Below are 54,255 nucleotides of genomic sequence, written 5' to 3' on the forward strand. Positions count from 1 at the left end.
TTTTCCTAGCGGCTTCACTATTTTTATTCATTTTACCTCATTTTTAAATAGTCTCATACTTATTTGAAATGACTATATCTACGTTCTGACGGGGTTGTCACCCCGTCAATTGTTTAACTCCCCTTACTCGAAACTAAAAGATTGATGTCGATTGACGCACACCTGTATACGCAGCTTGTAAGCGACCCCAAGCCCTTCTTTAAAATTGCCGCAAAAAGCGCAAATCGCTAGCATAAACCCGGCGAATATCGTCGATTTCATAAAGTACCATTGCGAACCGCTCGACCCCAAAACCTGCCGCAAATCCAGTATATTTTTCTGGGTCTAAACCCACTCCTTTAAGAACATTAGGATCGACCGTTCCGCAGCCCAAAACTTCCAGCCATTTGCCGTTCCACTGCAAATCAACTTCGGCAGAAGGTTCCGTAAACGGAAAGTAACTCGTGCGGAAACGGATCGGCAAATCTTGCCCGAACATTTGCCGCAAAAACTCTTTAATTGTGCCTTTCAAGTCAGTAAATGTCAGACCTTCATCAATTGCTAAAAGTTCAATTTGGTGGAAGACTGCTGCGTGAGTAGCATCGACAGTATCGCGGCGGTAAACGCGGCCGGGAGAGACAATCCGAATCGGCGGTTTGTGCTGTTCCATGTAGCGAATTTGCACCGATGATGTCTGAGTCCGCAGCAACTCGCCTCCTGGCAGGTAAAATGTATCTTGCATATCCCGCGCTGGGTGGTCGGGCGGGGTGTTGAGCGCCTCGAAGTTATAATAATCTGTTTCCATTTCCGGGCCGTTGGCGACGGTGTAGCCGAGGCCGACAAAGATATCGAGAGCGCGGTCTATGACGGCGTTTAAGGGGTGCACGCGGCCTTGGGGGCGAAAAATCCCCGGCATGGTGACATCGATCGTTTCTGAGGCTAATTTGGCTTGGATTTGGGCGGTTTGGAGGGAGGCGCGCTTGTCTTCTAAATCGGCTTGCAGGGCTTCTTTGACTGTATTGGCGATCGCGCCTACTTTGGGACGCTGGTCTGGCGACAGTTTGCCCATCATGCCTAAAATTTGAGAGAGTTGGCCTTTTTTGCCGAGGTAGCCGACGCGCAACTGTTCGAGTTGTTCGAGAGTATTGGCAGTGGCGATCGCACTTTTGGACTCTTGACCGAGGGTTTCTAGTTGAGTTTCAATGTCGCTTAGCTGGACAGTCATTTTGATTTTAGATTTTAGATTTTAGATTTTAGATTGAGGGCAGTTTTGAGCCAAGCTGAGTTTAGCGCAATTTTGGTTCGACAGTCTTATTGATTTTAGATTTTAGATTTTAGATTTTAGATTGAGGGCAGTTACGGATAATTCGTAATAGGTAATTGGATGTGAGAGCGATCGGCATAGTTGAATCTAGTTTAAGATTGTTATCAGGCCTATAAAAATTTCAATGAAACTTTTAATTAGCAACGACGATGGCATCTTTGCACAAGGCATCCGCAGCCTCGCCAACGCTCTCGCCACAGCCGGTCACGACGTGAGCGTAGTTTGCCCAGACAGAGAGCGCTCCGCTACCGGCCACGGCCTCACCCTGCACCAACCAATCCGCGCCGAAATTGTCGAATCCATTTTCGATCCCTCAGTCCAAGCTTGGGCTTGTTCGGGTACTCCCGCCGACTGCGTGAAACTCGCTTTGTGGGCTTTACTGGACAAACCGCCGGATTTTGTGCTTTCCGGCGTCAACCACGGGCCGAATTTAGGCACGGACATCATCTGTTCTGGCACGGTTTCTGCCGCAATGGAAGGAATTATGGAAGGCATTCCCAGCATTGCTTTCAGCCTCGCGAGCTATACTTCCCAGGAATTTGGGCCGGCAGTGGATTTCGCTGTCACCTTGCTGTCGCAGTTGGAAAAACAGCCACTGCCCAAACCGGTGCTGTTGAATGTCAACATACCAGCAGTCACACAAGCAGAAATTACCGGAGTTGCGATCGCCCGTCAAGGCATTCGCCGCTATTTCGACATATTTCAAAAGCGCACCGATCCGCGCGGCAAAACTTATTATTGGCTGGCTGGCGAATTGTTAGAAGATGTAGAAGAAGCCTCCGATTCGGCGGTTTGGCATGATATTCCTACGGACGTACAAGCTATTCGAGATAACAGAATAACGGTGACTCCCCTGCAATACAATCTCACTTGTGCTCCCGACTTGCACTCGTTGCGGGATTGGCAATTTGAAGGTTTTCCCAAGCAGTGAGCTCCGATCGACCCGATCCGAGCGGTAAACTAGGAATTAAGGAAAAGTGCCTCTTCAGGTCTATGCCCTAGGCGTTAACGCAGGCTCTCCATTGGTTGTTGGTTTTTTACTCAATAAAAGCAGTTATGAACGCTCCCACCTATAACACTCATTCTGTCACTTGCCCGATTTGCCACCGTTCCAGCGTCGTAGGGCCAGTCGGAATGGTCAGCGGACTATTCACTTGTCCCCACTGCCATTCTCATCTGGTAATTAGTTGGAGCGGTCATTTTGTGCGCGATCCTTTTAGTCTCAAACAACTGACAGTGGGAAAAATGCTCAGGCGCGAGAGCCGGCCGTTAGCTCGACTTCAGCGGGACTTTGGGCTGGGCAAGCATTTTCCGCTGATTGCAATTTTGGGCAGTGTGGTATTTTTGGGATGTGCGCTCTCGGTTACGGAACAATCGCTGCCCCGACAGCATTCATTTCAAGGATTTTTAGAGTGGGTGAGCGGAACTGAAAATTCTCAAGATGCCTCGCGTTAACATATCTCAACATAAATTGTGACAGATACTCCGTGCAAATATCTATTCCTTTAGGTATAAATCACAATAGTTTAGCAATTGTACCAATCTCGATCGGCGGGTAGGGACTTAGGCACCGTACCCTTATTTTTGTCCGTAAAAACGTCACAACCCCAGTCCGGCAGGGGTTGAAACCCCTGCCTCAAAGGGACGCGGCGAAAGCCTTTGTCCCTGCGGCGGGGATAGACCGATAGGCGGGTGTCCTTCACAAACCTGGGATACGCTGTATCGCATCCCTCAATTTAGAAACTCAGCAATTTTTCTAACTGCTGCTTCCAAAATTGCTGGCGACTCGACTAAGGCAAATCGCACGTAGCCTTCTCCTGATTTCCCGAAACCGGCACCGGGGGAAGCTGCGACTCCTGTACTCTGTACTAGCTGAGTGCAAAATTTCACGGAATCTCGGGCCCAAGGTTCCGGCAGTTTCGCCCAGACGTACATGGTTGCTGCGGGTACAGGCACTTGCCAGCCGATGCCCTGCAAGGCGTTTACAAAGGCATCCCGCCGTTTTCTGAAGGTTTCTACGCTGGTTCTGACGGTATCTTGGGGGCCGGTTAATGCGGAGATCGCTCCGTTCAAAATCCCTCGGTATTGGTTGAAGTCTACTGCTGCTTTTACCTGTCGCAGCGCTGCAATTAGTTCGGAATTGCCGATCGCGTATCCGACTCGAAAACCTCCCATACTGTAGGATTTGGATAGTGTAAAAAACTCGATCGCCACACTCTTATCTCGATCCGCCTGAAAAATTGACGGCGCCATCAATTTGCGGTTTTCCTCGATCTCAGCAGCCTCAATTGCAGAATTGCGACCGTCAAATACCAAATCCACATAAGGGAAATCGTGAACTAAAACTAGCCCGTGTTCGCGACAAAAAGCCACGGCTTTCTCAAAAAAAGCAACAGGTGCGATCGCAGTTGTAGGATTGTGAGGATAGCTCAAAACCATCATCTTCGACTCAGCCAACACTGCTGTCGGAATATCTTCAAATATCGGCAAAAACGCATTTTCTGCTAATAGCGGCATCGGATAAATTTGACCGCCGGCCAAATGCACACCGCCCGCGTGGGAAGGATAGCCCGGATCGAGCAGCAAAGCAAAATCTCCGGGGTTGAGTACAGCTAAAGGCAGATGCGCCGTGCCTTCTTGGGAACCAATTAACGGCAGCACTTCGGTTTCTGGATTTACTGAAATCCCAAATTTTTTCTCGTACCAAATAGCTGCGGCTTCCCGGAAATCTCTTGTACCGTTAAACAGCAAATAGCGGTGGGTGCTGGAGTCCGACAAAGAATGTGCGATCGCATCTGTAATGTGAGCCGCCGCAGGCAAATCCGAAGAACCCAGAGACAAGTCAATCACATTCTGCCCCGCTGCTCTAGCTTGAGTTTTCGCCCGATCCATATCGGCAAATACATTAAATTGCAGTGGCTCTAAACGTTTGGCAAATTGCATATTTTTTTAACTTTTTGGAATTTTAAGAAATATTTTTATAGTGATAATTATTATTTAATTTTTTGCTGTGGCACTCTTATTTGCTTTGTGAATGTTTTTTTATAACCGCAGAGAGCGCAGAGGGCGCAGAGTCAATCGATTTGAGATTTGAGATTTGAGGTTAAAGAATTGAAGCCTTGACCCAGCCCAAAAACGGATACCACCCCCCGACAACAGTCGTGGAAAGATAAAAATTTTAGACCCTAGTTCAAGCTCCCAGATTTATCTGTGGAGTAAATCTCAAATCTCAAATCTCAAATCGACTGACCCCACGGATAAATTCGGGGGCTCCTTTATCGGATACAGGTTTTTTATTTCTGGACAGATGAATCCGGGGGTTTGTATCCTGGATGCTTGATTGTCACAGAGGAATATCGAGGAGAAAATAGAGATGTAAAACAAATTGAAATTGCTATAATTGTGAGTTGGGAGTTGGAAACTCCCCAATCATTTCCAAACTTTATAAGTGAGCGTCGAGCAAACCGATCAAAGTTTGTTTAGTAATAGCTCCTTCGCGAGAAAGCACTACTTCGGCATTTTTAAACAGCCTGAGAGCTGGGACTCCTTCTACTTTATACTGCTTGACAGTATTAGGATTGGGGTCAATTTCCATTTTAACCACTTTCAGACGATCGCTGTAGTTGGCAGCTACCCAGTCTACCGAAGGCGCGATCAGTTTGCAAGGCCCGCACCAACTAGCCCAAAAATATGCAAGCACTGGTTGCTCAGCTTTCAGGACTTCTGTTTCAAATTTTTCGTCGTTAATGACAATTACAGTGTTGCTCATGGTTCTGCGATTATTTTTTGTATTTATTTCTAAAGCACCGGCGGGCGTGAAACTTGCACCAACTTAGAAGACAGGCCCAAAAAACTGTTAATAATTTTAAAACATTCTGCGAATTATTGAGTGCGAACTCAGGAGTGGGAACTGATGGCTAATTCTGTATGGCGTTTAATTCCGCAGCTACAAGCATCTGGGATGTTGCAGATGGCGATCGACCAATGGCTGCTGGAACAGCATCTAGCGGGCAAAAATCCCCCAACTCTGCGATTTTACACTTGGCAACCTGCGGCGATTTCCTTGGGCTACCACCAGCGCAGGTGGCCGGAGATTTGGCAGCAGTTGTCTTGGCAGGGAATGCCTGTGGAGTTGGTGAGGAGGCCCAGCGGCGGGCGCGCCGTGCTCCACCAAGGCGATTTAACTTATGCAGTTGTGGCGTCGGGATTTGGAAGCAGCCGTATGAAAGCTTATCAGACTATTTGCGAGTTTTTGATTGAGGGTTGGAGGGCGATGGGTTTGGATTTGCAATACGGGGAAGCTGGAAGGGGTTACATTCACAACCCCAATTGTTTTGGTACTGCGACGGGCGCGGATTTAGTTACACTTGATGGCTGCAAGTTAATTGGTAGCGCGCAATTGCGACGGGGTGATGCTATTTTGCAGCACGGTTCGATGCGTTTGCAGCCGGATGTTAAATTGTTTTCTCAAGTGTTTGGGGAAGAATTAATTCCTGTGAAATTACCTCTATCTGAAGGGGGAGATGATTTGATTTCAACTGTAATTGATGTTTTGAGTGCGGCGGCTTGTCGCTGTTTTGGGATTGATTTGGAGGTGCAGCCGCTTTCGGATCGGGAATGGCACGACATAGCAGATGTTGAAGGAAGATGGAAGAAGGAAAATATATTAGATACTAGATACCTAACTTCTTGAAGAAGTCGGGTATCTCGCTAAAATCGCCAATCTAAAATTGGAAAACTCATCTATGGCTGCTGCTCAATTTCAACGATCGGCTCTTGGGCAATTTGGCCCAATTTCACAGAATATAGCAAGGTTTTCCAATCACCAGCTAAATCTGTATCATTAGGATTAGCGCGGCGAGCGGCAGCTAGGGTGCTGAGGGCATCTTGCCAAATCCCATTTTCAGCATAAATAACCGTTTTCTGGCGCGAATCTGCCCGATCTAATTGACTGCGGATATCTGCACTGAGTTCAACTCGCCGTACAACACCGCTTTCGATCTCATCGCCCGATCGGTCTTGAGAGTTGCAAATCACTGTAAAATTCCAACGGTAACTTTTGCCTGCTTCCAAGGGCGGCACATTTTGGTTAGCGGGGATACTAACGCCGATCACTCCAGATAAATTGCTAATTGTGACATCCTGTTTGTAAATCTGCTTGCCGCTAGGATCTTCTAGGGTAAATTCGGCTAATTCTGCCTTTGTTTGAGGCAAGTAGAAAAAGAATGTTGGATACTCGGAAACAGTCCGTCCGATCTTACTTTTAGGCACTAAAGCTGTGACACCTAGCTGACGAATGCTCTCGCAGCCACCGCGCAGAGGCCGTCTCGGTTGAGCGGGGGGGCGATCGTCGATATCTTCACGGGGCTCAATGAAGCGCGGCCCTCCCGATTGAGTGATTGGCTTGCCATCTATTTTTGGAGTCGGCTGTCCCACAACTGCTAATTGGGAAGCATTAAGCGTTGCTATCAATACTATTGAGCCAACTGATGTCAGATTGAGGAAAAACTTAGTAATTGTTTTCATATTAACTCCCTGAATTTTTAAAGAAAGATTCTCTCTTTTTATTTCTTTTTGCTTCCCAAAATCCGGTAGACATTAACTTTTTGTTCCCTGCCTCTTAAATGCAAAGCTCCCCAAGATTCTACCTCAAATTTGTCGGCCAGATGCAGAAAGGTTTCTTCTGCAATCAATATCCGGCAAGTGTCTTCTTGCCGATCCTTTTCACAGCTTTCGAGCCGAGAGGCAATATTTACGCTGTCGCCGATCACTCCATATTCTAAACGGGTTGAGCCTCCGAGACTACCCACCATCACAGGCCCTGTAAAGATGCCTACTCGCATGTTTACGACCGGTAAACCGCGATCGAGCCAATTTTGATTCATTTGTGGCAAGCGGGAACTGATGGCTAAAGCGCAAGATACGGCGAGGCGAGCATCTTCTGCAATTTCTTCTGGAGTGGTGCGGGGAATGGGTACGCCAAATACTGCCAGCATTCCATCTCCGGTAAATTTATTAATCACGCCTTGATGTGCTTGGACTTCTTGGGCCATTGCTGATAAATACTCATTTAACCAACTCATTACTACTTCTGGCGGTAGTTTTTCGGAGATTGTACTAAAACCCTGCAAGTCGGTGAGAACGATCGTAGCAGTAACTTTTTGGCCCGGCAATAACCCTGATTCGAGCAGGTGGACGCGCTCTTTCCACAGGGCATTGGCGATCGCCGGTGAAGTTTGTTGTCCTAATAATTTCATCACAATCCCTTGCTGTTGCCTCGACTGCTCGTACTTATAGGTAACTGCGACTCCTGCGGTGATTAAAAGTGCCAGGGTAGGGGAAATTAGAGGAATCCACCCCTGTTGCATGAAGAGGAAAAAGGTGAATCCGAATAATGAACCGCAAGCTGCGATCGCACTTCCCATCAAACTCAGCGATTTTTCTAGCCGCCAAGCTAAACAGCCGCCGACTGCGCCCCAAACAGCGATCCAGAGAATTTCTTGCCATTCGTCCCAATACCAAAATAGACCTTTCCCATCTAAAACTGCGCTGAGAATTTGGCTAGTAGCCGTTGCGTGAATGGATACCCCAGACATCGGCCGGTTTCCGTTGGCAGTAGCGCTGTAAGGGGTTAAAAAGAAATCTTTAGCAGTTAGAGCTGTAACGCCTATTAGCACTATTTTACCTTTCACCCATTGCCGGTCAACTTTTCGCTCCAAAACTTCAGTTAGTGTCACGGTTTTTGCTATATTTTCAGGAGAGCGGTAATTGAGCATGATTTGATAGCCTTGGGCATCAATGTTTTGATAACCTCCTGAGTCAGAACGCAACTTTGAAAACACTATTTTATCAGCCTGAATTTCTTCTTTTTCGGTTAATTTAGAATCAATTTTTTTGCTGTTAAAATAGGCAAAAGCTAGTCGCATAGAGAATGAAGTTAGTGTCGTTTTACCATTCTTGGCGAACATCAAATTGCGACGCAGTATACCGTCTGGATCGACGACTAAATCGTTAAATCCTACCCGCTCTTCTGGTATATTGGGAGGTGGTGGGGCTGGGTCTTGCTTAGAGTTACCGATCAAGGTAATGGGGATTACTTTGGGGTTTTTCAGTTGAGTTACTAATTCTGCATTCCCCGGTTCGTAGGGAATATTGCGAATTATATCTATGCCAATAGCTGTGGGTTCAAGACGAGCTATTTCGGAGATCGCTTTTGCTAAAGTGCGATCTGAAATTGGCCATTTTTCAATAGTATTAATATCCTGTTCTGTGATGGTCACTATCAGCAACCTGGGGTCAGGGCCCGGATCTGGCCGCAACTTCACCATCAGGTCGAAAGTATTTAATTCTAGTGGCTGCAACCCGCCTAAATGCCGCACTCCCAATAGAGTTCCCGTCACGACAATCCAGATAATAGCAAGAGGTTGCAAATCAGGGAAGGGGAAGGAATGAGTTAAGTTTTTCCAACTCCAGCCTCTCTCCTTCAACTGATGATGAAATTGATGCAAAAATTTGGGCATATTGATAATTATTTTTTCAAATTTTCTTGAAAAAATGCACCGCCTCTTAAGTTATCAAATCAAACAATTTGGGATTTTTGATTTGAGGTCGTGGAATTGGATTTTACACGATCCGCACAGATGAATCCGGGGGTTCTTCTTCTTTATAATCCCAAATCCCAAATCCCAAATTGTTTGACTAATGCCAAATTTTTAGTTTTCTTGTGCGGTTTTGGCGATCGCACTTAACTGCAATCCTTGGGGATAGCTGTTTTCTTCTTTGCTGCGCTTGATGTCGGCGATTGAAATCTGGGGTTTGAGGTATTTTGCCAAAACTTTAATCACGTCACCCCGATCGATCGTCCCCGCTACTGAACCAATCGGCGACAGGACGATGATTCGGGGGAGTTGACGGGCTTCCATGCTGTTAATTACTTCTGCTATGGATGCTTTTTCGGAGACTGTGGGGGTTTTTCCCAGGGGTTTTAAAATTTTGTGCAAAGTCTGAATTTGCCACTGACTGCGTTCTGTGAAGCGGATATCGTCGATCGACACTAAGCCCAAATCCCGCCCGTTGCTCGCAGCAATGTAAAATGGAAACGGATTGACTTCTAACAAATATCGATCGGCAAATTCTCGCAGAGTCAAATCTGCATCTACCACTCGAAAATCGCGGCTCATCGCATCGCTGGCTTTAATTTTGAGCAGGGCTTCTTGTAAGGAAGCTAAGCTGCTGTACGAAGTGGCATTGCGAATCCCAAACCCGCCGATTAGCGCAATCCACAAGCCGCCGTACTCGCGCGCTAAAAAGCATAAACTCAGACCCAAAGCAACGGCCAGCCAACCTAAAATTTGTCCGGTTTTTGCCGCCCAGCGAACTCCCGCAAATCGAGAGCCGGTGATTTTCCAAATTGCTGCTTTTAAAACTTGTCCTCCGTCCAAAGGCAAGCCGGGAATTAAGTTAAATAATCCCAAAACTAAATTAATTTCTGCTACCCTTTCTGCCACAATTGCAATCAAACTTGTCTGAGGGAGAACTTGAGAGCCTAAACCGAGTATTAAAAACAGCGCAAAGCTGACGAGAGGGCCAGCGATGGCTACTTGAAAAGCTTGACCGGGAGTTTTTGATTCCGAGTCGATCGATGCAATTCCACCAAATAAGAATAGGGTAATAGAATTAACTTTAATGCCTTGCGACATTGCCGCCAAGCTGTGCCCGAGTTCGTGCAAGAGCACGGAAGCAAACAGTAGCAGAGCTATTGCCAACCCGGCACTCCAGGAGAGCCCAGGCCCCCACAAGCGGTAACTGCTGGCGTATTGGCGGGTTGCTAGGGCTAAAATTATAAACCACGAGTAATCTATAAGTAGGGGGATGCCAAATAAAGAGCCGATTCGCCAACCTGTCTGCATGAAATTTTCCTGCCGCATGAGAGGAAGAAAGAGTTTCTATTATATCTTTTCTTCCTCTTGCCTTTCCCCTTCCCCAGATTTTTAAAGAACTCCGGCGTTTCCTAAGCCCAAGATTACTCCTGTTCCGAGCAAGTGGCCGAAGCTGGTTGTTGCCAGCAATTCTGGTATGCCGAAGCCTTTGAACATTCCAGGCACTTCAACGGGTAAAGCTGGGCCCTTGCCTCGGTTTTGCTTGTTTATGCCGTAGTAGCCGATCGCGACCGCCAGCAAATTGCATAAAATCATTGTCAGTCCTACCACTGGCGACCACTCTGGCGTTGAGGGAGTGGTGGATTGTACGGCTAACAGCAAAGATGAGTCGATCACGTTCTTATCTCCTTATTTCACAAATAAATTGATTTCCAAGATTATAAAAAACGGTTTGCATTAAACTAAGATTTGTTTTAATAGTTAACAATTCGTTGATATTTTGATACAAATTCGGAACGGAGGACTGGGAGTGCGGGTTAAAATTTGCGGAATCACTAAATTAGACCAAGGAATTGCGATCGCCCGCTTGGGAGCCCAGGCTTTGGGGTTTATCTGCGTGCCGGCTTCCCCCCGCTATGTCACCCCAGAAACAATTCGCCTGATTGTCGAGCAGTTGCCGGAAAATGTCGATCGCATCGGCGTTTTTGCGAATACCACAATAGAAAACATCTGTCAAGTAACGGCAGAGTCAAATTTAAGCGGGGTGCAGTTACACGGAGATGAAACAGCGGAATATTGCGATCGGCTGCGCGAGTTTTTGCCGGGAATTGAAATTATCAAAGCTTTGAGAGTTAAGACTCCTGAAACTCTAGAGACAGCGGCTATTTACGCTGTTCGTGTCGATACTTTACTGCTGGATGCTTACCATCCCAATCAACTCGGCGGTACTGGCAAAACCATCGACTGGAGGATGTTAGCAGATTTTAGACCGCAGTGTCCTTGGCTGCTGGCGGGCGGTTTAACCGCAGATAATATTTTAAATGCAATTGATAGCGCGATCGGCTATAACTTCAGCGGTGTTGACCTTTCTAGCGGCGTAGAAATAGCGCCGGGAGATAAAGATTTGACCAAAGTTGCTCGGTTGTTCGCTCAATTAACTCAATTCGCCGGTCATTGCTAATTGGTAATACCAAATAGCCGCACTTTTTATCGGATTCATTCTTTAGTCTGCGTGGGCGAAGCCTGCCGTAGACTGGGCAGACTTCGTTTGTATAGTAGCGGTTGCAACCCCTGTTTTTTCCCTTTATTCTTTTACCGCCGGATCTCAAAAGTGCGTGAAGCCGAGCTATCCCTTTCCCCGCAGGGGTTCCCGTTCCCCGTAGGGTCGGGTAGGGCATCGCTCTCCGGGTCTTCGTATTCCAAAACCAACTCACTCACCCTAGCACCAGTGGGGCCGCGGCGGCACCAACCAATCATTTTTTCAACAGCTTTTTTGTCTCCTTCAAATACAGCCTCGACGCGGCCGTCGGGGAGATTTCTTACCCAGCCGCCCAGGCCGAAATACTTTGCTTGATTCCTTGTTGAATATCGGTATCCTACTCCTTGAACTAATCCGGAAACAAAAACCCGGACTCTGACGGGCGGGGGTGATTGGTTTTGCATAAACGGTTCAACTTACGGTTAACATCTGTTTGAAAATTTTAAGGATCGGTTTGATTATGTTAAATTTTAGTGCGATTCCCTTCGGGATAGCTCCGCTTCACGCGCTGCTGGGATTGCTAGTACGCCGCGTCACCCTGGCTTTTTCAACTATTCCCGATTTCACTGATTGGCTGGTTGCAGTTACGATCGCGCTGGTTTACACTTCGATCGCCTTTCCTGTCGGTTTTTGGTCGGGATTTCTGAAGGTAGATCTGCAAACCGATCGGCGTACAATTGTGGGAGTGCTCGTTGGCTGTTTGTTCAGTCCGGGGCTCACCGAGGAAGTATTTTTCCGCGTGTTAATGCTGCCGCACCCGTTCGAGAAGGCTTCTGGCTTAATTCTGTGGTTTTGGGGATGTGCGAGTTTGGCGGTTTTTGTAGTTTACCACCCGCTGAACGCGCTGACTTTTTACCCGGTTGGTCGATCGACCTTTATGAATCCAGTGTTTTTGCTGCTGGCGGCAATTTTGGGAGTTGCGTGCTCTATCGCATACCTACAAAGCGGTTCTATCTGGCCTGCGGTAGCGGTTCACTGGGTCGCAGTGACAGCCTGGCTGCTGCTATTGGGCGGTTACAGGAGGCTGTATGGTTAAATGTAAAAAGTCCAGCATCACTATTTTGTCAGGAGGAGATTAGTCGTGGGTATCATAGGAGCGATCGTAGGTTTTTTGGCAGGGATAGCAGTTGCTTACTGGTTAGTAGAAAAGCGCTTAAACAAGCAAAAGCAAGAATACTTGCAGCAAACTCGCAGAATTACTGAGGAAATAGAAATAGCTCAGATGTCTCGCGTGCAACAAGCTGTCGAATCTCAGCAAGGAGAACGGGAAAATCAGCTTAGAAAAGCTACTGCCGAACACGAAAATTTACTCAGACAAGTTACTAACCAATACGAAAATCAGCTCAAAAAAGTTGCGGCTCAATACGAAAATCAGATCCAACAACTTCAGGCAGAACGCGACAGTCAGCTCCAACAAGTTGCCAGCGTAGACGAGCATGAGCTGCGGCGACAAATCAGCGAGGAGTTAGAAGCCGCTAACAATGCAAGGCTTCAGGAAAATATCCAATCTTTGCAAGCAGAACACGAACATCATTTACTTAGAGTTGCTGACGAATTGCATCATAATTATCAAGCTCAGATGGAGCAACATTTGCAAAACTTGCAAAATGAACACGAAATTCGCTTGAGGCAAACTGCTGAGGAATATGAGAACCGCGAGGTTGAGATGCAGTTAAATATGGAGGCTTTGCAACAGCAATACGAGAGTCAGTTGCAAGCGGCTCACGAGCAGTTGAGAGCTCACGAAGCTCAGATGCAAGCAACTATCAGGTCTTTGCAAGAGCAGTACGAGAGTAACGTACAACAACAAGAAGTCCCGGAGCAGCAGTTCAGTCAGTTAAATTCAACAGAATTTGGAGAATATTTACCACAACAAGAAGTTTGGCAGGAACAGTCAAGTGAGTTAAATCAAACAGAAGTTGAAGAAGAGTTAAATTACACAGATTTTTCGGAACCACAACCCATTGATTTACATCAACCACCAGTCGAACAACAGCTTCCAATTACCAGACAAGCACCAAGCTATTCCCTACCGCAGTTGATGGGATGTGTTCAAAGTCAGGACAAAGAAACTCGCAAGTTTGCAGCGTCTGCTTTGGGTAAAATGGCTGCTGCTAATGCTCTGAGAGCAGAAGGTCAGCGAGCAATAGAAACCTTGGGAAAATTAGCTCAAGATATTCACCCGGAGGTGCGCGGATCTGCTGTGGAAGCGCTAGCCATGATTAAGTCTGAAAAAGTGATTCCGCTGTTGCAAAAAGCTTTGCGAGATACCGATAGCGGTGTGGCTAAATCGGCAAGTGCTGCCCTCAATAAGTTTAAGTTTTATCCGCGCACTCCGGCCGCTAAACCGAAAAATGTTGATGTGAAAAAGCCTCAGCGTTAAGCAGTTACTAGGATAAAGATAGCAATTCTCAATTGTTCACACAACACAGTAGGGATACAACATTGTTGTGTCCTTACCGAGGTGCTGTATTGCACTCAATTTCGCTGACTGCCACAAACATACAGTCAACTCTTTGGATGTTGGGTGGGGAACGAAATCAAACTCAATTATTCGATCGACAACTCGCCCAATTCTTACCAGAGATAGCAGATACCCCGCTGTTTAAAACCGCAAGCTGAAACCTTTTTTAGCAACTGGCGATTGAAATCGCTTCTTGTATCTTCACGCATCCTGTGGGGGCGGGTTTTACCAATTATCTATGCCAGAAACCAACAATATAATAAACCCGCCCCCACTTGGGCGGCAAATCCGAATCTACATTTTTTGGATTCGCTCGAATATCAGGTTAATCTGGGTTATCGGTTGTGTGGGGGCGGGTTTACAAGATTGTTTGCGGTTATCAAATATTGTTGGTAAAACCCGCCCCTTGTATCTTAAAAGAGTGAGCTAGCCGATCGCCACATCCATAGAGCGATCGAGCTGACAATCGGACGATCGAGCTGACAATCGGACGATCGAGCTGACAATCGGACGATCGAGCTGACAATCGGACGATCGAGCCGACAATCGGACGATCGAACCGACACTCAGGCGATCGAACCGACAATCGGACGATCGAACTGAGCGACGAAGTGAATCTAAAGAAACAAGGAAAGTTTTGTAGAAAAGGTTCTGTAACAGGCGAAAGTGCTGGCTATAGGACATCAGCAATCGGTGAAGTTGGCCCGCCCCTTAGACTGTATAAGTCTGTTGCGTAGATAAGCTCCCATTACTGATGACAGGCGCACATTAAACTGGACAGTATCTTAGGCTCTCGATCATCTGATCGAGAAAGCCTGCATTCACAAGGCTAGTATTCAATTGCCTGTCATGTTCTTTAATAGAAAGGAGTACCGAGGGAGCAAATAATGACACCAACAGTCTTAGGCATAGACATCAGTAAAAAAGACTTTTATGTCTCATTACTGACAGAAATTCGTGCAACTAAACCCAAAAAGTTTACGAATAATATTCAAGGGTTTGAGAGTTTACATAACTGGCTCAAACAACAAAGTGTAGTCGAACTTCATGCTTGTATGGAAGCTACTAGCATCTACGGCGAAGCCTTAGCCGAATTCCTTTATGGGGAAGGCTTTCAGGTAAGTATTGTTAATCCAGCCCGGATTAAAGGGTTTGCCAAAAGCGAACTTTTGAGAACTAAAACAGACTCCGTAGATGCCGCATTAATTGCCCGTTTTTGTGCGGCAATGAAACCATCATTATGGACACCTACAGCCCCCGAAGTCAAGGAATTACAAGCCCTGTTACGGCGGCTCGAATCAGTCACAGAAATGATGACGAGCGAACAAAACCGTTTGGAAACAGCTACGCCCACAGTTGCTGCCCTTACCCTGGAACATTTGGACTATCTCAAACAGCAACAACAACTAATCAAAAAACTGATTAGTGACCATTTTGACAAACACCCCCACTTAAAACAACAGCGCGAGCTGTTGACTTCAATTCCTGGCATTGGCGATTTAACAGCTTCTATATTATTAGCTGAAATTGGCGATGTTTCTGATTACGATAATGCTCGTCAATTAGCAGCCTATGCTGGTTTAACACCGAGCGAACGTACTTCTGGGACTTCGGTTAAAGGCAAAACTCGTTTGTCTTGTACGGGTAATGTCCGACTGCGAAAGGCGTTGTATATGCCAGCGGTAGTGGCGATGCGTCATAACCCTTTGTTGAAAGCTATGAGTGAGCGATTATTGGGTCGTGGCCGGCGTCAAAATGCAGGTGATTGGTGCTTTGATGCGGAAATTGGTGCATTTGGCTTTTGGTATTTTAAAGTCCCAAAAGCCTTTCGATCCTAATTATGCGATCGCCACCCCTTGACTTGTCTAGACAGTATCTACAGTTAACTCGTGACTGAGGACTAATTTAAAATCGCTGTTTTGTACCGAGTATAAATTTGATGTCGCCGGAGTCGCTAACACCCACATCTAAGCGAATTAATCCAAAGGGCGATCGCACCCTCACACCCACCCCAACACCCGCCCCCGTCCCCGGTTTGTCCCTGACTACCGCCGGTTTCCCGAGTACGCTATCTCCCGTTCCCAAATCCGACGCAAAATCAACAAATATCACGCCGCCAACATCCTGACCCACAGGAAACCGATATTCACCGGAAGCCAAAAAATAACTCCGGCCGCTGCCAATATCCCCGCCGTCGTAACCCCGCACGGAATTGCGGCCGCCGAGGCGAAAAGCTTCCGTTGGTGGCAAATCCCCGATTACCGTCCCCGCTTGCAAGTTAAAAGCCAGCATTTCGGGCAAGGCTTCGGATTCGCTGATGCCCAACAAAGTTACTGGTACATACTGTATATAATTTGCCAACAGCCTGTTACTCACAATGTTGCCTCGCCCCAGTGGTATCGACTGCTCGGTGCTGAGGCTGAGAATCGAGCCGCTGGTAGGGTTGAAGGGATTGTCCCGCCGATCGAGGATTGCGCCAAAAGAAACTGTGTATAACTCGTCAACGCCGCTGCCGCTGAATGTGAGAGGATTTCCGAGTTCGTCGCGGCGGGCGATATTTAAGTTGCGATCGCGCGTGCTGATATTTGTATAATTCAGCCCCAAAGTCGATTGCCAATCGCCCAAAGGTCTGGTAAACCTGAGATTTCCCCCCACCCGAATTTCCCTTACCCGGTCTCCGTTGGGCAAATCAATATCTTTGTTGAAAATTTCCGATATTCTGCGATCGCCAAAAGCTCTCACACTGTATCCCAAACGGTCTTCGGCGGCAACGTAAGGGCTGACAAACTGGACATCGTACTGGATACCTCGGAGGCTGGGCTGAAGTTCTACCGCCAGCCGCTGCGGGGTTGTTCCGAAAGTTCGATCGGTATATGAAAGAGGAACAGCAACGCCAACATCATCACTAAGAGTGGCACTCACGCTAAAAGAGCGAGCCGATCGCTCTTGAACGTTGTAGATTACATTAACATCCGTGCCAACTTCTTCGATCGAAACCGTCACTTTGTCAAACAACCCCAATTGGTGCAACTGCTGCAAATCCGATCGTACAACTTCCCGGCTGTAGTTATCCCCCGGCTTCAGTTTGAGCTCACCTCGGATAAAATCTTCCGAAATTCTGCCCTCAATTGGATTCCCTTTTTTATCGACAGCTTCCCCTCGGGAATTGACAAAGCGAATTTTCACCTCTGCCACGTAAATGCCTTCAGCATTGCCCGCTTGACTGATTTGTAGAGTACCGCCTAGCTGTCGGGCGTTGCTGTTTACTGCTTCGGGGATTTCGGCGTTGGTCGCGATCGTCGCCGGAGTTTTTAACACAGATGTAAAATCTTTATTGTGGCTGGACTTGAGTGAGGGCGATTCCCTTGGGGATAGCTGCGCTGCGGGTACTTCAGCCAACATTCCTGTGCCACCAAACAATTCATCTCTTGTGGAGGAACGGGCATCTTGCCCGTTCTTGACAGATGCTGCACCGTTCTTGAGAGATGCTGCACCATTTTCAATCAGCTTTTGATCGACAGGCAAGATGCCTGTTCCACACAACAATTCATCTCTCGCTTCACGGGCATCTTGCCCGTTCTGGAGAATGGTGTCAGATGTGAGACTCACCTCATCCTCCTCCCTCTGTGGCCTTGTGGGACAGCCGTCTCGCCTGTCAATTTCTGCGGTTCCCTCTCTCAACTGGGCCTCAGTAGGTGCGGCACTCGGATCGATTGCCCCCGCTGCCAATTCGCCGCCAGCCAGCGCCGCCAAAGTCAAAAATGCAATAATCGGAATTCGCATAGACATTAAATTTAAAGCACACCCAACGCATATTACCCAAAACCGTGCCCCCTGCATAATTAGCCGAAAAGAAACCCGGTATTTTTGAGGCTACCGGGTTTCTGCGATGCTGAAATGTGAGAAAGTTCGATCGACAGCGGGCGATCGTAAAATTTGTTTAAAGAGCTTGTCGAGAAACTCGTTTCTCAAAATGAGCCTGAGTCTGCTGCAAAAGTTGTTCGCGACTGTCCTTAGCGGTGGTAATGGTAGGGAGCAAGTTGCGAGCTTGTAACGTCATGTGAAGCTGTAGGTGTGCTACGTACTCACTGACATCTTCGCGAAGAGAGCAAGCCGGGTACTGTTTTAAAGTAGAGTTCAAAGTGTTCTCCTGCTTTGAGTTTGCAGTATTTTCTAATAATCATAGAGAGTATCACGGTCTATTTCTAATTGTGTACTCCGTAATGAAGTTTAACCTTTGGACTGCTGTTTTGTTACAATACTTTACAAATCTCTCTTGCCTATCAGGAGTCGATCTCCAGACAGTCTCAAGTAGTTGCAGGACAAAATCACACCTTAAGTACATTTGTGAATCGCACCGCCCAAACAGCAGCCTATCTCGACATCGGGTGCGGCAGACCCTTATTGATGCTGCACGGTTTCTTAGGAGAAAAGACTTGCTGGCTGCCATTAATTGAGTTATTGCAATCTCAGTTTCGGCGCATCAGTTTAGATATCTTAGGTTTTTGAGAATCCAGCAAACCAGAAATGCGCTATGACGTAGCTGTAGAAGTTGCTTTTGTCCGCCAAGTTGTTGCACAACTAAATATTGAACCTTGCTGCATCATCGGACATTCTTTTGGGGGTTGGGTAGCATCTGCATATTCCCTAAAATATCCTAATTCTGTTAGCAGTTTAGTGTTAGCAGCACCGGCGGGAATTCGGGACGACACTTTTTGCGGTCAATACGATGCTTTGCGGCCGCTGTTGTGGGAAACCCCAGCCGTGGATTGGGCCTTGCAGTTGGCAAAAGCTTTTGCTAGTTTAGCGGGAAAAAGTGATAAAGCAGCAAATTTCGGGCTGGCGCAGGGAGTTAATGTCTCAACCAGTAGCAAGGTCATTTTTAATGAGCCGGATGCGGCCGGAAGACGCAGTTGATACAGTAGAAAAAGAAATTTACAAATTGCAAATTCCTATCTTAGTCATCGCCGCAGATAGTGACGAAACAATTCCTCTATCGCACTGTCAAACCTACGCTAACGAGATACCGGGAGCCTAGTTAGCAATTATTCCCAATGCTGCTCACGGATTTCCACAAACTAAAGCTGAACTTATGGCGAAGTTGATTTGTAAATTTTTGAATAATTAAGAAAAACTGTGCAACAAGCCGAATCATAAAAATTGTGATAAGCTACCAATTGAAAATAATTGTGTTTTAGGATACTAATTTAGTAAGAAATACAGAATATATTGTTTAGTGTCTTGTACAATTTTTTATTATGGCTCTTAAATCTTGTGTCAGCAGGAGCTACAGACATTTAGTTGAGTCGGGGATATTACCAATGGCGGCAATGAGGAACTATTTTAATCTGGAAGAAATTACGACAGCCAGAAAAATTAGTGCTGCGGTAATTAATATCAGCGGCCGTCAGCGAATGCTTTCCCAACGCACGGCTTTTTTTTGCATGAGGTTAGTTTGTTCTCAGAATGGGGTAGAAAAAGCCAAACTGCGGGGAAATTTGTTAGAGGCGATCGAGCTTATGGAAAAATCGCACCGCGACTTAATTAATACTGAAAGCAGCATCAACTTATTGAGTCCCCCTTCAGCCACTGTCAAGGCAATGTATTTTGAGGCACCGCTGTATCTAGACAAACAAATCCGCGAATATATCGATCGAATTAAAGCACTGGTGCAAGTTCCAGATTCCGAACTCCGGCTGGAAAATCCCCATCTGCTGTACATTGTCGAAGCTGCCAGCGGCGAATTGCTAGAAGCTTTCGATGCCGTGGTGAGTCAATACCAGCAAGAAAGCGAGATCGAACAATTTGAAGTCGACCTCAAACAGGTTGAACTTTATCAAGAAAGTTGTGCTGCTACCGCGAAAGCGGAAGCTCAAGCGGCCCAGCTCGATCGCGCACTTTGCGAACTCAAACAAACTCAAGCTCAACTCCTCCACAGCGAAAAAATGTCTTCGCTGGGAGCGCTAATGGCTAGTATCGTCCACGAAATTAATAATCCAGTTAGTTTTATTTACGGCAACTTGAGCCATGCCGAAACTTATACTCAAGATTTACTACACCTGCTGCATCTCTATCGACAATACTATCCCAATCCCTGTCCAGAAATTCAAGCTCAAATCGAAGAGATGGATTTTGATTTTCTAGTTGAAGACTTGCCTAAAGTTATGTCTTCCATGCAAATTGGTTCCGATCGCATTCGCGAAATAGTAAAATCTATGGGCAACTTTTCGCGAACGGATAACAGTAACATGACGCTGTGCGATTTGGAAGACAGCATTGACAGTACCGTGTTAATTTTGCGAAACCGTCTCAATTCTCAAATAGACCGTCGCGAAATTCAAATAGTTAAAAAATATGGAAAATTGCCTGCTGTCGAGTGTTATGCCGGACAGCTAAATCAAGTATTTATGAATATAATTAGCAACGCGATCGATGCTTTGGACGAGGCAGCAGAAAATCAGCCCAATGCAACACTAAAAATTTCTATCAGCACAGAATTAGCGGGTTCAGATCGCGTGAGAGTGCGGATTTCTGACACGGGGTCGGGAATGACAGCACAGATCAAAGAACGAATGTTCGAGCAGTTTTTCACCACCAAGGAAATCGGTAAAGGTACTGGTTTAGGATTGTCTATTGTCTACAAAATCTTAGTAGAAAATCACGGAGGAACGATCTGGTGCGAGTCTGAACCGTCCAAGGGAACCGAGTTTATCATTGAACTGCCGATCCAGCAAAATTAAGCAATTTACTAAGATCGAAATTTATCTATTTTAACTGTGTGTGGCACGGGCGGGACGCCCGTGTTAACTGTAGTTAAAATTTACACATATCCTACTCCAATTCTAGCTTCAAAGTTGGCAACAGCTTTTCTAAATTTTTGAGAGATTTTTGTTGCCAGGGAACATCCTTTGAACCCAACACCAACAGTTGAATAGTTTTCTTTTTCCGCACGGTAATGACAAATTTAGACAGCATACTGATACCAGAACTATTAACAAATTCCAAGTTCTTTAGGTTCAAAGTAATAGTAGGCGGTTCGGGATTGGCGACCTCATCTAACAATTCGACTATTGGTGCATACTCTGCTGGTCCGCTCAGACTGAGTTCGCCTTGGAAAAGGACTGTTACCGATTCTCGATCGTACTTAATGCTGTAATCTTCACCTTTAATTTCTTGAATACCCATTATTTTTTGGTTTCCTGACTAAAATATTGCGATTGCACAAAAAGAGTAAACATGGAAATGCTAGAAACTAGACAATAATTTGAGCCACCGTCGTCACCAGCATGATATCAAGACTGTCTGGTATTGTCTCAAATCTCCAACCGATCTTGGCTGAATAGTCATTAACCATCGTTAGTAATCCCAATCCCGACGTTTCACTTTCTGTTTCAGCATTTTTTTCAAGCTGCTGTAAATATAGTTCATTCGGGTCGTCGGAAGATAGTAGTTCTTTAATGAATGCCTGCAATTTATTGACAGATTCTGAATTGGCACAGTTGGTAGCAAAAATCACTGCGATCACCTCGACATCTTCAATAAAGTGTATACCAAACTTCACCTTATAAATATCATTGTCATCGGTGAATTTGATAGCATTTTCTAACAGTTCGTTAGCGACGTAACTCACTGCTCCCTTGCTTTGTTTAATCCGTTGTTCGCTGTTAGCATCCTCTTCATCCAGCGGTAGAAAACTAGACAAATAATCGGCTACAAAATGAGCCGAAAGCCTGTTATTGCGCCAGCGCTGCTTGATGGGACGAGAACTGGGGGTAAATGTAAGTTCTAGGGAGTCGTGTTCAGGAGGAAATTCTTCTATGAAGTCTCCCAAGATTTGTGTCATAGTTTTTAAGCTTCCAGATGTCATGATTTTTATCCCTCCAATTGATGTATTTATGTCACTTCTGGGTGAATTTCCATACGCCGTTCCAGTTAGCAGGAATACTATTTTCTAACAGCGATTGGATGCGTTTTAGGTAAAGTTGACTGGGCTTGTCATCTGGATTTAGGGCTACTATCTGTTCAAAACAAACTATGGCTTTAGCAAAATTTCCCTGACAATATTCTTGGAGTCCCTCCTCAAATACAGGCAAAGTTTGAATTTTGAGCGATCGCACTGGTTCTACTTCAACATCTACCACCTCACAAACTGTAATGGCTTCTTGTCTTCCTTTGACAATAGCCCGATCCAAAAAACGGATATGATACTTTTCGGGTTGACTCAAACGTTGTACCACATCTTCAGAAATTAATAAAGATACGCCATAATACTTAGTCAAGCCTTCCAGACGAGCGGTGAGATTGACATGATCTGAGAGCGCATCTGCTTGCATCCGATTCGCGTCTCCAATAATCCCAACCATCGTATCACCCACATGGATACCAATGCCAATCTTCAGCGGTATATCCCCATTTATTTTACGGCTTTCATTGTATTTTTTCAACTGCTCCAACTTCACAATTCCTGCCTGAATAGCATCATCAACACCATCGGGAAAAACTGCCATGACTCCATCTCCTATATACTTGACAATAAAACCGTTGTGCTTGCGAATTTCGGGACTAATTTGCTGTAAATAGTTATTGATGAAGTCAAAGTTTTCTTGAGGAGTCATTTGCTCCGCCATCGTGGTGAACGAACGCATATCGGAAAACATAATTGCCATCTCTTTGCTGACGTGATCTCCAAGCTGGAAATCAACCATACTCTGCTTGCCGAGAAATTGGAGATATTCATCGGGAACAAAACGTCCGTAAGCCTGCAAAAGTTTCTCTAATTCTTGTTCCCGCGCTTTCACAGTTTGCACCATATGCGAAAATACCTGTGCCAGTTCTCCCAGTGCATCACTCCGCGCTGCTACCTCTGACAATATCTGGGGTTCAAATTTGTTGTTTTTCACAGCAATAGCTGCATCTATAACCTTTTTAACCTGCTCGATATAAGTCTGCATCTCTCGATTTTTATGACGGATCTGGTTTTCCAGATCCGTGGAGTGTTGCGTGATAATTTCTACTAGAGTTTCATAGCTATTTTTTTCATCTTCGACTTCCTCAAGTTTTTTCATCAAATCCTGTAGCTGGGTTTTGAGTTCTTCTGGATATTTAGAATGTGGTAAATTTAGTTTTGGTTTCATAATGTATACTCCTGAATCCGGGATAGCAAAATTGTTTTACTCGCTCGCTGTAAATTATTACAACTTACACGGCTGAAGCGAGAAATCCGGTTGCTGCTTCAATGCTTGGCGACTAAATCCAAGCTCCATTGTAAAAACCGGGTTGACGACCGTCAATCATAAATTATGCACAATATTTCCCTGTTGCTTCAATACTAGCAAAGTAACGTCATCAAAAACCTTTTGTCCTCAAAAAAAAATTCGCAAATCATCGATGACGGCTTGCTTGATTTGTTCGGCGCTCAAATGGCAGTTTTGAGAAACCACTTCACATAGTCTTTCGATACCGTAGAATTTTTTGTGCATCTTTCTAGCTTCGGGGATGCCATCGGTGTACAGCACCACCTCGTCCCCCGGCTCTAAGTCTACTAAAACATGGCGGCTCAAATCGGAAATATTCTCATCTAAGCCGCTTGGAAATCCTAAATTTATCATATCAATGTGTTCAATTTGACCGGATTTTCTGACTGCGAGAGTTTCCTCGTTTTGACCGCTAATACTAACTTTAGGTCTCCGCAATTGAGGATAGGTAGAGTCAGGTTATTGTCCGATTTTACCCGCCGAATATTTTTATAAACATTACGGTTGAGGGCATCTACAAAGCGTACTGGATATAGTTCTTTAACTTCCTGCAAAGTGCAAACTGCCGCTTGAGCGATCGCCATCAAAATGCCACGTTACACTCCGTGTTCAGTGACATCACCAATGCAGAGTGTAACTACTCCGTCAGTACAAAGTAAGTCGTAATAATCGCCACCAACTTCATTTGCTGGTTCCATAAATCCAGCAAGTTCTAACTCTGTAATTGCTGCTAAATTCGCAGGTTTCGGCAGACTTAACTGCTGCATTTGTTTGAAAATATCTAGTTCGGATCTCATGCGAAAAATTTCTGTTTTGAGGCGCTAGTGGAGGGCAAAAATTGCCTGATTGGCTTAAGCTAGTTGGGATGTGCATTCTTCAACTTTATCTTCTAGAGTTTGATAAAGCAGAGTATTTTCGAGGGAAATAGCTGCTTGGGAAATAGTCTTTTTAAGATTTCCAATCAGTCAGCAGTAAATGCACCTGGGGCGAGACTGTTTTCTAAGTAAAAAATACCGAAGGCTTTACGTTGGTTAACAATAGGAGTAGACAATACAGATTTAGGTTGATGCTGAATAATGTACGAGTCGGCAGCAAAGATATTGTCAGTAGCAATATGTTTATTTACCAAGGTTTTTCCCTGGTACGCCAGACGTAGTTAATGGCAGCTATTGGAAGACTTTGGCTTTGAAAAAGTAGAATATTTGGCAAATAGCAGCTCTCCTCTAAATATTTAGCATATATCAATAATTGACCGCCATTTTTTAAATGATAGAACCTTGTGAATCTCCAGATTGTCGATTAAAAACTATAGGAAAATTGATAGCAATTATTGATGTATTTATTCAGATCAGGCTTGATAAGCTTTTATAACTGTTGCCAAATCCAGCATACCGGAAATATTATTGCCAGTATAACTGATGGTTGTGACGAGATTTTGATCGATTGTGTCTCCCGCATAAAAAGTTGTTTTTTGTTCTAAAATGGGGGCGAGTAAATGGGATATTTTTGTTCTAAATCCTGAATTTTTGCCTGAGTTTCCCAGCGAGTATAAGCGTAGTATAGTCAGTTAGATAGACGCGGGTAATTTTATCTTTACCTGCTTCCAGATAAAATTTAGCTGTAAGTTCGCACAAGAGCGCTTATTCTTGAAGGTATTGGTTTTTTTGGGCAGTAGCAATGGCGCGATCGTACAAATAGATAGCTTTGAGCCTGTCTCCCAATACTCGTCCTATTTCTGCGGCTACTAAATCATATTTATCAAAAACCTTTGAAGCGTTTGCTTCGCGGGAGCGAGATATTTTGCAAGTCACATCAGAGATATTATGGAGCGGATTTTTAGTTGATGTCTCATCCACTAAATTAGCTAATAAAAGTAGATCGGTTAAGAGCGACTGATAATGTTATCATATTAAAAACTGAACAAACATCAACCAATCGGCGTTCATCAGCGCTCATCTGCCTGCATCAGCGGTTAAAACAAAAAAATAAATACCCAACAAAAATGCAAATTACTCAAGCCCTCCACAGCGCCATACTCATATCCAACCTGGAAAAATCCCAACACTTTTACAGCAGCATACTAGGACTGGAAAAAATCGATCGAGTCTTAAAATTTCCCGGAATCTGGTATCAAATCGGCAACTCCCAGCTCCACCTAATTTTAGCTGCGACAATTATACCAGATGCCGTAAACCATGACAAATGGGGACGCAACCGACATCTAGCGTTTTCTGTGGCCAACTTAGAGGCAGCCAAACAACAATTAATTGCCCACAATTGCCCGTTCCAAATGAGCGCGTCAGGTCGATCGGCATTATTTACCCAAGATCCCGACGGCAACATCATCGAACTCAGCGAGTAACAGATGAAAGTCATCGCCTATTCTTACACCGAACCGCTACTCGAAGCAGCACCCGCACCGGAAATTTGGGGCCAAGAGGTCGATCGAATATATCAAGATTTAGGAGGGCGACAACAACTCCAGCAACTCCTCAAAGACTGCCAAACAGAACCAGTCAAATACTTATTAATTCAGCGGTTTGAAGAACTCGGCGACACATTGCAGCAAGTGTGTCTGCACCTGGCCCAACTCGAAACCCTCGGCATCGAAATCATCGTCCAAGCAGAAACGGAACCGCAAAACCGCAAAAACTTGCTGCAAATCCTCGCAGAACTCCAGCGCAGCCAACACAGCCGCAGCATCCGCAGAGGACACGCCCGCAACCGCATCAAATCGCGCATTCCACCGGGCAAGGCTCCCTACGGCTATCGGCGCGGCAAAGAGCGCTACACGATCGATCGATCGGCCGCCCCCGCCGTCAAAGACTTTTTTGAACACTTTCTCATCTACGGTTCTTTGCGCGGTTCCGTGCGCTATTTAGCAAAGAAATACAGCAAAAAAATCTCCGTCAGCACAGGCCGCCGCTGGCTGACAAATCCCGCCTACCGAGGCGATTTGGAATATCAAAACGGCCAAGTAATTTCTAACACCCACGTCCCGATTATTTCCAGAGAAGAAGCCGCCCAAGTAGACCGATTGCTGCGCCGCAACCGCCAACTTTCTCCCCGCGCCGCCAGCGCCCCCCGTTCCCTTGCAGGTTTAGCAATTTGTTCCGAATGCCGATCGCCTATGACAGTAGCAAAAGTTACCTCCTACCGCAAAGACAAAGAATACCTTTATTTGCGACCGATTAACTGTCCAAAAGAGCCTAAATGCAGCGGTTTTTCTTACGAAGAAATATTGCAATTAACCATCAAAAGAATCTGCGAGGATTTACCGCAGGCTGTCGCTGGGCTGCAAATGCCTGACATGAATGGAATTAAAGCAGGAATTGGCAGGGCGATCGGCTCCAAACAAGAAATCCTAGAGCAACTGCCAGCCCTGATTGAAAGCGGCATTTTAGACACAGAAACTGCCGAATTGAGAGCCTACAAAATCCGCACCGAAATTGCCGAAATGCAAACCAAACTCGCACAACTGCCCCCAGTGAATTTGCGAGAAACGGTTCAAACAGTTTCGCTTCCCCAATTTTGGCTCGATTTGTCAGAATCGGAACGCAGGTTTTACTTTCGAGAATTCATCAGCCAAATAGAGATTCTACGCGAAAATTTAACAGTAAAAGTGCAAATTATTTTCATTTTTTAAGGAGAGCAATCGACAACTTACCAATTAGCTTGACCTAACATTTTTAGCCTTCAGCCAATAGACCGTCATTTCTCCTTTACCTTTAACCGCGATCGCGCCTCTTTCCTCAAATAAATAACGATCTTTTAACTGCTCGTAAATAGGAGTAGTAACTTGAATATACCCCGGTAATCCTTGAGATTCCATCCGCGAAGCAACATTAACAGTATCTCCCCACAAATCATAGATGAATTTTTTAGTGCCAATTACGCCAGCAACTACTGGCCCTGTATTAATGCCAATCCTAATTTGGAAGGGTTCGCCCGTGTCAGTCAGAAAATAAGCGATCGCTTCCTGCATATCCAACGCCATATCCGCGATCGCTTCTGCATGATCTGCCCTCGGCACTGGCAACCCCCCTGCTACCATATAAGCATCCCCACTCGTTTTAATTTTCTCCAAACCGTGTTTTTCAGTTAGTTGGTCAAACTTTGAAAAAATCTGGTTTAGAAAATTCACCAATTCTAGAGGTGAATTTCTGGTAGAAAGAGACGTAAAACCAACAATATCGGCAAATAAAACTGTTGCTGACTCAAACCTCTCGGCCGCAGCACCCTCGCCTTTTTTCAATTTTTCAACAATCGCTTCTGGTAAAATATTTAGCAATAAATGATCCGACTTTTTTTGAGCAAGGCGTAAAGCTAGCTCCACCCCCTGCCGCTCTTTAATTTCGTTTTGCAAACGTCCGACAACTTCTTCTAATTGCTTCGTTTTCTCTTGAAGTAGCTTTTGTTGACTTTGAATTGTTAACTGATTTGCCACTCGTGCCAATACTTCTTTATCTTGAAAAGGTTTCGTAATATAGTCAACTGCTCCCACATCAAAGGCTTTCACCTTATCTACAACATCATCTAAGGCGCTTAAGAAAATCACTGGAATGGAACTGGTTTTTGGCGAAGCTTTCAACTGTGCACACACCTCATATCCATTGAGCTCAGGCATCATTACGTCCAGCAGAATTAGAGTGGGGGGAAACTCCAGCACTGTAGCGAGGGCCCTTTGCCCGTTCAGCGCTTTACGAACCTGATACCCTTGTTCGGTCAAGATTTTAGATAAAAGCCGTACATTATCTGGCTTATCATCAACTACTAAAATGTTGGCTTGAATTATAGAAAATAGATTGCTGTCCATGCGATCGCTCACGGTTTTATTTTTCAATGGAACATATTAATCTCACTAATTTGTGGTCAAAATTAAACTGTATAAACTCCGCTTTTTTTTCTCAAAATAGAGGGCAGCTAGAGGTATTAGGGGTGATTTTTGGTTTTTTTTGAAATATGAAATCCTCCGCAATTGTAATTAGTTTGAAACTGGTATTTTCATCGACTCCTAACTGCCAATTTCGCTAGCTCTATAATATCGTCAAATAGGAAATCATGCACTAAAGCCGCTAATATTTGTGCGGACAAAGAAAATTCTTTAGGCATTTCCTCAATTAAAGTAATAATTTTATCGTCGCAACATTCATGAGCAGCATGAGATATCTTATCCACCCACTCAAGAGGCATTTTACCGAGTTGTGATTCTACTACAGATTGATTGCTGGTTCCTCGGCTAATTTCATTTTCATTTTCTAGTTTGGCATCAACAGATTCCTCGTAAATGTAGCGCACTCCTAAAAGTTGTTCCATTTTCGCAAATAATATCTTTGCCTCAAAGGGTTTACGCATGAAATCATCACAGCCTGCTCCTAAAATAGTTTTTCGCTCCTCTTCAAAAGCGCTAGCAGTAAGAGCAACTATTACAGTTTGTTTTCCGAGAGGATGAGCTTTAATTTTTCTGGTGGCTTCATAGCCATTCATGACAGGCATCTGCATATCCATCCAGATCAGGTGCGGTTTCCAATCCTCCCATACAGCAATAGCTTCTTGACCATTTTTAGCTTCTCTGACGAGGATGCCTAGCGGTGATAATAATCTCTCTATGACAAGACAATTATCCGCCCGATCGTCAACCACCAAAATCCGATATTCTGGTTGATTAGGTGCTAAACCAATTACTTTTTTCTGGGGTTTAAGCATTTTAATTTCGGTGGGATCTGGCAGCCTCATTTCAATATCAAAAGCAAACTTACTTCCCACATCAGGTGTACTGCTGACAGTAATATCTCCTCCCATCATTTGTACAAATTTGCGACTAATTGGTAAACCTAATCCAGTCCCTTCTTGAGATTTACGACCTGTTTGTGTTTGCTCGAACGGTTCAAATAACTTATTTATCTCTTCTGCGTCAATGCCCGGGCCGGTATCTTCAATTTCAAACTGAAGGCGTACAAATACCGGGTGAAGGTCATTTGCATCTACACCATCAAAGTCGGCCTGCGAGGACTGATTAGAACCAGCGCTGGCGGGTTTTGTTTGTATAGCTGCGCTTTCCATCGCCCAGCTTTCCGACTGTTCAAAATCCACGCAGGCGGGTTTTGTTTGTGTAGTTGCAGTTGCAACTGCCAAACTTTCTTCTACCTTCTTTTTCACTTGCAACGTAACGCTACCCGTCTCTGTAAACTTGATCGCATTTCCGACAAGATTAATCAAAATTTGGCGCAATTTACCTTCATCTCCATTAACAAAGTGTGGTACGCCGTCAACCACTTCAAAATTTAGCTGCAATTTCTTAGATTTAGCTTTTAATCGAAACATTTCTCTTAAGGTTTCTAGCAGGCGCATTAAATTAAAACTGCTTTCATTAAGCTGACTTCTGCCCGCTTCAATTTTGCACATTTCCAAAATGTCATTAATTAGCGAAAGCAAGTGTTCGCCGGCGCGATTAATTATTTCTAGGTGCTGCTGGTGTTGATTGTTGAGAGATGAATCGCGCACCATCACCTGACTAAATCCCAGAATGGCATTCAGGGGAGTCCGCAGTTCGTGGCTCATAGAAGAAAGAAATTCGCTCTTGGCGCGGTTAGCTTTATCCGCAGCGACGACAGCTTTTTGTAATGCTATCTCTGCTAATTTGCGATCGGTAATTTCAGTTTTGGCTTGTTCAAAAAGGGTGGATTGCTGGATGGCAATTGCTAGCTGCACGGAAATTTGCTTGAGAGATTCTATCTCAGAAGAGTTCCAAAGTCTTTGACTGCGGCAGTGATGAGCAATGAGTAGCCCCCATAATTTTTTACCTTGCAAAATGGGAATCACGAGGTTAGCTTTAATTTCAAACTGGCTGAGTAAATTAATATGGCACTCGGAAATACCTGCCGTATAAATATCGTCGATCGCGCGAAGGTGTCCCTTCTCGTAAACAGAGACGTAGCATTCCTGAAAGCAAGGATCGTTAATATCAATTCCCAAAATCGGCATCGTATCGGCTGCTACCGACTCGACGGTTATAAATCCACTCCAATCTGGATTAAAACGGTAAATAACAGTCCTGTCAGTTGACAAAAACTGGCGTACTTCTTCCACAGCCATTGTCAGCACTTCTTCTAGGTTAAGAGAAGAACGAATCCGCTCTTGAATGGAATTAACGAGCCGCTCCCTTTTTAGTTGCTGCTGCAAGGCTAGTTCCGCCTGTTTGCGAGCAGTAATATCCACTCCATAACCAACGCACTCGACAGGTATGCCAGCAGCATCTTTGACCAACTTAACCTCATCGTATATCCATCGATAACTACCGTCTTTGTGCCGTTCTCGGTATTCGTAGGAGATAAATTCTTTTTCCAATATCTGAGCGAATGAAGTATCAACAAGCTCTCGATCTTCTGGGTGGACGAGGCTATGCCAATCAAGGGAACCATCAACAAATTCTCTCGCTTCGTAACCCATCATTGAAAAAATATTCTCGCTGACAAATGTTACGTCATAATTTCCTCCTAATTGGCAGCTAAAAATCACCGCCGGGGTAGTCGCCAGCAAATATTGCAAGCGTTCGGTAACAGAGCGCAATGTTAACTCGGCTTGCTTGCGATCGCGAGATTCCATTACTAAAGCTGCGATCTGTGCCAAATAGCTAGCGAAGCTTTGTTCGTCGAGCGTCCAATTCCTCCTCGTTCCCTGATGTTCTAAACAAATTACACCAGCAATTTGTCCTTGATGGGTAATAGGAACATCTAGGATTGACGAGATGTTTAAAGGCATCAAATAAGATTCTCTAAGTTCTCGGGTGCGCGGATCGGTTTTGGTATCAACCGCTACGATCGCCTGTTCTGCATTCAAAGCTTGGAAATAGCTAGGATAGTCAGCAACTTTCAGTTCAGCACCCCGGCTGTGTTGATTTGCCGTCAGTTCGTAGAGGTCGGCACACCACATTCCTGATTTATCTGCCCGATAAAACCAAATACTTCCCCGCTCAACATTCAGAGTACGGCTTGCCATCTGCGTAATCTCTCTCAAAGCCTCGCCAACATTTCCCTCGTAGATACTAGAATTTTTTGCTAATTCTAGCAAGGCTGTTTGTTGTTCTGTCAACCTATTTTCTCTTTCGCGCAAAGCGGATTCAGCGGCTATTCTTTCTCTAATTTCTGCTTCTAAATAACCGTTTATTTCTCTCAACTGTGTGGTACGCTCTTGGACTTTAGTTTCTAAATCATCATAAGCGTGGCGCAAAGCTGATTCTGCATCTTCACGCACGGCTATTTCACTCTGCAACTTACGATTTATTACCTCTAATTCTTGGGGGGTTTTTAAAGATAACAACTGTGGCAGTAGTGTTACCATCTGTCCCGCCGTGAAGCAGGAAACCAGTGCAGTAAGTGCTTTCTCAATCCCCGACAGCCAATAAGCGGAATGCCACAAAGTCCAAATTTCTAGCAAGTGACCCGTGCCGCACAGAATAATAAATGCACTAAATAAAGCAAATATTCCTAAAAAAGGGATATCGCGCCGTTTGAAGATAAAATAAAGTAGCATCGCCGGAATTGAATAGTAGGCGATCGCAATTAAAAAGTCGCCCGTTACGTGCAGCCACACTAAAGGCGTTTGCCAGAGATAGCAATGACCGTGAGGCATATACTGAGTTGGGGAAAAGATATTTTTGAGGAATTCCCACATAATATTTCCTGTTGGTAAATAATATATATTTGATGCTGGCTATGTTAGGCCAAAAAGTGAAAGGTATCGAAACTTGTAGCCTAATTCGGAATGAGTTATTAGCGCCTCAACCAAACTTCTTCATCACAGCTTGCTTCTTGGGCAACAACTTGCGATTGCAAAGTTGCGATCGCCAAGGAATTTCAATAATAAACTCAGTACCTCTCCCAACCTCGGAAGTACAGCGCAAATAACCTTCATGGGTTTGAATAATTTGATAAGAAATCGCCAAACCCAGCCCGGTACCATAACCGATGGGTTTCGTCGTATAAAAGGGATCGTAAATTTTAGCGATCGTCTCAGCATCTATGCCAGTGCCATTATCAGCAATACGAATCTGCACCCACTTGCCATCAACTAAAAGCGTGCGGATGCGAATTTTTAGCAGTTGGCAATGGGTGTTTTGTAAGCGATCGGGCAAATTATTTTCCCAATATCCTTTGCTGGAACGCCCCTGCGCCGCCATCTGTTCTAAAGCATCAATAGCATTAGAAAAAATGTTCATAAAAACTTGGTTGATCTGTCCAGCATAGCATTCCAATAGTGGCAACTCTCCATACTCTTTAATCACTTGGATAGGTGGACGGTTTGTTTGTTCTTTCAATCGGTGCTGCAAAATCATTAAAGTGCTGTCGATACCTTCATGGATATTTATTTGTTTCATATCGGCTTCGTCTAAGCGGGAGAAAGTGCGTAAAGATTTAACAATCTCTCTAATGCGCTCTGCTCCAATTTTGATCGAACCAAAAATTTTTTGCAAGTCTTCTAAAATAAAATCGAGTTCTATGCTGTTAATCTTGTCTGCAATTTCCGCCGCAGGAGTGGGGTAATAAACTTGATAAACCTTAATCAATTCCAAAATATCTTTAATATATTCCTCAGCCGGAATCAGATTTCCATAAATGAAGTTAACAGGGTTATTTATTTCGTGAGCAACCCCAGCTACCATTTGCCCCAAAGAAGACATTTTTTCAGTTTGTACGAGTTGAGTTTGGGCGTCTTTTAGTTGTTGCAGAGTGTTCTCTAGCTGCTCAGTTCGTTCTAGCAGTTGAGCTTCTGAGTCCCGCAATGAATTTTCAGCCAAGGAGCGATCGCGGTTTTCTTGTTGCAAAAGTTCATTGGTTAATTTTAAAGCCAGCGTTCTCTCTATCACACGTTTTTCCAATTCTAGCATTAATTGCGAGAGTGCTTCCTGAGCTTGCTTGCGATCGCCAATCTCATTTTGTAAAGCCAAATTTGCCGCCGCCAGTTGATCCGGACTGGGAATCGCCAAGATTTTTGGGATTAGTTCCACCAGGACTGCTGCTGTACATAGCGAAATCAGCGCTGTAATCCCTTTAAGAAAACCCGAGAACCAATAATTAGGATGCCACAGCGTCCATATTTCCATAATATGAGTAATTCCGCAGCAGATAATAAAAGAGCCAAATAACATGAAAACCCAGTCAAAAGGCACATCTTTCCGCTTCTGGACAATATAAATCAGCGTCAGGGGTATCAAAAAATAAGCGACGGCGATCGCAGCATCCGATACAATGTGCACCCCCACTAATCCAGGCTTCCACAAATAGCAATGACCGTGAGGAATAAAATAATTTGGAAACATTTTATGAACCATTTGTATCAAATCAACACGATTATGTGGTATGATTTATTGTCAGGTATTATAGCTGGCTTAAAAAATCTTATACCACAAAAAAAGAATAACGCTTTTGGAATTAACACTTGTGATGAACAGATGCAAGGATGTAGAAATACTTTTAATAAGATTAGCACCCATTGACTAAGCTTTAGCAATCTCAACTGTCACATTTTTCATGGTGGCTTCACGAGCAACTGTGACACCTATATGACATTTTGGCTAACGAGCGAGAATAACTGAGCGCGGCTCCCTTTCAGCTAGGAGCGCCAGCAGCTCTTGAAATTCGGTTAGAGCACTCAGTTACCCCTGAGGCAACGGGGCAAGCACAAGATTTGAGGGAGATCACGGATTTCACTTAACCAAGAGAACCCTTCTCAAAAACCTGTAGAGCTGGGTTCACTCTTCATGGATCTAAACTTCAGCCAAAAGCTGCGTCAGACTTAAGTCTCTTGCTAACAGCTAAAGTCCACAGCGAAGATGACTAATGAGTTTAAAAGTCCTAATTTATAGTTTTATTCAGAGGACTTAAGCTGTGAGGAAGGGTTCAATTCGTGCCGGATGAGAAGTTTAACTTTAAGTTGACACCAACTCAGCTTTACAGGCTCAAAAGTGATAATATCAACGATACACTTATAAGGTAATTGCAAGTTATGACGATAGATGAGGTAATACAGCTAATTCGTGCCAGATTACAAAAAGATTTATATCCAGTACAAGAAATTATACTCCGCCAAGTTTGGGAAGGAAAGACTTATACAAGTATCGCATCTACCTCTCATTACGGAGAGCATTACCTGAGAAACATCGCCTCGTGCTTGTGGCAAAGTCTCTCTGAAATCTTGCAGACATCTATTAATAAATCAAATTTTAGATCCTCTCTAGAATCGCGTTCCCTGACTGCTGAGGAACGAGAATTAATTCAAGAATTCACCCGCAGGCAATGCCGAGCAACACCTTTAGAATTTCCCGGCTCTCCCGTGCCCCTCGGTTCGCCATTTTATATCCATCACCCACTAATTGAAGAACTCGCGTATCGAGAGATTGCCAAACCAGGAAGTGTTCTGCGGATTAAAGCTCCCAGGAAGATGGGAAAAAGTTCCCTTCTGCTGAGGATTTTAGATCGCGCTAATTCTCTTGGCTATCGCACTGTAAGTTTGGATTTTCAGCAAGCCGAAGAAGCTGTTTTAGGCAACCTAGATAAATTTTTACGGTGGTTTTGTGCCAACATCAGCCGTCACCTAGAATTGCCACCTCTATTAGATGATTATTGGGATGAAGATATGGGTAGCAAAGTAAGCTGCATCATCTATTTGCAACAATATGTATTAAGAGAAATAAGTAGCCCCCTTGTCTTAGCTTTAAATGAAGTCAATAGGCTTTTCGAGTATCCAAAAATTGCCAGAGAATTTTTGCCGCTGGTGCGAAGCTGGCATGAAGAAGCAAAGCGGATTGAATCCATGGAAAAACTACGTTTAATAGTTCTTCACTCCACAGAAATTTATATTCCTTTAAAGCTCACTGAATCGCCTTTTAATGTCGGTTTGCCGCTGCAATTGCCCTATTTTACAGAAGAGCAGATACTTACTTTAGCGCAGCGTCACGGACTGGATTGGACAGATAGCCCGAATGCCGATCGACTGATGGCTATGGTGGGGGGGCATCCTTATCTGGTGCGGCTAGCTCTTTACCACCTCTGTCAAAACAGTGTAACGCTAGATCGGCTACTACAAGAAGCTCCTACAATAGGGGGAATTTATAAAAATTACTTGCGGAGTTTTTGGGTGACATTGCAAGAGTATCCCGAACTTGCGGTTGCACTAAAACAAGTGGTAAAATCGGAGCGCGGTGTGGAATTAGATCCGATAGTAGCTTCTAAATTAGTTAGTATGGGGCTGATTCATCTCGATAACAACCGCTGTACGCTGAGCTGCGAGTTGTACCGCCTGTATTTTGGTTCGCAAAACTTTATTTAGTTATTGCCCCACCTGAAAAATCTGTTCTGCGGTTAAGTTTAGATCGGGGAAAGCAAGCGATCGCACCCGCTCATCACCTCTAAACTGATTAACTACATACTCACCGTCAACCAATTGGTTGACGGAAATAGTGGGTTGTTTGGGGTTGCCAATATATCTTCTGCCCCCCAACCCTAAATAATCGACAATCCAGTATTCAGGAATTGCCAATTTTTCATATTCTGCTAACTTTATCAAGTAGTCATCTTGCCAATTCGTACTCACGATTTCGATGACTAAACGGATAGTTTCACCTCGGGTAATAGTCGATCGCTTTTTCCACATCGGTTCCGTTTCGATTTGTTGCCAATCTAACACCATCACATCTGGGCTGTAGCCAGACTTATCAGAATCAATAGCCTTAATAATTCCTTGGCGGGGAATGAAAGAGGGCAAAGCCAAACGTTCAATCTGAACGCCTACTTTGAGGGCAAGGAAGCCCCCTACTTGTTCGTGAGTTCCTGTTGCTTGCATTTCGATAACGGCTCCATCATGTAGCTCAAAGCGACCTTGACCCTCTGGATACCAGTCCAGAAACTCGTCTAGGGTCATTTGTTTAGACTGGGCCGGTTGTTCTTGAATGAGCATATTGATTCTCCTTGTTTGCTGTTAATTTCAATGTCAATATAAATTTACAACATTAGGCTATATTGTATAATAACTTCTACTTTTTACTGTGTCAATTTTATTATAAAAACAATTACTTGGGAAACTGAAATTTTACCGATGGATTATAATTCAGTAGAGATGGTGACAAAAATAACGCTCAGACTGCCTCTTTTTATAAAATTTCACCTTGAAACCCACCCATAAACCGCATGACTCAGGTAACATACCAAATTGGTGGCAGTCTCGCCAGTGATGCGCCTACATACGCAGTGCGACAAGCCGATTCCGAACTCTATCAAGCCTTAAAAGCTGGCGAATTTTGTTACGTCCTAAATTCGCGGCAAATGGGCAAATCTTCTCTCTTAGTCCGCACCCTGCACCGACTGCAAGCAGAAGGTTTTCAATGCAGCACGATCGACATGACGCGCATCGGCAGCGAAAACATTACTCCTTTACAATGGTACAAAGGAATTATTGCGGATTTATGGCGCAGCTTCAATTTATTAGGAAAAGTTAATTTAAAAAGTTGGTGGCAAGAACAAGAAGAAATTTCTTTTCTGCAAAGATTGAGTCAATTTATTGAAGATATCTTATTAGTAAAAATTTCCACACAGCGGATATTTATATTTGTCGATGAAATTGACAGCATTTTAAGTTTAAATTTTCCCGTCGATGACTTTTTCGCGTTGGTTCGGTATTGTTACAACCAAAGAGCCATCAATCCTGAATATAACCGGATTACCTTTGCACTTTTCGGAGTAGCGACACCCAGCGATTTAATTGCCGATAAAACAAGAACTCCTTTTAATATCGGACGAGCGATCGATTTGCCAGGATTTAACTTAGCGGAAGCACAGCCTCTAGCGAAAGGATTAGAAAATGCAGTAACTAATCCGCAAGCAGTTATCAAAGAAATCTTATTTTGGACGGAAGGGCAGCCATTTTTAACTCAAAAAATATGTGAATTAGTGGTAAAAATGGCAGGAATTTCACACAGCAAAACTTTAAATTTTCCACCGGGAACAGAGGGATTTTTTGTAGAATCGGTGGTGAGAGAAAACATCATCAATAAATGGGAATCGCAAGACGAGCCAGAGCATTTAAAGACAATCCGCGATCGCCTCCTTGGCAACGAACAACGCACTGCACGTAGCTTAGGCATCTATCAACAACTATTGCAGGGGGGTGAAATTGAAGCGGATGATAGTCGAGAGCAGATCGAACTGCTGCTATCAGGTTTGGTAGTGAAACAACAAGGTTTGTTGAAGGTCAGAAACCCGATTTATCAAGCAGTGTTTAACCTACAATGGGTAGAAAAACAGTTAGAGCAACTGCGCCCTTACTCCCAAGCTTTCAACGCTTGGATCGCTTCTCAACAACAAGATGAATCGCGACTGTTGCGGGGACAATCCCTCAAAGACGCTTCCTACTGGGCCCAGGGAAAAAGTTTGAGCGATTTGGATTATCAATTTTTAGCGACTTCTCAAGAATTAGACAGGCTGGAAGTACAGCAAGCGCTGGAAGCAGAACGAGTTAAAGAAGTCGAAGCGCGACTGGCAGAGGAACACAAGCGGTTAGTTTTACAGCGACAGACAGCGAAGCGACAGAGGAGGTTGATTGGAGCGTTGAGTGGAGCGCTGATAGTTGCGATCGCCTCCAGCATTCTCGCCCTCTGGCAATACCATAACGCCGTCACCAGCGAAATTCAGGCCCTCGCCTCCTCCTCCGCAGGACAATTCGCCTCCCAACAGCGATTGGACGCCCTCGTGAGCGCCATCAAAGCCAGAGGCAGGCTCGACCGTCTCGCGCATTCCAGCCCGCAGTTGCAATGTCAAGTTCGACAAGTCCTGCAACAAGCCATCTACGGAACGGCAGAATTCAATCGCCTGTTGGGGCATTCCAGCCCGGTTCTGGCAGTTGATGTCAGCCCAGACGGTCAACTCATCGCCACCGGAGGCGGCGACCAAACAGCCAAGGTGTGGCAACGGGATGGCACCTTGCTGCACACTCTCAACCACACGATCAGCAGCGTCTACGCCCTTCGTTTTAGTCCCGACGGCCAGCGCCTGGTAACATCCAGCGTAGACGGCAACATTTATCTGTGGAGTCGGTTCGGCAAGCTGCTCAAAACCTTTCAGGGACACAGCGCTGCGATCTGGGCGATCGCCGTGAGTCCAGACGGTGAGCGCATCGCCTCCGCCAGCGAAGACAGCACCATTCGGCTGTGGAGTGTCGATGGCAAACTGCTCAAAACCCTGAACGGACATCAAGGTGCAGTTTGGGGTGTTGCCTTTAGCCCCGATGGAAACCTGCTGGCCTCTAGCAGCACAGACAATACGGTCAAGGTCTGGACTCTAGACGGCAAACTGGTGAGAACCCTGGAAGGTCACAGCGCCAGCGTTTGGGACGTTGAGTTTGCCTTGCTTGCAGACAACAGCGGCGCAAAACGTCCCGCCATTGTCTCTGCCAGCGCTGACAACACTGTCAAACTCTGGCAACCCGACGGCACCCTGCTGCGAACTCTTAGCGGTCACAGTGCGGAAGTGTTTGAAGTCGCCGTCAGCACAGCAGGTGATGTCATTGCTTCCGCCAGCGCCGACCAAACCATCAACCTCTGGAAGCCTGACGGGACACTTTTGAAAGTCCTTAAAGGGCATCAATCTGGAATTCGCGGGCTTGCTTTTATTCCCAACAATCAAATGGTTGTCTCTGCTAGCGACGACAATACTGTTCGACTATGGAATCCGACAAACCCCTTCTCAAAAGTCCTTTACGGACATGGCGGCACGATTTGGGATGTGGATTTCTCCCCCGGAGGTCAGATGCTAGCTTCCGCGTCTTCCGATGGCAGTTTCAAACTGTGGGCCCGAGACGGCACGTTGCTGAAGTCTTTTGCCGGAAACGAGACTGCAGTTCGCTCCGTTGCTTTCCTCTCTGGTGCCAGCGCCAATCCTGCGATCGCGCCTTTCCTTGCTACCGCTAGTGAAGATAAAACAATTAAATTCTGGCAGTTGGACGGGACGCTGCTGAAAACCATAACAGGTCATGGGGCTGGAGTTTGGGATATCTCCCCAAGTCCAGATGGTCGGCTGCTGGCTTCTGCTAGCAACGATAAAACCGTGAAACTGTGGAAAAAGGACGGCAGGGCGGGCACGGGGGCAGCGCTCCTACGAACTTTCACAGGGCATCGGGCTAGGGTTTACGATGTGGACTTTACCTCTGACGGACAGAGGCTGCTTTCAGGCAGTAGCGACAGCACTGCTCGGTTGTGGAGCCTTGACGGTCGGTTTTCCAAGACTCTAAAAGGTCATCGCAGCCCGATTTGGGAAGTTGCCATCAGTCCAGACGATCGCACTTTGGCAACTGCCAGCAGGGATGACACGATTAAACTCTGGACGATCGATGGCACGTTGCTCAAAACCCTCAAGGGAAATACTAGAGGTCTGATGGCGGTTGATTTCAGTCCTGACGGTCAAATGCTGGTGGGGGGAGGCTCAACAGGCGCACTCAAACTCTGGAAAACCGACGGGACAGAAATAACGACCCTAACCGGACATGAAGGGAACGTTTGGGGAGTTGCGTTTGGCCCCGATGGCAAACTCATTGCCTCTGTTGGGGACGATCGCACTGTGATTTTGTGGGATGTGGAGCGAATTCTCAAACTAGATGAACTGGCTTATGCGTGCGATCGCGTGCGGGATTACCTGCAAACGAATACTGAAGTGAAGGAGGAGGACAGACATTTGTGCGATCTAGTGGGCGATCGTTAAATTATCTGAAACAATTAACTATCAATTATGAAAGATTACTCTTACCAAATTGGTGGCAGTCTCACAACTAATGCGCCTACCTATGTCGAAAGACAAGCAGATTCCCAGCTTTATGAAGCCTTAAAACGAGGCGAGTTTTGCTACATTCTTAATTCCCGGCAAATAGGCAAATCTTCTCTCTTAGTCCGCACGTTCCATCGACTGCAAGCCGAAGGATTTCAATGCAGCACGATCGACCTGACCCGCATCGGCAGCGAAAACATTACTCCCCTACAGTGGTATAAAGGCATCGTTGGCGATTTGTGGCGCAGTTTCAATCTTCTAGGAAAAGTTAATTTAAAAACCTGGTGGCAAGAACAAGAAGAAGTTTCTCTCCTGCAAAGATTGAGTCAATTTATTGAAGAGGTATTATTAGCCGAATTTCCGCAAGAGCGAATTTTGATATTTGTCGATGAGATTGATAGTATTTTAAGCTTAGATTTTGCCGTCGATGACTTTTTCGCCTTGATTCGATATTGCTACAACCAAAGAACCCTTAATCTAGAATACAACCGGATTACCTTCGCGATTTTCGGAGTGGCTACACCCAGCGATTTAATCGCCGATAAGAATCGCACACCTTTTAATATCGGGGTGGCGATCGACCTAGATGGCTTCACCATAGAAGAAGCATCACCATTAGCTCTAGGATTCCAAGGAAAAGTCGAACGATCGCAAACAATTCTCAAAGCAATCTTAACTTGGACAAACGGACAGCCATTTTTAACCCAAAAAGTTTGTAAAATAGTCGATTTAGCTCTTCAAAAAGCAGTGTCGGAAAATTCAATTCCTCCGGTAGGGACAGAAGCATTTTGGGTAGAGAATTTAGTGCGATCGCACATCATCAACAACTGGGAATCTCAAGACGAACCAGAACATTTGAAAACCATCCGCGATCGCATCCTTCGCAACGAACAACGCGCCGGAAGATTGCTCGGCATTTACCAGCAAATCTTACAAGGCGTGGCAGTACCGACAGATGACAGTCGAGACCAAATCGAATTACTCCTATCAGGATTAGTCGTCAAACAAGCAGGATTGCTGAAAGTCAAAAACCTAATTTATCAAGAAGTATTCAACCTCGAATGGGTAGAAAAACAATTAAGAGAACTGCGTCCTTATTCCCAAACTTTTGAGGCTTGGATTGCTTCTAAACAAACAGATTCTTCCCGATTATTGCGAGGACAAGCCTTAACTGACGCGCAAATATGGGCGCAGGGAAAAAGTTTGAGCGACTTGGATTATCAGTTCTTAGCTGCCAGCGCCGAAATAGACAGACGGGAAGTTCAGCAAGCATTAGAAGCAGAACGTGCCAAGGAAGTAGAAGCGCGATTAGACCAAGAGAAACGGGCAACTCGACTGCAACAAATGTTGTTAGGTACAGTCATAAGTGCCTTGCAAAAATCGCGACTCAGCGAAATAGAAGCGCTTGCCACCTCCTCCGAAGCCTTATTTACCACAGAGCAAAAATTAGATGCTCTCGTCGCTGCCATCAAAGCCAAGCGCAAACTGCAACAACTCGGTATGGCAAATCCCGAACTAGAAAATCGGGTGCAACTATTACTAGAGCAGGCAGTTTATGGAGCTACGGAGTTCAACCGCTTGTCAGGACATCAGGCGACAGCGTTTAGATTAGCAATCAGCCCCGACGGGGAGACCATTGCCTCCTCACCTACAGATAACGAGGTCAAACTCTGGCAGCGAGATGGCACCCTTATTGCCACTCTTCCCCACAACGGTTTTATTTGGAGAATGGCTTTTAGCCCCGACAGTAAACTCCTCGCTTGCGCCACTGGAGATGGCACAGTTAAAGTTTGGCAGCAACAGGGAACGTCTTGGCACAGCCCCAAACTCCTGCACAGCCTTGAGGGACACAGTAACGAGTTTAACGGTGTGGCGTTCAGCCCAGATGGTGAGATTTTAGCCGCATCCGGTGAGAATAACACCGTTAAACTCTGGGACAAAAACGGCATTTTATTAACCATTCTCGATCGCACCGATGCGGTGAGGAGCCTTAGCTTTAGCCCCAACGGGGAAATGCTCGTGAGCGGCAGTGCGGAGGGTACGATCCGATTGTGGAAAAAAAACGGCCCATTCTGGGACGCAGTAAAGTTACTACAAACGTTTCAAGGTCATAGCACTGCCATTTGGATGGTCAAGTTCAGTCCTGACGGCGAGATATTTGCCTCCGCCAGCATGGATAAGACTGTTAAACTTTGGCGCTCCAATGCTGGGCCAGACGAAGAGTTACAGCCCCTACGAACCCTTAAGGGTCACACAGGAGGCGTTGAGAGTCTAGATTTCAGTCCTGACGGTGAGATTATCGCCTCAGCCAGCGACGATCGAACCATCAAATTTTGGAGCAAAGACGGCAAAGAGCTGAGAACTTTTGCAGGGCATCGCAATCCCGTGTGGGATCTCGATTTCAGTCCTGACGGCAAATCAATTGCTTCGCTGGGTGTAGGAAATGATGTCAAACTTTGGCAGCCGAAAAACATTTTTTTCTTGCCCCTGCAAGGTCACGACGCTGTTGTTTATGCTGCTGCTTTCGCTCCTGACGGTAAAATTGTCGCCACCGCAAGTGCAGACGGTACGGTGAAACTTTGGCGCGTGGATGGCACGTTGCTGAAGACGCTTAACAAGGGCACAGGAGGGCTTTGGGCTGTGGCATTCAGTCCTGACAGTAAAGTCATTGCCGTGGGGAGCGAAAAAACAATGAAACTCTGGCACAAGGGTGGCAGATTCCTGAGAGAAATCAAGGCACACAAAGGTATAGTTCACAGAACTATTTGGAGTCCTGACGGTAAAATTATTGCCACTGCAAGTACAGACGGCACGGTAAAACTCTGGCAGCCAGACGGCGTTTTACTGCGAACTCTGAAGCTAGATGGCAATTCCTTCTGGGATGTAGCCTTTAGCCCTGATGGAAAAGCTCTAGCCGCCGTCAATAGCAGTGGGGCGATCGCAATCTGGAAGCTTGATGGCACTTTGTTGCAGGCGATTGATGCCCATCAGACTCTGACTGTGGGGGTCAGTTTCAGTCCAGATGGCAAGACTCTAGCTTCAGGCAGTATGGATAGCACCGTCAAACTCTGGAAATTAGAACCATCATCGACTGTTATTGACACCTCGGTTCCTCACTCTTCACAGCTCCTGCGAACGCTTAAAGGTCACGCACAGGGAGTGCTGAGAGTTTCCTTTAGCCCGGATGGTGAAATTATCGCTACGGCAAGTATGGATAACACGGTGAAACTCTGGAACTATGACGGCATCTTGCTGACGACGCTCGCGGAGCATACAAGCGCGGTGACAGGAGTTTCCTTTAGTCCCGACGGCACTTTCCTTGTCTCCACCAGCCACGACCAAAGGGCGATTTTGTGGAACGTGAAGCGCATTCTCAATACAGACCCGTTGGAGTTTGCTTGTGACTTCGTGCGAGATTATCTGCGAACGAATGCCGAAGTGAAGGAAGAGGATAGACATTTGTGCGATCGGATTAAAACGGAATAATATCAACTCCGCTTTATTAGGAATAGTAGATTAATATCTGTGGCTAGAGCATCAGAAGATTAGAGGATATTTATCATGTTTGGCTAATTTTTAGTGAAATATGATATAATATTAAACCCGGTCTAACTACTCCCTTTATTTCTCAGTATGCAGAGGCGGAATTCGTTTGTTTAGTAGCGGTTTTAACCGCCGAATGATACGCAGAACGATCGAGGGTACAGCCAAACCGGATTTAGTATAATAACTACAGAGTAATGAAATCGCTAGCAGTCAGAATACCCGGTGTAATATTGTTAAGCTTCGCCAGCACTTGATTGCTAGCCGTCACGCTAATCAAAGTTTGATTGTTGCTAGAAGTAATACTGAGTTGATTGAAACTCAAATCAGGATTCAACCCAATTAAATCCTCTCCCTTACGGAAATCAGTAATGACATCGCTACCCAAACTTTGATTTAGGAAAAATACATCATTTCCCGAACCGCCTGTCAAAGTATCATCCCCAACATCGCCACTAAGGAAATCAGCACCGCTGCCGCCACTGAGAATATCGTTGCCTTTTCCCCCGTACATGGTATCGTTGCCGATGTCACCGCAGATCGCATCGTTTTCATTGCCGCCGAACAGCAAGTCGTTGCCCTCACCGCCATCGAGACTGTCGTTTTCTTTGCCTCCGTAAAGCGTGTCATTTCCCAATAAGCCGAAAATTAGGTCTGCACCTTCATTTCCAAACACTGTATCGTTGCCGTTTCCAGCATTAAAGGTGTCATTTCCTAAGTTGCCTAAAATGTAGTCGTCGCCATCTTCACCCAGCAAGATATCGTCATCTTTGCCGCCAAAAATGGTGTCGCTGCCCAGGCCGCCGGCAACTGTATCTTTGCCGAGATCTCCCCTGACAAAATCGCTGCCATCAGCGCCAACAACAGTGTCATCATCTTTGCCGCCGTAGATGGTATCGTTGCCAGCGCCACCAGTGATGAAATCGCTGCCTTCATTGCCGAAAAGCGAGTCGTTATCGACACCGCCGTCAATGTTGTCATTGCCGCCCATGCCGTAAAGAGTGTCGTTACCGGCAAGTCCGTTAATTGACTCGTTGATGCCGCCGCCCATGATGAAATCGGTATCTTCACCGCCGTTGAAAGTTTGTTGGACGGGGTTGGGGGTGATGGTGGCAGAGTTTAATTCCGGGGCGCTGACTCCATCGAATAAGCAATCATCTGTAATCGGTGTGGGAGTCGGAGTCGGAGTCGGTGTGGGAGTCGGAGTCGGTGTGGGAGTCGGAGTCGGTGTGGGAGTCGGAGTCGGAGTCGGAGTCGGAGTCGGAGTCGGAGTCGGAGTCGGTGTGGGAGTCGGAGTCGGTGTGGGAGTCGGTGTGGGAGTCGGTGTGGGAGTCGGTGTGGGAGTCGGAGTCGGCGTGATTGTAGTGAATTCAAAAGCCCCGATATCAACGATCGCACTTCCGTTGCTATCACCATCTTGAGGGCGAGTCACACCGCGCTGATCGGCAGCCGGCGCGCCCGCACCAGTACCGGTATCAATGGCAGGACTTCCTGCTAGCAGCGGCAGCACGAAAGCGCTGTTAATATTTTGCAAAGGGCCGAGTAAGGGGTCTGCGATCGTCACATTTGCCGTAACATTATTGTCGTTAGGATCGCCCGTAGTAAGTTTATTAGGAAATTGCAGATTATTTCCCCCGTCGATTAATTCCCGCCCGCTTTGCTGTTTAACCTTAAAAGGATTACCCGCAGTGTTGCTATCAAAAATCGAATTCTTGACAGTAATTGGCTGATTGCCAAAAGTAGCAATACCTCCCGAATATTCCCCAGCGGTATTTTTAGCAAAAGTCGAATTGACGATATTAGTCGAAAAAGAATCTCTGTTACCGACAACCATTCCCCCGCCCTGGTTAGCAGCACTGTTGCCGGAAAATGTACTGTTAACAATGCTGATATTTCCGTCTTCACCCAACCACAAACCACCGCCGTTATCATCAGATGTGTTGTTGGCAAAGGTGCAGTTTGTCACAGTCAAATCGGCATTTCCGTGGCGGACGCCGCCGCCGGAGCCTGCCGAACCATCTGCCTTTTTGACAGCTTTGTTGTTAATAAAAGTGCTATTTTCTAATACCACTTTATCTGGGGGATAACCAAACAGAAAGGCTGCGCCTCCTTCTCCTGTTGCAATATTGCCGTCAAAACTGCTCCCGCGAATAATGATGTTGCCACCGATCGCATCGTTAGTTAATTCGCTCGCTCCATCGACGTAAACTGCCCCACCAACGCCTTTTTCTGTGAGGTTCCCGGTGAATTTAGAGTTTTCGATCGTCATGCCGCCCAACAGGTTATTAACAGCTCCGCCGTAGCTGCCTTTGTTGTTGGTAAATTCGCTATCTTTGATTGTCAGAGAACCCCCGCTTTTCGTGGCGATCGCGCCGCCGCCGCGTTCGGTATCATCCGCTAAAGAACCGTCGTTGCCGCTAAACTTGCTGTTAATTACAGTAGTAGTGCTGCGAAAACCTGTATAAATACCGCCACCAAAACCGGCAACATTATTATTGACTTGGCAATTTTCTAAAGTTAAAGTGCTGTTACCTCCCGTTTGAATGCCACCACCGGCGCTAGTTTCATCATTATTCGGATCGGTTCCAGAAACTTTGCCGTTGGCAACAATCAGGTTTTTTAGAGTAACATTGGTTGAACCTTCGGTGAGGATCACCCGCGAAGCATTGTTGCCGCTGATAGTTAAATTGGCTGCACCAACTGCATCAATTGTCAAGTTTTTGTTGATGATCAGTTGACCGGAAGTGAGAGTAATTGTTTGACTGGCAAGAGTGGAGGCAAATTGAATGGTATCGCCGGCCGCTGCGGAGGCGATCGCATCTCTCAATGAACCAGGCCCGCTATCATTATTGTTGGTGACGGTAACAGTCGCTAAAGTCCCTCGGTAATCCGCCATTACCTCTGGAGTCAAGGCTAGCGGTGCTTCAATATCACCCTTGGCAAACTCCAAATTCCAATTACCGCCGCCACCAGTGCGATCGCTAGATGCCGCAATATCAGCCCCGGTTAAATCGCCCAGGCGATCGACAAAATCGCTCCCAGAACCCGCAGCAACATCGCAACCGTAAAGCACGATATCAGCTTGGTCGCTTAGCGCATTTCGCCACCCTTGCAACTGACTTTCATATTGCGGCAAATTATCCGCATTCAAAGTCGCAGAACCTAGCTGCAAGCTGCCAGAATTGCCGTGAGAAAAAATGTGAACTTGGTCTACAGTTTCCCCAGCCGCAGCGATTTTTTGCAGTTCGGCAGTAATTTGCTCGACTCCGTTGCCATTTTTATCTAAAACGATCGTCTCAGTACCGGGAAGCACGCCGTCAGCAATAGTTTGATAGTCATCTAAATCAGAATCAATAAAAACAATAGATTTAGGACGAGCATGGAGGAGAACAGATTGTGAATCAATACTGGCAAAAGTTGAGTTCATTTTGCATACCCTATGAGAATGTTTGCTGTTTAGTGGCAGATACACCTATGCAGCAATCGAATTAAGTGCGATCGCTGTTTATATAAAATCATCGATCTGGCGGTAATTAAGTTTGTAGTAACAACTTTTGTCCTCTCTCTAAGCTAATCTTCACTAAGAACTAAAGTCATTACTGCAAACACTTTTGACTGCTAACAATCAATCAAAATTGCTATCAATCATGCTTTGCTTTGACCTGGCGGGGCAGGATGCAACCCTGCCCGCACACAACTTATTGCAATTCAAAATGCAGCACAAACAGCAATTAAATTGTTACCTGAGTGAAATCGCTAGCGGTGAGATTAACGGGCGCACCGTTAAGCTTAGCTAACAATTGATTGCTAGCCGTCACGCTAATCAAAGTTTGATTGTTGCTAGAAGTAATACTGAGTTGATTGAAACTCAAACCAGGATTCAACCCAATTAAATCCTCTCCCTTACGGAAATCAGTAATGATGTCGCTACCCAAACTTTGATTTAGGAAAAATACATCATTTCCCGAACCGCCTGTCAAAGTATCATCCCCAACATCGCCACTAAGGAAATCGCTACCAGCACCGCCGCTGAAAATATCATTGCCTTTGCCACCGTACATGGTATCGTTGCCGGTGTCACCGCAGAGTACATCGTTTTCATTGCCGCCGAACAGCAAGTCGTTGCCCTCACCGCCATCGAGACTGTCGTTTTCTTTGCCCCCGTAAAGCGTGTCATTTCCCAATAAGCCGAAAATCAGGTCTGCACCTTCATTTCCAAACGCAATATCGTTGCCGTTTCCAGCATTAAAGGTGTCATTTCCTAAGTTGCCTAAAATGTAGTCGTCGCCATCTTCACCCAACAAGATATCGTCATCTTTGCCGCCAAAAATGGTGTCGCTGCCCAGGCCGCCGGCAACTGTATCTTTGCCGAGATCTCCCCTGACAAAATCGCTGCCATCAGCGCCAACAACAGTGTCATCATCTTTGCCGCCGTAGATGGTATCGTTGCCAGCGCCACCAGTGATGAAATCGCTGCCTTCATTGCCGAAGAGTGAGTCGTTATCGACACCGCCGTCAATGTTGTCATTGCCGCCCATGCCGTAAAGAGTGTCGTTACCGGCAAGTCCGTTAATTGACTCGTTGATGCCGCCGCCCATGATGAAATCGGGACCTTCACCGCCGTTGAGAGTTTGTTGGACGGGGTTGGGGGTGATGGTGGCAGGGTCGAGTTGCGGGGCGTTGAGGTCATCCAGCAGGCCAGCATCCAAGGGCGGTGTGGGAGTTGGAGTGGGCGCGGGCGTCGGAGTCGGCGCAGGCGTCGGTGTGGGAGTTGGAGTGGGCGCGGGCGTCGGAGTCGGCGCGGGCGTCGGTGTGGGAGTTGGAGTCGGCGCGGGCGTCGGAGTCGGCGCGGGCGTCGGTGTGGGAGTTGGAGTCGGCGCAGGCGTCGGAGTCGGCGCAGGCGTCGGTGTGGGAGTTGGTGTCGGCGCAGGCGTCGGCGTTGGTGTGGGGACGACGGTACCTCCGAATTCAAAAGATCCGCTGTCCACGATCGCACCTGGAATGCTGTCGCCATCTTGAGGGCGAGTTCCGCCGCGCTGATCCGTAGCGGGTGCATCGGTATCAATCCCTGTATCAATGGCCGGACTTCCTGTCAGCAGGGGCCTGACTAAAGCGCCGTTGATGTTTTGCAAAGGGCCGAGTAAGGGGTCTGCGATCGTAATACTTGCCGTTGCGTTGTCATCGTTTTTGATAGGCCACTGAAAATTGCCTCCTCGATCGGTTAACGGCCTGTTGGTGTGCTGCTGAATTTCCCAAGTGTTTCCTCCGTTGCCGGCCGTATTGTTAGAAAAAATCGTGTTCTTGACGGTAACAGGATTTGTATCCCCAGCCATGATGCCTCCGGCCACCCAGCCGGCGTAATTGTCGGCAATCGTGGTGTTGACAATAGTTGTAGGGCCAAAAACAGCCATTGCACCCCCGATATTGCCAAAGCCATCAAGAGCAGTAGTAGGAACAGAGTTGCCAGAAAAGGTGCTGTTAGTAATCGTGGTAGTCGCATCTTTGACCCAAATGCCGCCGCCTTGACTGGCGGCTTTGTTGCCAGAAAATGTGGTGTTGGAGATGGTAAATCCCTGGTTAGCGCCGTTGTTCATTTGCACCAAGCCACCTCCAATTCCATCCTTACCGCTATTGGGAAGCGGTAGAATTTCGTTGTCAGAGAATGTACTGTCTTCAACAGTTACGCTGTCTTGGGTGCCGGTGTACAGGTAAGCTGCTCCGCCTTCCCCCCGGCCTTTGTTGTTTTGGAATACGCTTTTGCTGATTTTAATTGTGCCGGAAGGCTCGTCAGTAGAACTGGCGCGGTCTGTGTAAATTGCCCCGCCGAAACCCCTTAAAAAAGAATTGCCGTTGGGATCGTTTGGGGCGAACTGGCCTGCGGTGGTATCGTTGCCGATGAATCGCGAGTTTTCAACTGTTAACTTGCCGTTTAGGCTGTTAATTGCCCCACCATTAATTCCTAAGTTATTGGTGAAATCGCTGTTAACAACGGTGAGGTTTTTATTACTTACAAAAGCAATACCGCCAGCGCCGCGTTCATCGTTAGTTGCAGTCGCGATATTTCCCGTGAATTTACTGCCAGTCACGGTCAGGGTGTTGTTCCAGCCGCTGAAGATTGCACCGCCACCTTTATCAGCAACGTTGTTGGTAAACTGAACGTTTTCTACGGTCATCGCTACTTCGTCAGTTGTACCGATCGCACCCCCGTTATCAGCCGTTTTGCCGTTAACAATAGCGAGGTTTTTGACCGCAAAGCTGGTGGCGATATCAACGTTGGCATTGACAAAAAAGGCGCGGGATGCGTTGTTGCCACTGATGGTTAAACCGGGTGCAGCGGCACCGTCAACGGTGATATTTTTGCCAGCGGGAATATCGAGTTGGCCGCTGGTGAGGGTAATAGTTTGGCTGGCTAAACCTGGAGCGAAGGTAATTGTATCGCCGGCAACAGCGCTGGCGATCGCAGCCCTTAATGAACCGGGGCCGCTATCGCTATTGTTGGTTACTACGATAGTAGCTAAATTTCCTTCGTAACTTGCCATAGCCTCGGCTTGCAACGCTAAGGAAGATTCAATTTGGCCCTTAGCAAATTCTAAATTCCAGTCGCCGTCGCTGCCGGTTATGTTGGTGGAGGCGGCAACGTCAGCCCCGGTTAATTGACTGAAGCGATCGACGAAATTAACACCTGTACCGGAGGCTACATCGCAGCCGTACAGCATGATATCTGCTTGTGGGGCTAGTGAAGTTTGCCACTTTTCTAACTGGCTTTTGTATTGCTCTATGTTATCTGAACCTAGAGCAGTATTGCCGAGTTGTAGGCTGCCAGAATTACCGTGAGAAATAATGTGAACCGAGTCTATCGCCCCCTTAGTAGAGGCGTATTTTTCAATTTCAGAGGTGATTTGTTCGATGCCGTTTTTGGCGCTATCGAGTATTACTACCTGCTGTCCCGGCAGCACTCCCGCTGCAATTGACTCGTAATCTTCCACGCCGGAGTCAATGAAGACTAAGGAGCGCAGCGGCAATTTTTCAAAAGAAGATTGTGAGTTAACTTGAGCGAACGTAGAAGTCATATTGGATACTCCATTAAGGGCATTACTGGTAGATACACCCCGGAGTAATCTCATCAGGTTTATTTGATTATATCTTACCACCCTATTTGCAAAACGTGCAACATTAAAAAAAGATTTTTTTAATATGGTTTTTATCCTGATTTACCTGTTGTTGCTGGTAGAGACGGATTTTTTTTACGGCTACCGCTGGGAATATAGCACAAAATTTACCGGAAATATTCTCATAAATCCTGATTCTATCTTCCGCAGCTTTTCAGCTTTTTTTGGCTCTGACGGTAGCCCTGATTTCAAATTAGGAAATCCTGGAGGTCATTCCCCATAAGTAACAATTTTAAATTATATTTAGTCGTTTTCATTTGAATGTGATATTTTACATATACACACACGCTACTACGGTAGCCTTACCTATATTTCATTTAATAGCCAACAGAGTTATACACATTAATAAGAATTATATCTGCTTGGAAAAATCAATATTTTATACATACAAAAATACTGATGCCAGTGGGTTTGGTCGCATTGACTAAGACTCAAAATTGTCTGATATTAAGAGGGGATTAATCGCTGGGAACCACGTTTTTTCTAGGCTGGCGCAGGCACTTTGAGGACGGCTATCGTCACTACAAACGTGATTAGAATTCTTCAGCGGGAGTCAATCTGATTGCAGATTGAGTCAAATCAAATCGTTGACTTGAATCGCCCCTGCGTCCCCTCATGACAATTGGATTCAGACCAGTCTCCCTCAGCACGCTATACACCCTCAATTGAATCGGTCTCCTTAATTACCAAACAGTCGATCGCGCCCGCAGCCGTTGCCGAGTGTGTCACTATTTCGATCGGCATAACAGGAACCAAGTCCGCTTTTTTTATTCAGGGAACTGTGCCATTGTGGCAATTGACTTTTGTATGGTTCGAGATAATCTGAACTGAGGATAACAGAGCCTAATTGCCCTTTTCCCGACCTAGTGTTAGAAATTGTGCAAACTTTGTCAATCTCTCTCAGGATAGAGGCATATGTTTGAAGTGCCGAGGTAATTTGCTGGATGCCTTGAGAGTTGGAGTTGACTAAAATTACTTCTTCACCAGCCAAAATCTGCGAGACAAAATATCCACTCTCATGGAGACTGGAGTCATTCAATACAAAGCTTTTGGATGGAAAATTGCGGTATTCCGAGGCGGGATTGGTTAGAGTCATAGAAGCGAACATATTCTGTCCTCCAAAGGGTGTTTAGTGGTAGATACACCCCTGAAGTCAGCTCCTCATAAACTGCCGTTGACCTTGTTTATTTCGCTAATTCTTATTGAACCTACCTATCAGTTTGGCCTATTTTGGCTGCACTGCCATCCGCGATCGCACGGATTTTATATTCTGCGTGTTTTCCCCTACTACCGACACACCCGCAATTACCGAGCGATCCTCTATCCTATCCGTGACACCACTTTCAAAAAAGCATCCAACTGTAGGCGAGTGCTTCAAACCTCGATATTTATCAGTCACTGCCAATTCTTTAATCTAAAAAATAAAATCTAAAATGGTATGACAGTTAGTTGATTGGCGGGGAAACAGCACAGATCAAGATTCTGTGGAAGATGGCGGTTTCTTACCTGCATTGCGAATATTAATAACCTTGTTGAGCGCATCGAACCAAAAACCAGACCCCATAGAAATAGCTATGCCGCTCAATATCCAACCAAACAATTTTGCGATCAAAGCCGGCAACAATAAATTGCCCCGCGCATCTATTTTTAACCTGTTCGGTTCGCTCCATCCAAAAGGCAAAGCTACATTATCCAAAGCTAGATCTACATCTTTTTGAACTTTTCTCAGACTTGTTAAATTATCTAATTTAGCATTAGCATTTTTTTCCACCAACTGCTGAGCGTACAAATTAACAGTCGATCGCAGCATCGAATCCTTAGACAACCGATTAATAATATTAATGCTATCAGCATTAGCAGCGACAGCGATCGCAGTTCCGAGCAAAATCGCTACCCCTCGGGAATTCCGCTTGTAAACGCCAGAAGCACGCTGCATCGATTGGTCAAACCAAATTTCAATTTCTTGCTGAAACCGCTGCAACTGCTCTTGAGTATCTCCGCCGCCTTTTTCAGCGCGCTGCGCTAAAATAAAAAGGCTGCGTTTCAAAGATTCTGGCATATTGTCTAAGGTTGCTTGAATTTGTTGGTAAATCGGACTGTCCTCTTGCTCGTCCCTAATTTGTGCTATCGTATCCTGACTTGTCCTAACTTTCCTAACAGTATTTAACAGATTGCTCAAACTCGGTTGCAGTTGCGATCGCAGCGCCTCGCGTTCAACTTTGCTATCAAAAGTAGCCTTGACAAATGCCATCTGCCTCTGAAATTCTCTACCTCCTAGCTCGGTTTCCGGCAGGTAAACCTGAGAATCCTTAATATAAAATCCTAACTTTTCCGACATCCTATCCAAGCTGTTGTTCAAAGTTCCTAAATCGTTTTTATAATCTTCAACCACTCGATTAAACTCCGCCGTCAGCCAGCCTAATTCTTGCTCGATAATCGGTTTAGTAGACTCCGGCAGATTCAGACCCTCTCCAATCACTTTAATTTGTGCCAACTGTAAGTTTTTAAATCTTTCTAATCGGCTTTTAGAGATCGAACCCATCAAACTATAAATTTTTAAAGTATCCAAAAGGCTAGCAGAAAAACACTCTGCTGGAATATACGATGGCCCGCTTGATTTATTGCCGAAAACATTTTTAGTGCCAGTAACTAGGCGGTAAAAATGCCCCATGCGGTGCGTAACAGAGCGGACTCCCTCTGCTAAAATCCCTTTAGCTCCCTGATTTAAATCCTTGATAATCGGATTGCTATAAATCGAATTAGCCAACTGTCCGACTCGTTGAATTTGCACCGGATCTTTCATGCCTTCGCTACCGCCAGAAATCAGCACTTCGATCGACTTTTTTAAATGTTCCGCCCGCCACTGCAAAACAGTAGCAATCAGTTCCTGAATTTCCGAAGCTAGCAAGCTTAAAGTCAGGTAGATAAATACTAAACCAATGATAATATCTATAATTACAGGCAAGTTCATGGTATTTTCCTAGTCGCAAATAAAGTAGGGTCGAGAGAAGATATTACTATCTTCTGCCTCGCATTCGGAACCGTGCTTGCCAGTTTCCTAGCACACGGCTACTCGGGTGTACTCTTGTCATTTGAGGGCTTCCCCTTCTTCCGACACAGCTTAAGGTTTCTTTCCTGAAGATACGAGTTCCAGGTTATGTTTCCTGATTAATTCCAAGTCGGTTTTAGTTTTAACATCGTGACAATGCCGATGCAATACCCTTTCGTCGCCAATGGTCCAGCGTCTACGAAGCGCTACAAGATACTCGGCCCGAGCGACAAAAGTTAATGAATCTCTACATCGCACAAATCCCGCAGTCAGAACGAATTGTCCTCGCTGGTGACCATACCAGGAAAGTCAAGACCGTTTGCCAAAACTCTGAAAGAACGTACTTATGAACATTCGCCATCACCATTGGGCGATCGCAAGCGTGAGGGTGGGATACGGCTACAGTACCGGGCGCGTGGATACCCGAAGCACATGGGAGTTGGGCTCTGCCACTGTTATACCATTTTTCTAAAGATGTGCTAGAGATAAAGAATGTAAGATCCAAGACCATCCTGTGAGAAAACCAAT

Annotated in this window: 45 protein-coding genes; 17 read left to right on the plus strand and 28 right to left on the minus strand. The window is 45.7% G+C overall.

Annotated features, from left to right (window positions below; genetic code table 11):
• Positions 1 to 199 precede the first annotated feature (199 nt).
• Positions 200 to 1,204, minus strand: a complete 1,005-nt coding sequence (gene pheS / locus QUA80_RS20900; RefSeq protein WP_333427008.1) for a phenylalanine--tRNA ligase subunit alpha — start codon at positions 1,202 to 1,204, stop codon at positions 200 to 202.
• A gap of 223 nt (positions 1,205 to 1,427) precedes the next feature.
• Between pheS and surE the strand changes: the two genes are divergently transcribed.
• Both surE and QUA80_RS20910 read left to right on the plus strand, forming a co-directional pair.
• A complete protein-coding gene (surE, locus tag QUA80_RS20905) occupies positions 1,428 to 2,234 on the plus strand; it encodes a 5'/3'-nucleotidase SurE (RefSeq protein ID WP_333427009.1) in 807 nt (268 codons plus the stop codon).
• Between the two features lie 125 nt (positions 2,235 to 2,359).
• Positions 2,360 to 2,758 carry a hypothetical protein gene (locus QUA80_RS20910; protein WP_333427010.1) on the plus strand — a complete coding sequence of 133 codons (399 nt, stop codon included), beginning with the start codon at positions 2,360 to 2,362 and terminating at the stop codon, positions 2,756 to 2,758.
• 276 nt (positions 2,759 to 3,034) lie between these two features.
• On the opposite strand, the gene QUA80_RS20915 is transcribed toward QUA80_RS20910, so the two are convergent.
• A complete protein-coding gene (locus QUA80_RS20915) occupies positions 3,035 to 4,246 on the minus strand; it encodes an LL-diaminopimelate aminotransferase (protein WP_333427011.1) in 1,212 nt (403 codons plus the stop codon).
• Between the two features lie 499 nt (positions 4,247 to 4,745).
• Positions 4,746 to 5,072 carry a thioredoxin domain-containing protein gene (locus QUA80_RS20920; RefSeq protein WP_333237899.1) on the minus strand — a complete coding sequence of 109 codons (327 nt, stop codon included), beginning with the start codon at positions 5,070 to 5,072 and terminating at the stop codon, positions 4,746 to 4,748.
• A 144-nt stretch (positions 5,073 to 5,216) separates the two neighbouring features.
• Between QUA80_RS20920 and QUA80_RS20925 the strand changes: the two genes are divergently transcribed.
• The gene (locus QUA80_RS20925) at positions 5,217 to 5,996 is read left to right on the plus strand and encodes a biotin/lipoate A/B protein ligase family protein (RefSeq protein ID WP_333427012.1); all 780 of its coding nucleotides are present in this window, start codon (positions 5,217 to 5,219) and stop codon (positions 5,994 to 5,996) included.
• Positions 5,997 to 6,046: 50 nt separating this feature from the next.
• On the opposite strand, the gene QUA80_RS20930 is transcribed toward QUA80_RS20925, so the two are convergent.
• From QUA80_RS20930 to psaK, 4 genes are all read right to left on the minus strand, one after another.
• Positions 6,047 to 6,829 (minus strand): DUF928 domain-containing protein, encoded by a 783-nt coding sequence (locus tag QUA80_RS20930; protein WP_333427013.1) that lies wholly within the window; start codon positions 6,827 to 6,829, stop codon positions 6,047 to 6,049.
• Positions 6,830 to 6,867: 38 nt separating this feature from the next.
• Positions 6,868 to 8,823, minus strand: coding sequence for an adenylate/guanylate cyclase domain-containing protein (locus tag QUA80_RS20935; RefSeq protein WP_333427014.1), 1,956 nt, complete (start codon positions 8,821 to 8,823; stop codon positions 6,868 to 6,870).
• Between the two features lie 192 nt (positions 8,824 to 9,015).
• Complete coding sequence (locus QUA80_RS20940; RefSeq protein ID WP_333427015.1) at positions 9,016 to 10,212, minus strand: site-2 protease family protein; 1,197 nt, start codon at positions 10,210 to 10,212, stop codon at positions 9,016 to 9,018.
• An 81-nt stretch (positions 10,213 to 10,293) separates the two neighbouring features.
• Entirely contained in the window at positions 10,294 to 10,578 is a 285-nt protein-coding gene (psaK, locus tag QUA80_RS20945) for a photosystem I reaction center subunit PsaK (RefSeq protein WP_333427016.1), read from the minus strand.
• 133 nt (positions 10,579 to 10,711) lie between these two features.
• Here psaK and QUA80_RS20950 point away from each other — a divergent pair, with 133 nt between their 5' ends.
• Positions 10,712 to 11,362, plus strand: a complete 651-nt coding sequence (locus QUA80_RS20950) for a phosphoribosylanthranilate isomerase (RefSeq protein WP_333427047.1) — start codon at positions 10,712 to 10,714, stop codon at positions 11,360 to 11,362.
• A 131-nt stretch (positions 11,363 to 11,493) separates the two neighbouring features.
• On the opposite strand, the gene QUA80_RS20955 is transcribed toward QUA80_RS20950, so the two are convergent.
• Complete coding sequence (locus tag QUA80_RS20955; RefSeq protein ID WP_333427017.1) at positions 11,494 to 11,844, minus strand: acylphosphatase; 351 nt, start codon at positions 11,842 to 11,844, stop codon at positions 11,494 to 11,496.
• Between the two features lie 56 nt (positions 11,845 to 11,900).
• Between QUA80_RS20955 and QUA80_RS20960 the strand changes: the two genes are divergently transcribed.
• Both QUA80_RS20960 and QUA80_RS20965 read left to right on the plus strand, forming a co-directional pair.
• The gene (locus QUA80_RS20960; protein WP_333427018.1) at positions 11,901 to 12,476 is read left to right on the plus strand and encodes a CPBP family glutamic-type intramembrane protease; all 576 of its coding nucleotides are present in this window, start codon (positions 11,901 to 11,903) and stop codon (positions 12,474 to 12,476) included.
• A 45-nt stretch (positions 12,477 to 12,521) separates the two neighbouring features.
• Positions 12,522 to 13,823: a HEAT repeat domain-containing protein gene (locus QUA80_RS20965; RefSeq protein WP_333427019.1), complete on the plus strand. Its 1,302-nt coding sequence runs from the start codon at positions 12,522 to 12,524 to the stop codon at positions 13,821 to 13,823.
• Between the two features lie 507 nt (positions 13,824 to 14,330).
• Here the strand turns inward: QUA80_RS20965 and QUA80_RS20970 are convergent.
• Positions 14,331 to 14,588 carry a hypothetical protein gene (locus QUA80_RS20970; RefSeq protein ID WP_333427020.1) on the minus strand — a complete coding sequence of 86 codons (258 nt, stop codon included), beginning with the start codon at positions 14,586 to 14,588 and terminating at the stop codon, positions 14,331 to 14,333.
• A 203-nt stretch (positions 14,589 to 14,791) separates the two neighbouring features.
• Between QUA80_RS20970 and QUA80_RS20975 the strand changes: the two genes are divergently transcribed.
• The gene (locus QUA80_RS20975; RefSeq protein WP_333427021.1) at positions 14,792 to 15,742 is read left to right on the plus strand and encodes a transposase; all 951 of its coding nucleotides are present in this window, start codon (positions 14,792 to 14,794) and stop codon (positions 15,740 to 15,742) included.
• A gap of 67 nt (positions 15,743 to 15,809) precedes the next feature.
• Here the strand turns inward: QUA80_RS20975 and QUA80_RS20980 are convergent, their stop codons facing one another.
• Complete coding sequence (locus QUA80_RS20980) at positions 15,810 to 17,693, minus strand: BamA/TamA family outer membrane protein (RefSeq protein WP_333427022.1); 1,884 nt, start codon at positions 17,691 to 17,693, stop codon at positions 15,810 to 15,812.
• A gap of 151 nt (positions 17,694 to 17,844) precedes the next feature.
• On the minus strand, positions 17,845 to 18,045 hold the full coding sequence (locus QUA80_RS20985; RefSeq protein ID WP_332959381.1) for a hypothetical protein: 201 nt from the start codon (positions 18,043 to 18,045) through the stop codon (positions 17,845 to 17,847).
• A 206-nt stretch (positions 18,046 to 18,251) separates the two neighbouring features.
• On the opposite strand from QUA80_RS20985, the gene QUA80_RS20990 reads away from it, so the two are divergent.
• From QUA80_RS20990 to QUA80_RS21005, 4 genes are all read left to right on the plus strand, one after another.
• The gene (locus QUA80_RS20990) at positions 18,252 to 18,413 is read left to right on the plus strand and encodes a hypothetical protein (protein WP_333427023.1); all 162 of its coding nucleotides are present in this window, start codon (positions 18,252 to 18,254) and stop codon (positions 18,411 to 18,413) included.
• A gap of 18 nt (positions 18,414 to 18,431) precedes the next feature.
• Positions 18,432 to 18,821 (plus strand): alpha/beta fold hydrolase, encoded by a 390-nt coding sequence (locus QUA80_RS20995; protein ID WP_333427024.1) that lies wholly within the window; start codon positions 18,432 to 18,434, stop codon positions 18,819 to 18,821.
• Positions 18,790 to 18,942 (plus strand): hypothetical protein, encoded by a 153-nt coding sequence (locus tag QUA80_RS21000; protein WP_333427025.1) that lies wholly within the window; start codon positions 18,790 to 18,792, stop codon positions 18,940 to 18,942. Before QUA80_RS20995 ends, QUA80_RS21000 begins: the two co-directional genes overlap by 32 nt.
• A gap of 220 nt (positions 18,943 to 19,162) precedes the next feature.
• The gene (locus QUA80_RS21005; RefSeq protein WP_333427026.1) at positions 19,163 to 20,644 is read left to right on the plus strand and encodes an ATP-binding protein; all 1,482 of its coding nucleotides are present in this window, start codon (positions 19,163 to 19,165) and stop codon (positions 20,642 to 20,644) included.
• A 91-nt stretch (positions 20,645 to 20,735) separates the two neighbouring features.
• Here QUA80_RS21005 and QUA80_RS21010 read toward each other — a convergent pair whose 3' ends face one another.
• The 7 genes from QUA80_RS21010 to QUA80_RS21040 all read right to left on the minus strand — a co-directional run bounded on the left by QUA80_RS21010 (position 20,736) and on the right by QUA80_RS21040 (position 25,014).
• Positions 20,736 to 21,089 carry a slr1659 superfamily regulator gene (locus tag QUA80_RS21010; RefSeq protein ID WP_333427027.1) on the minus strand — a complete coding sequence of 118 codons (354 nt, stop codon included), beginning with the start codon at positions 21,087 to 21,089 and terminating at the stop codon, positions 20,736 to 20,738.
• A gap of 67 nt (positions 21,090 to 21,156) precedes the next feature.
• The gene (locus QUA80_RS21015) at positions 21,157 to 21,771 is read right to left on the minus strand and encodes a DUF6272 family protein (protein WP_333237868.1); all 615 of its coding nucleotides are present in this window, start codon (positions 21,769 to 21,771) and stop codon (positions 21,157 to 21,159) included.
• Positions 21,772 to 21,802: 31 nt separating this feature from the next.
• Positions 21,803 to 23,038 carry an adenylate/guanylate cyclase domain-containing protein gene (locus tag QUA80_RS21020; RefSeq protein ID WP_333427028.1) on the minus strand — a complete coding sequence of 412 codons (1,236 nt, stop codon included), beginning with the start codon at positions 23,036 to 23,038 and terminating at the stop codon, positions 21,803 to 21,805.
• A gap of 228 nt (positions 23,039 to 23,266) precedes the next feature.
• Positions 23,267 to 23,596: a SpoIIE family protein phosphatase gene (locus QUA80_RS21025; protein ID WP_333427029.1), complete on the minus strand. Its 330-nt coding sequence runs from the start codon at positions 23,594 to 23,596 to the stop codon at positions 23,267 to 23,269.
• 158 nt (positions 23,597 to 23,754) lie between these two features.
• The gene (locus QUA80_RS21030) at positions 23,755 to 23,955 is read right to left on the minus strand and encodes a hypothetical protein (protein WP_333427030.1); all 201 of its coding nucleotides are present in this window, start codon (positions 23,953 to 23,955) and stop codon (positions 23,755 to 23,757) included.
• Between the two features lie 164 nt (positions 23,956 to 24,119).
• Positions 24,120 to 24,257 carry a GAF domain-containing protein gene (locus QUA80_RS21035; protein ID WP_333427048.1) on the minus strand — a complete coding sequence of 46 codons (138 nt, stop codon included), beginning with the start codon at positions 24,255 to 24,257 and terminating at the stop codon, positions 24,120 to 24,122.
• 541 nt (positions 24,258 to 24,798) lie between these two features.
• The gene (locus tag QUA80_RS21040) at positions 24,799 to 25,014 is read right to left on the minus strand and encodes a hypothetical protein (RefSeq protein WP_333427031.1); all 216 of its coding nucleotides are present in this window, start codon (positions 25,012 to 25,014) and stop codon (positions 24,799 to 24,801) included.
• A 146-nt stretch (positions 25,015 to 25,160) separates the two neighbouring features.
• Between QUA80_RS21040 and QUA80_RS21045 the strand changes: the two genes are divergently transcribed.
• Entirely contained in the window at positions 25,161 to 25,520 is a 360-nt protein-coding gene (locus QUA80_RS21045; RefSeq protein ID WP_333427032.1) for a VOC family protein, read from the plus strand.
• 3 nt (positions 25,521 to 25,523) lie between these two features.
• Positions 25,524 to 26,804, plus strand: coding sequence for a recombinase family protein (locus QUA80_RS21050; RefSeq protein ID WP_333427033.1), 1,281 nt, complete (start codon positions 25,524 to 25,526; stop codon positions 26,802 to 26,804).
• Between the two features lie 24 nt (positions 26,805 to 26,828).
• On the opposite strand, the gene QUA80_RS21055 is transcribed toward QUA80_RS21050, so the two are convergent.
• The 3 genes from QUA80_RS21055 to QUA80_RS21065 form a co-directional block, all read right to left on the minus strand.
• Positions 26,829 to 27,974, minus strand: coding sequence for an adenylate/guanylate cyclase domain-containing protein (locus QUA80_RS21055; protein WP_333427049.1), 1,146 nt, complete (start codon positions 27,972 to 27,974; stop codon positions 26,829 to 26,831).
• 188 nt (positions 27,975 to 28,162) lie between these two features.
• A complete protein-coding gene (locus tag QUA80_RS21060; protein ID WP_333427034.1) occupies positions 28,163 to 31,831 on the minus strand; it encodes a GAF domain-containing protein in 3,669 nt (1,222 codons plus the stop codon).
• A gap of 106 nt (positions 31,832 to 31,937) precedes the next feature.
• Positions 31,938 to 33,494, minus strand: coding sequence for a sensor histidine kinase (locus tag QUA80_RS21065; RefSeq protein ID WP_445302274.1), 1,557 nt, complete (start codon positions 33,492 to 33,494; stop codon positions 31,938 to 31,940).
• Positions 33,495 to 34,162: 668 nt separating this feature from the next.
• Here QUA80_RS21065 and QUA80_RS21070 point away from each other — a divergent pair.
• Positions 34,163 to 35,485, plus strand: a complete 1,323-nt coding sequence (locus tag QUA80_RS21070; RefSeq protein ID WP_333427036.1) for an AAA-like domain-containing protein — start codon at positions 34,163 to 34,165, stop codon at positions 35,483 to 35,485.
• On the opposite strand, the gene QUA80_RS21075 is transcribed toward QUA80_RS21070, so the two are convergent.
• Positions 35,486 to 36,112: a Uma2 family endonuclease gene (locus QUA80_RS21075; protein WP_333427037.1), complete on the minus strand. Its 627-nt coding sequence runs from the start codon at positions 36,110 to 36,112 to the stop codon at positions 35,486 to 35,488. It abuts the gene before it with no gap.
• A 230-nt stretch (positions 36,113 to 36,342) separates the two neighbouring features.
• Here QUA80_RS21075 and QUA80_RS21080 point away from each other — a divergent pair, with 230 nt between their 5' ends.
• Positions 36,343 to 39,903, plus strand: a complete 3,561-nt coding sequence (locus QUA80_RS21080) for an AAA-like domain-containing protein (protein WP_333427038.1) — start codon at positions 36,343 to 36,345, stop codon at positions 39,901 to 39,903.
• Between the two features lie 27 nt (positions 39,904 to 39,930).
• Positions 39,931 to 43,452, plus strand: coding sequence for an AAA-like domain-containing protein (locus QUA80_RS21085; RefSeq protein ID WP_333427039.1), 3,522 nt, complete (start codon positions 39,931 to 39,933; stop codon positions 43,450 to 43,452).
• A 244-nt stretch (positions 43,453 to 43,696) separates the two neighbouring features.
• Here the strand turns inward: QUA80_RS21085 and QUA80_RS21090 are convergent, their stop codons facing one another.
• Both QUA80_RS21090 and QUA80_RS21095 read right to left on the minus strand, forming a co-directional pair.
• Positions 43,697 to 46,936 carry a DUF4347 domain-containing protein gene (locus tag QUA80_RS21090; RefSeq protein ID WP_333427040.1) on the minus strand — a complete coding sequence of 1,080 codons (3,240 nt, stop codon included), beginning with the start codon at positions 46,934 to 46,936 and terminating at the stop codon, positions 43,697 to 43,699.
• A 304-nt stretch (positions 46,937 to 47,240) separates the two neighbouring features.
• Positions 47,241 to 50,579 carry a DUF4347 domain-containing protein gene (locus QUA80_RS21095; RefSeq protein WP_333427041.1) on the minus strand — a complete coding sequence of 1,113 codons (3,339 nt, stop codon included), beginning with the start codon at positions 50,577 to 50,579 and terminating at the stop codon, positions 47,241 to 47,243.
• 124 nt (positions 50,580 to 50,703) lie between these two features.
• Between QUA80_RS21095 and QUA80_RS21100 the strand changes: the two genes are divergently transcribed.
• Positions 50,704 to 50,901, plus strand: a complete 198-nt coding sequence (locus QUA80_RS21100) for a hypothetical protein (protein WP_333427042.1) — start codon at positions 50,704 to 50,706, stop codon at positions 50,899 to 50,901.
• 456 nt (positions 50,902 to 51,357) lie between these two features.
• On the opposite strand, the gene QUA80_RS21105 is transcribed toward QUA80_RS21100, so the two are convergent.
• From QUA80_RS21105 to QUA80_RS21120, 4 genes are all read right to left on the minus strand, one after another.
• Positions 51,358 to 51,786, minus strand: a complete 429-nt coding sequence (locus QUA80_RS21105) for a DUF4347 domain-containing protein (protein WP_333427043.1) — start codon at positions 51,784 to 51,786, stop codon at positions 51,358 to 51,360.
• Positions 51,787 to 51,903: 117 nt separating this feature from the next.
• Positions 51,904 to 52,077, minus strand: a complete 174-nt coding sequence (locus QUA80_RS21110; protein WP_333427044.1) for a hypothetical protein — start codon at positions 52,075 to 52,077, stop codon at positions 51,904 to 51,906.
• A gap of 75 nt (positions 52,078 to 52,152) precedes the next feature.
• Positions 52,153 to 53,649, minus strand: a complete 1,497-nt coding sequence (locus QUA80_RS21115; protein ID WP_333427045.1) for a hypothetical protein — start codon at positions 53,647 to 53,649, stop codon at positions 52,153 to 52,155.
• A 325-nt stretch (positions 53,650 to 53,974) separates the two neighbouring features.
• The coding region (locus QUA80_RS21120) for a hypothetical protein (protein ID WP_333427046.1) at positions 53,975 to 54,255 on the minus strand (281 nt) is incomplete at its 5' end.

This window comes from Microcoleus sp. F4-D5, from assembly GCF_036704885.1.
In the GTDB taxonomy this organism is placed as follows: domain Bacteria; phylum Cyanobacteriota; class Cyanobacteriia; order Cyanobacteriales; family Microcoleaceae; genus Microcoleus.

Bases quoted from the DNA above. Each gene is read 5' to 3' on its own strand.
- QUA80_RS21055 (WP_333427049.1), bottom strand. From the start codon at position 27,974: ATGGACAGCAATCTATTTTCTATAATTCAAGCCAACATTTTAGTAGTT.
- QUA80_RS20975 (WP_333427021.1), top strand. From the start codon at position 14,792: ATGACACCAACAGTCTTAGGCATAGACATCAGTAAAAAAGACTTTTAT.
- QUA80_RS21020 (WP_333427028.1), bottom strand. From the start codon at position 23,038: ATGAAACCAAAACTAAATTTACCACATTCTAAATATCCAGAAGAACTC.
- QUA80_RS21060 (WP_333427034.1), bottom strand. From the start codon at position 31,831: ATGTGGGAATTCCTCAAAAATATCTTTTCCCCAACTCAGTATATGCCT.
- QUA80_RS21115 (WP_333427045.1), bottom strand. From the start codon at position 53,649: ATGAACTTGCCTGTAATTATAGATATTATCATTGGTTTAGTATTTATC.
- QUA80_RS20940 (WP_333427015.1), bottom strand. From the start codon at position 10,212: ATGCAGACAGGTTGGCGAATCGGCTCTTTATTTGGCATCCCCCTACTT.
- surE (WP_333427009.1), top strand. From the start codon at position 1,428: ATGAAACTTTTAATTAGCAACGACGATGGCATCTTTGCACAAGGCATC.
- pheS (WP_333427008.1), bottom strand. From the start codon at position 1,204: ATGACTGTCCAGCTAAGCGACATTGAAACTCAACTAGAAACCCTCGGT.
- QUA80_RS21105 (WP_333427043.1), bottom strand. From the start codon at position 51,786: ATGTTCGCTTCTATGACTCTAACCAATCCCGCCTCGGAATACCGCAAT.
- QUA80_RS21095 (WP_333427041.1), bottom strand. From the start codon at position 50,579: ATGACTTCTACGTTCGCTCAAGTTAACTCACAATCTTCTTTTGAAAAA.
- QUA80_RS20910 (WP_333427010.1), top strand. From the start codon at position 2,360: ATGAACGCTCCCACCTATAACACTCATTCTGTCACTTGCCCGATTTGC.
- QUA80_RS21075 (WP_333427037.1), bottom strand. From the start codon at position 36,112: ATGCTCATTCAAGAACAACCGGCCCAGTCTAAACAAATGACCCTAGAC.
- QUA80_RS20995 (WP_333427024.1), top strand. From the start codon at position 18,432: ATGCGCTATGACGTAGCTGTAGAAGTTGCTTTTGTCCGCCAAGTTGTT.
- QUA80_RS21080 (WP_333427038.1), top strand. From the start codon at position 36,343: ATGACTCAGGTAACATACCAAATTGGTGGCAGTCTCGCCAGTGATGCG.
- QUA80_RS21045 (WP_333427032.1), top strand. From the start codon at position 25,161: ATGCAAATTACTCAAGCCCTCCACAGCGCCATACTCATATCCAACCTG.
- QUA80_RS21030 (WP_333427030.1), bottom strand. From the start codon at position 23,955: ATGAGATCCGAACTAGATATTTTCAAACAAATGCAGCAGTTAAGTCTG.
- QUA80_RS20970 (WP_333427020.1), bottom strand. From the start codon at position 14,588: ATGTCCTATAGCCAGCACTTTCGCCTGTTACAGAACCTTTTCTACAAA.
- QUA80_RS20935 (WP_333427014.1), bottom strand. From the start codon at position 8,823: ATGCCCAAATTTTTGCATCAATTTCATCATCAGTTGAAGGAGAGAGGC.
- QUA80_RS21085 (WP_333427039.1), top strand. From the start codon at position 39,931: ATGAAAGATTACTCTTACCAAATTGGTGGCAGTCTCACAACTAATGCG.
- QUA80_RS20915 (WP_333427011.1), bottom strand. From the start codon at position 4,246: ATGCAATTTGCCAAACGTTTAGAGCCACTGCAATTTAATGTATTTGCC.
- QUA80_RS21000 (WP_333427025.1), top strand. From the start codon at position 18,790: ATGAGCCGGATGCGGCCGGAAGACGCAGTTGATACAGTAGAAAAAGAA.
- QUA80_RS21010 (WP_333427027.1), bottom strand. From the start codon at position 21,089: ATGGGTATTCAAGAAATTAAAGGTGAAGATTACAGCATTAAGTACGAT.
- QUA80_RS20920 (WP_333237899.1), bottom strand. From the start codon at position 5,072: ATGAGCAACACTGTAATTGTCATTAACGACGAAAAATTTGAAACAGAA.
- QUA80_RS21005 (WP_333427026.1), top strand. From the start codon at position 19,163: ATGGCTCTTAAATCTTGTGTCAGCAGGAGCTACAGACATTTAGTTGAG.
- QUA80_RS20980 (WP_333427022.1), bottom strand. From the start codon at position 17,693: ATGTCTATGCGAATTCCGATTATTGCATTTTTGACTTTGGCGGCGCTG.
- QUA80_RS20960 (WP_333427018.1), top strand. From the start codon at position 11,901: ATGTTAAATTTTAGTGCGATTCCCTTCGGGATAGCTCCGCTTCACGCG.
- QUA80_RS21015 (WP_333237868.1), bottom strand. From the start codon at position 21,771: ATGACATCTGGAAGCTTAAAAACTATGACACAAATCTTGGGAGACTTC.
- QUA80_RS20925 (WP_333427012.1), top strand. From the start codon at position 5,217: ATGGCTAATTCTGTATGGCGTTTAATTCCGCAGCTACAAGCATCTGGG.
- QUA80_RS21090 (WP_333427040.1), bottom strand. From the start codon at position 46,936: ATGAACTCAACTTTTGCCAGTATTGATTCACAATCTGTTCTCCTCCAT.
- QUA80_RS21070 (WP_333427036.1), top strand. From the start codon at position 34,163: ATGACGATAGATGAGGTAATACAGCTAATTCGTGCCAGATTACAAAAA.
- QUA80_RS20955 (WP_333427017.1), bottom strand. From the start codon at position 11,844: ATGCAAAACCAATCACCCCCGCCCGTCAGAGTCCGGGTTTTTGTTTCC.
- QUA80_RS21050 (WP_333427033.1), top strand. From the start codon at position 25,524: ATGAAAGTCATCGCCTATTCTTACACCGAACCGCTACTCGAAGCAGCA.
- QUA80_RS20930 (WP_333427013.1), bottom strand. From the start codon at position 6,829: ATGAAAACAATTACTAAGTTTTTCCTCAATCTGACATCAGTTGGCTCA.
- QUA80_RS21100 (WP_333427042.1), top strand. From the start codon at position 50,704: ATGGTTTTTATCCTGATTTACCTGTTGTTGCTGGTAGAGACGGATTTT.